At 66.0% G+C, this 49673-nt stretch carries 43 protein-coding genes; 30 read left to right on the top strand and 13 right to left on the bottom strand.

All coding sequences use genetic code 11. The annotated features are described in order from the left end of the window. The 12 genes from KBA48_RS14895 to KBA48_RS14840 form a co-directional block, all read left to right on the top strand. A partial coding sequence (locus KBA48_RS14895) for an MFS transporter (RefSeq protein WP_292907681.1) occupies nucleotides 1–1252 on the top strand: 1252 nt, incomplete at its 5' end. Then, on the top strand, nucleotides 1249–1959 hold the full coding sequence (locus KBA48_RS14890) for a CoA transferase subunit A (protein ID WP_292907679.1): 711 nt from the start codon (nucleotides 1249–1251) through the stop codon (nucleotides 1957–1959). The genes KBA48_RS14895 and KBA48_RS14890, both read left to right, overlap by 4 nt. After that, nucleotides 1959–2606 (top strand): 3-oxoacid CoA-transferase subunit B, encoded by a 648-nt coding sequence (locus KBA48_RS14885; RefSeq protein ID WP_292907677.1) that lies wholly within the window; start codon nucleotides 1959–1961, stop codon nucleotides 2604–2606. The genes KBA48_RS14890 and KBA48_RS14885 overlap by 1 nt, the downstream gene beginning before the upstream one ends. Next, on the top strand, nucleotides 2603–3802 hold the full coding sequence (gene pcaF, locus KBA48_RS14880; RefSeq protein ID WP_292907675.1) for a 3-oxoadipyl-CoA thiolase: 1200 nt from the start codon (nucleotides 2603–2605) through the stop codon (nucleotides 3800–3802). Before KBA48_RS14885 ends, pcaF begins: the two co-directional genes overlap by 4 nt. Before the next feature lie 14 nt (nucleotides 3803–3816). Next, on the top strand, nucleotides 3817–4581 hold the full coding sequence (locus tag KBA48_RS14875) for an SDR family NAD(P)-dependent oxidoreductase (protein WP_292907673.1): 765 nt from the start codon (nucleotides 3817–3819) through the stop codon (nucleotides 4579–4581). Nucleotides 4582–4649: 68 nt separating this feature from the next. Further along, nucleotides 4650–5111 (top strand): OB-fold domain-containing protein, encoded by a 462-nt coding sequence (locus KBA48_RS14870; protein WP_292907671.1) that lies wholly within the window; start codon nucleotides 4650–4652, stop codon nucleotides 5109–5111. A 13-nt stretch (nucleotides 5112–5124) separates the two neighbouring features. Then, nucleotides 5125–6288, top strand: a complete 1164-nt coding sequence (locus KBA48_RS14865; protein WP_292907669.1) for a hypothetical protein — start codon at nucleotides 5125–5127, stop codon at nucleotides 6286–6288. A 25-nt stretch (nucleotides 6289–6313) separates the two neighbouring features. Beyond that, nucleotides 6314–7828, top strand: coding sequence for a class I adenylate-forming enzyme family protein (locus KBA48_RS14860; RefSeq protein WP_292907667.1), 1515 nt, complete (start codon nucleotides 6314–6316; stop codon nucleotides 7826–7828). A gap of 10 nt (nucleotides 7829–7838) precedes the next feature. Next, nucleotides 7839–9401 carry an enoyl-CoA hydratase-related protein gene (locus KBA48_RS14855; RefSeq protein WP_292907665.1) on the top strand — a complete coding sequence of 521 codons (1563 nt, stop codon included), beginning with the start codon at nucleotides 7839–7841 and terminating at the stop codon, nucleotides 9399–9401. A 1-nt stretch (nucleotide 9402) separates the two neighbouring features. Then, on the top strand, nucleotides 9403–10182 hold the full coding sequence (locus tag KBA48_RS14850) for an SDR family NAD(P)-dependent oxidoreductase (RefSeq protein ID WP_292907663.1): 780 nt from the start codon (nucleotides 9403–9405) through the stop codon (nucleotides 10180–10182). A gap of 21 nt (nucleotides 10183–10203) precedes the next feature. Then, entirely contained in the window at nucleotides 10204–10785 is a 582-nt protein-coding gene (locus KBA48_RS14845; RefSeq protein ID WP_292907661.1) for a metallophosphoesterase family protein, read from the top strand. A gap of 72 nt (nucleotides 10786–10857) precedes the next feature. Continuing rightward, nucleotides 10858–11643 carry an IclR family transcriptional regulator C-terminal domain-containing protein gene (locus tag KBA48_RS14840; RefSeq protein ID WP_292907659.1) on the top strand — a complete coding sequence of 262 codons (786 nt, stop codon included), beginning with the start codon at nucleotides 10858–10860 and terminating at the stop codon, nucleotides 11641–11643. Nucleotides 11644–11759: 116 nt separating this feature from the next. Here the strand turns inward: KBA48_RS14840 and KBA48_RS14835 are convergent, their stop codons facing one another. Beyond that, nucleotides 11760–12689: a LysR family transcriptional regulator gene (locus KBA48_RS14835; RefSeq protein WP_292907683.1), complete on the bottom strand. Its 930-nt coding sequence runs from the start codon at nucleotides 12687–12689 to the stop codon at nucleotides 11760–11762. Between the two features lie 110 nt (nucleotides 12690–12799). Between KBA48_RS14835 and metE the strand changes: the two genes are divergently transcribed. From metE to KBA48_RS14820, 3 genes are all read left to right on the top strand, one after another. Then, on the top strand, nucleotides 12800–15094 hold the full coding sequence (metE, locus tag KBA48_RS14830) for a 5-methyltetrahydropteroyltriglutamate--homocysteine S-methyltransferase (protein ID WP_292907657.1): 2295 nt from the start codon (nucleotides 12800–12802) through the stop codon (nucleotides 15092–15094). Nucleotides 15095–15175: 81 nt separating this feature from the next. Beyond that, on the top strand, nucleotides 15176–16423 hold the full coding sequence (gene glyA, locus KBA48_RS14825) for a serine hydroxymethyltransferase (protein WP_292907655.1): 1248 nt from the start codon (nucleotides 15176–15178) through the stop codon (nucleotides 16421–16423). A gap of 138 nt (nucleotides 16424–16561) precedes the next feature. Further along, the gene (locus KBA48_RS14820; protein WP_292907653.1) at nucleotides 16562–16978 is read left to right on the top strand and encodes an acyl-CoA thioesterase; all 417 of its coding nucleotides are present in this window, start codon (nucleotides 16562–16564) and stop codon (nucleotides 16976–16978) included. A gap of 266 nt (nucleotides 16979–17244) precedes the next feature. On the opposite strand, the gene folB is transcribed toward KBA48_RS14820, so the two are convergent. The 12 genes from folB to KBA48_RS14760 all read right to left on the bottom strand — a co-directional run bounded on the left by folB (nucleotide 17245) and on the right by KBA48_RS14760 (nucleotide 31004). Next, the gene (gene folB / locus KBA48_RS14815; protein WP_292907651.1) at nucleotides 17245–17613 is read right to left on the bottom strand and encodes a dihydroneopterin aldolase; all 369 of its coding nucleotides are present in this window, start codon (nucleotides 17611–17613) and stop codon (nucleotides 17245–17247) included. A gap of 117 nt (nucleotides 17614–17730) precedes the next feature. After that, on the bottom strand, nucleotides 17731–18033 hold the full coding sequence (locus tag KBA48_RS14810) for an FMN-binding negative transcriptional regulator (protein ID WP_292907650.1): 303 nt from the start codon (nucleotides 18031–18033) through the stop codon (nucleotides 17731–17733). Beyond that, on the bottom strand, nucleotides 18030–18173 hold the full coding sequence (locus tag KBA48_RS14805; RefSeq protein ID WP_292907648.1) for a hypothetical protein: 144 nt from the start codon (nucleotides 18171–18173) through the stop codon (nucleotides 18030–18032). The genes KBA48_RS14810 and KBA48_RS14805 overlap by 4 nt, the downstream gene beginning before the upstream one ends. Before the next feature lie 276 nt (nucleotides 18174–18449). Then, nucleotides 18450–19232, bottom strand: coding sequence for an SDR family oxidoreductase (locus KBA48_RS14800; RefSeq protein WP_292907646.1), 783 nt, complete (start codon nucleotides 19230–19232; stop codon nucleotides 18450–18452). Nucleotide 19233: 1 nt separating this feature from the next. After that, entirely contained in the window at nucleotides 19234–20244 is a 1011-nt protein-coding gene (locus KBA48_RS14795) for a zinc-binding dehydrogenase (RefSeq protein WP_292907644.1), read from the bottom strand. 54 nt (nucleotides 20245–20298) lie between these two features. Beyond that, nucleotides 20299–21411 (bottom strand): CaiB/BaiF CoA-transferase family protein, encoded by a 1113-nt coding sequence (locus KBA48_RS14790; RefSeq protein WP_292907642.1) that lies wholly within the window; start codon nucleotides 21409–21411, stop codon nucleotides 20299–20301. A gap of 36 nt (nucleotides 21412–21447) precedes the next feature. Beyond that, a complete protein-coding gene (locus tag KBA48_RS14785; protein WP_292907640.1) occupies nucleotides 21448–24114 on the bottom strand; it encodes a LuxR C-terminal-related transcriptional regulator in 2667 nt (888 codons plus the stop codon). A 189-nt stretch (nucleotides 24115–24303) separates the two neighbouring features. Continuing rightward, a complete protein-coding gene (locus tag KBA48_RS14780) occupies nucleotides 24304–25131 on the bottom strand; it encodes an SDR family oxidoreductase (RefSeq protein WP_292907638.1) in 828 nt (275 codons plus the stop codon). An 11-nt stretch (nucleotides 25132–25142) separates the two neighbouring features. Further along, the gene (locus tag KBA48_RS14775) at nucleotides 25143–26306 is read right to left on the bottom strand and encodes an acyl-CoA dehydrogenase family protein (RefSeq protein ID WP_292907636.1); all 1164 of its coding nucleotides are present in this window, start codon (nucleotides 26304–26306) and stop codon (nucleotides 25143–25145) included. Between the two features lie 188 nt (nucleotides 26307–26494). After that, nucleotides 26495–27652: an acyl-CoA dehydrogenase family protein gene (locus KBA48_RS14770; protein WP_292907634.1), complete on the bottom strand. Its 1158-nt coding sequence runs from the start codon at nucleotides 27650–27652 to the stop codon at nucleotides 26495–26497. Then, nucleotides 27640–29799, bottom strand: a complete 2160-nt coding sequence (locus KBA48_RS14765) for a 3-hydroxyacyl-CoA dehydrogenase NAD-binding domain-containing protein (RefSeq protein WP_292907632.1) — start codon at nucleotides 29797–29799, stop codon at nucleotides 27640–27642. The genes KBA48_RS14770 and KBA48_RS14765 overlap by 13 nt, the downstream gene beginning before the upstream one ends. A gap of 2 nt (nucleotides 29800–29801) precedes the next feature. Beyond that, a complete protein-coding gene (locus KBA48_RS14760) occupies nucleotides 29802–31004 on the bottom strand; it encodes an acetyl-CoA C-acetyltransferase (RefSeq protein WP_292907630.1) in 1203 nt (400 codons plus the stop codon). Between the two features lie 138 nt (nucleotides 31005–31142). Between KBA48_RS14760 and KBA48_RS14755 the strand changes: the two genes are divergently transcribed. The 15 genes from KBA48_RS14755 to KBA48_RS14685 form a co-directional block, all read left to right on the top strand. Further along, a complete protein-coding gene (locus KBA48_RS14755; protein WP_292907628.1) occupies nucleotides 31143–31928 on the top strand; it encodes an SDR family NAD(P)-dependent oxidoreductase in 786 nt (261 codons plus the stop codon). Between the two features lie 12 nt (nucleotides 31929–31940). Next, a complete protein-coding gene (locus KBA48_RS14750) occupies nucleotides 31941–32387 on the top strand; it encodes a hotdog fold domain-containing protein (RefSeq protein WP_292907626.1) in 447 nt (148 codons plus the stop codon). Further along, complete coding sequence (locus KBA48_RS14745) at nucleotides 32384–32758, top strand: MaoC family dehydratase (protein ID WP_292907624.1); 375 nt, start codon at nucleotides 32384–32386, stop codon at nucleotides 32756–32758. Before KBA48_RS14750 ends, KBA48_RS14745 begins: the two co-directional genes overlap by 4 nt. A gap of 67 nt (nucleotides 32759–32825) precedes the next feature. Continuing rightward, entirely contained in the window at nucleotides 32826–33317 is a 492-nt protein-coding gene (locus KBA48_RS14740; protein WP_292907622.1) for a VOC family protein, read from the top strand. Next, on the top strand, nucleotides 33314–34150 hold the full coding sequence (locus KBA48_RS14735; protein WP_292907620.1) for an alpha/beta hydrolase: 837 nt from the start codon (nucleotides 33314–33316) through the stop codon (nucleotides 34148–34150). The genes KBA48_RS14740 and KBA48_RS14735 overlap by 4 nt, the downstream gene beginning before the upstream one ends. Before the next feature lie 208 nt (nucleotides 34151–34358). Continuing rightward, nucleotides 34359–36746, top strand: coding sequence for a TonB-dependent receptor (locus KBA48_RS14730; RefSeq protein ID WP_292907618.1), 2388 nt, complete (start codon nucleotides 34359–34361; stop codon nucleotides 36744–36746). Between the two features lie 182 nt (nucleotides 36747–36928). Continuing rightward, the gene (locus tag KBA48_RS14725) at nucleotides 36929–38053 is read left to right on the top strand and encodes a nitronate monooxygenase family protein (protein ID WP_292907616.1); all 1125 of its coding nucleotides are present in this window, start codon (nucleotides 36929–36931) and stop codon (nucleotides 38051–38053) included. A 51-nt stretch (nucleotides 38054–38104) separates the two neighbouring features. Continuing rightward, on the top strand, nucleotides 38105–40207 hold the full coding sequence (locus KBA48_RS14720) for an acetate--CoA ligase family protein (protein WP_292907614.1): 2103 nt from the start codon (nucleotides 38105–38107) through the stop codon (nucleotides 40205–40207). Continuing rightward, nucleotides 40207–40983 (top strand): enoyl-CoA hydratase-related protein, encoded by a 777-nt coding sequence (locus tag KBA48_RS14715; RefSeq protein ID WP_292907612.1) that lies wholly within the window; start codon nucleotides 40207–40209, stop codon nucleotides 40981–40983. The genes KBA48_RS14720 and KBA48_RS14715 overlap by 1 nt, the downstream gene beginning before the upstream one ends. Next, on the top strand, nucleotides 40980–42461 hold the full coding sequence (locus KBA48_RS14710; RefSeq protein WP_292907610.1) for a hypothetical protein: 1482 nt from the start codon (nucleotides 40980–40982) through the stop codon (nucleotides 42459–42461). The genes KBA48_RS14715 and KBA48_RS14710 overlap by 4 nt, the downstream gene beginning before the upstream one ends. Nucleotides 42462–42536: 75 nt before the next feature. Next, entirely contained in the window at nucleotides 42537–44222 is a 1686-nt protein-coding gene (locus KBA48_RS14705) for an NAD(P)/FAD-dependent oxidoreductase (protein WP_292907608.1), read from the top strand. Further along, the gene (locus KBA48_RS14700) at nucleotides 44219–45718 is read left to right on the top strand and encodes an aldehyde dehydrogenase family protein (protein ID WP_292907606.1); all 1500 of its coding nucleotides are present in this window, start codon (nucleotides 44219–44221) and stop codon (nucleotides 45716–45718) included. Before KBA48_RS14705 ends, KBA48_RS14700 begins: the two co-directional genes overlap by 4 nt. Continuing rightward, nucleotides 45711–47801 (top strand): PQQ-dependent dehydrogenase, methanol/ethanol family, encoded by a 2091-nt coding sequence (locus tag KBA48_RS14695; RefSeq protein WP_292907604.1) that lies wholly within the window; start codon nucleotides 45711–45713, stop codon nucleotides 47799–47801. Before KBA48_RS14700 ends, KBA48_RS14695 begins: the two co-directional genes overlap by 8 nt. Before the next feature lie 3 nt (nucleotides 47802–47804). After that, nucleotides 47805–48725 (top strand): alpha/beta hydrolase, encoded by a 921-nt coding sequence (locus tag KBA48_RS14690; RefSeq protein WP_292907602.1) that lies wholly within the window; start codon nucleotides 47805–47807, stop codon nucleotides 48723–48725. Between the two features lie 10 nt (nucleotides 48726–48735). Further along, the coding region (locus KBA48_RS14685; protein WP_292907600.1) for an acyl-CoA dehydrogenase family protein at nucleotides 48736–49673 on the top strand (938 nt) is incomplete at its 3' end.

Raw genomic sequence — 49673 nt, 5'->3', positions numbered from 1 at the left:
CTCCTATATCGACCGGCAGGTGATCAGCCTGCTGGTGGAGCCCATCAAGGCGTCGCTGAGGCTCAGCGATACACAACTGGGTCTGATGCAGGGGGTCAGCTTCTCGCTGTTCTATGTCGCCGCCACCCTGCCCCTGGCTTGGCTGGCCGACCGGGGCAACCGGCCGGCCTTGATGGCGGGCTGCGTGGCGGGGTGGAGCGTGATGACCATGCTGTGCGGGGCCGCCGGCAATTTCTGGCAGCTTCTGCTGGCACGCGTCGGCGTGGCCGTGGGAGAGGCCGGCCTGCCGGGTGCGGCCCTGACGGTGATGGCTGACCGGTTCGAGCCAAAGCGGCTGGCCCGGGCCACGTCGGTCTTCATGCTGGCGCCCTTCATGGGGGGCGGGCTGGCGCTGCTGGGTGGCGGCGCGCTCTATGCCGCCACCGCAGGCTGGGACATGCCCAGCCTGCCCGGCATCGGGACGGTGGAACGCTGGCAACTGGTCTTCATCCTGACCGGTGCGCCGGGCCTGCTGGCGGCGGCGGCCCTGCTGCTGATCGCCGATCCGCGCCGGGGCAATGCGGCCGTCCGGGCACAGGCTGGCCCCAACCTTGCCAGCTTCCTGCGGCAGGAATGGCGGTTCGTCAGCCTCTATATCCTGTCGGTGGCGCTCACTTCCATGCTGCTCAGCACCTATATCTCCTGGCTGCCGGCGGCCATGATGCGGGCGCACGGGCTGAATGAACAATCGGTCGGTCTGCTGTTCGGACCCATCTATTTCCTGGCGGGGGCGGCCGGCACGCTGGTCGCGGGCATGGTTGTCAGCCGGGGCAGCGGGAACGATCCCGTCGGCTTCACCCTGCGCTTCATGCGTATTTCCGTCACCATCCTGTTGCCGGTCGCCATCGCCGGCCCGCAGATGCCGATGCTGGCGTTGGAACTGCCATTGATGGGGCTGGCCATCTTCCTGATCAGTTCCGTCATCGGCCTGTCGTCCCTGCCGCTGCAATATGTGGTGCCCCGGCACCTGCGGGCACAGGCCATCGCTTTCATGGGCATGGTCTCGGCCATGATCGGCACCGGCATCGGTCCGCTGGCAGCCGGCGTGTTGAGCGACCGGCTTGGATTTACGGCACAGCCGCTGTCCATGGCCCTGTCGCTGATCGCCGCCCTGTCGCTGCCGCTGGTATTCGTGATGCTGCGAGCCGCCGGGCGACGTCACGCCCGGATGCTGGCCTCCCTTCCCCTAGCCATTTCCAAGGTTCCCGCATGAACAAGATCCATGCGTCGCCAGCCGCCGCGCTGGACGGGTTGCTGTTTGACGGTATGACCATCATGTCGGGCGGGTTCGGCCTGTCCGGCAATCCGGAAAGCCTGATCCCTGTCATCCGCGAAGCTGGGGTCCGCGACCTGACAATCATTTCCAACAACTGCGGGGCGGATGGTTTCGGCCTCTGGCAATTGCTGAACAATGGCCAGATCGCCAAGATGATCTCCTCCTATGTGGGGGAGAACAAGCTGTTCGAACGGCTCTACATGTCCGGCGAGCTGCAATTGGAACTGAACCCGCAGGGCACCCTGGCCGAACGTATCCGGGCCGGCGGGGCCGGCATTCCCGCCTTCTATACGCCCACGGGCGTGGGCACCGTGGTGGCCGAGGGCAAGCCGGTGGAGGTTTTCGAGGGGCGGCGCTATGTGCGGGAAACCTGGCTGCGCGCCGATCTTGCCATCGTCAAGGCCTGGAAGGCCGATCCGGAAGGCAATCTGGTTTTCCGTAAGACGGCGCGTAATTTCAATCCCGTCATGGCCACGGCGGGCAAGGTGACGGTGGCGGAGGTGGAGGAGATTGTGCCGGCGGGCGCCATCGATCCTGACCATGTCCACACGCCCGGCATCTATGTCGACCGGGTCGTGCTCTCCACCATCAATGAAAAGCGGATCGAAAAGCTGACCACCCGCCCGCGGCCGGAGGAAGCCTGATGCCCTGGACCCGTGACGAGATGGCGGCCCGTGCCGCCCGTGAATTGCAGGATGGGTTTTACGTCAATCTGGGGATCGGCATCCCGACCCTGGTGGTCAACCATATTCCGCCCGGCATCAATGTCGTGCTGCAATCGGAAAACGGCATGTTGGGCATGGGGCCGTTCCCCTATCCCGATCAGGTCGATCCCGACCTGATCAATGCCGGCAAGCAGACCATCACCCAGTTGCCGACATCCAGCTTTTTCAGCAGCGCCGACAGTTTCGCCATGATCCGGGGCGGCCATGTCGATCTGACCGTGCTGGGCGCCATGGAAGTTTCGGCCAATGGCGATATCGCCAACTGGACCATTCCCGGCAAGATGCTGAAAGGCATGGGCGGGGCCATGGATATGGTGTCCGGCGTGCACCGCGTGGTGGCTGTGCTGGAGCATGTCAGCAAGAACAACGAACCCAAGGTGCTGGAACGCTGCACCCTGCCGCTGACCGGCACCGGGGTGGTGGACATGATCATCACCGACCTGTGCGTCTTTGCCTGTGACAAGGAAAAGGGCGGCCTGACCCTGCTGGAACTGGCCCCCGATGTGACACTGGACGAGGTGCGGGCCAGGACGGCCGCTTCCTTCACCGAAAGGCTGGCAGCATGAGTGAGGCCTTCATCTGCGACGCCGTGCGTACCCCCATTGGCCGTTATGCTGGCGCGCTCTCCGGTGTACGGACCGATGATCTGGCGGCCATTCCGTTGCGGGCGCTGCTGGCGCGGACCGGGATCGATCCGGCCGCCATTGATGATGTCATCCTGGGTTGCGCCAATCAGGCCGGCGAGGACAACCGCAATGTCGCCCGCATGGCGGCGCTGCTGGCGGGCTGGCCGGTATCGGTGGGAGGAACCACGGTCAACCGGCTCTGCGCCTCGGGCCTGCAGGCGGTGGGCGATGCCGCCCGCGCCATCCGCTCAGGCGATGCCGACCTGATTGTGGCCGGCGGGGTGGAAAGCATGAGCCGGGCGCCCTTCGTGCTGCCCAAGGCGGAAACCGCCTTCAGCCGCAATACCAGCATTCAGGACACCACCATCGGATGGCGCTTCATCAACCCCGCCATGGCGGCCAGCCATGGCGTCGACACTATGCCGGAGACGGGGGAGAATGTGGCGCAGGACCATGCCATCTCCCGCGCGGATCAGGATGCCTTCGCGCTGCGCAGCCAGCAGCGGGCGGCTGCCGCCCAGGCTACCGGTTTCTTTGCGGCAGAGATCACCCCCGTCACCATTGCCGGCCGCAAGGGGGAACTGGTGATCGACCGCGATGAACATCCACGCCCGGAAACCGACGCTGCCGCCCTGGCGAAGCTGAAACCCGTGGTGCGGCCGGATGGCACGGTGACGGCGGGCAATGCCTCGGGCGTCAATGATGGGGCGGCTGCCCTGCTGATCGCAGGAGAGGCGGCGGTGAAGACCCATTGTCTGCGCCCGCGCGCCCGCATCCTGGGCATGGCCAGTGCCGGCGTGCCACCGCGCGTGATGGGTATCGGCCCGGTGCCGGCGACGCAGAAGCTGCTGGCCCGGCTGGGCCTGTCCATCGACCAGTTTGATGCCATCGAACTGAATGAAGCCTTTGCATCCCAGTCGCTGGCGGTGCTGCGCGGGCTGGGTCTGCCGGATGATGCGCCGCAGGTCAACGCCATGGGCGGCGCCATCGCGCTGGGTCACCCGCTGGGCATGTCCGGCGCCCGGCTGGTGCAGACGCTGGTACACCGGCTGGAAGCGGAGGGCGGCCGTTACGGCCTGGCGACCCTGTGTGTCGGGGTGGGACAGGGCCTGTCCCTGGCCGTGGAGCGGATATGAAAGGGGGACCGGACATGCGGGGATTGACGGGAAAGATCGCCATCGTCACGGGTGCGGCGTCCCCCGTCGGCATCGGCTTTGCCAGCGCCGCCCGGCTGGCCCAGGAGGGGGCGGCGGTCGTCCTGACCGATCTGGACGCAACGCGCGTGCAGGTCCGGTCCGCCGAACTGAACGATCAGGGCCTGAAAGCCACCGGCATCGGGCATGACGTGACCCGCGAGGAAGATTGGCAGACCGTGCTGGCCCACGCGCTGGACAGGTTCGGCCGGCTGGACATCCTGGTCAACAATGCCGGCATCGCCATGCTGGGTCCGCTGGATGCCATGAGCCTGACCGACTGGCGGCGGCAGATCGACGTGAACCTGACCGGCATGTTCCTGGGATGCGCCGCCGCCGTGCGACAGATGCGCGCCCAGGGCAGCGGCGGAGCCATCGTCAACATCTCCTCCGTCGCCGGGCTGGTCGGCATGGCCAATGCCAGCGCCTATGCCGCCAGCAAGGGCGGGGTCCGGCTGCTGTCCAAGTCGCTGGCCGTGGAGGTGGCTGCCGCGGGCATCCGCGTCAATTCCGTCCATCCCGGCGTCATCCTGACCGAAATCCAGGGAACGGCGCAGCGCGACAATCAGGCTGTCTCCGACGCCGTGCGCAGCGCCATTCCCTTGCGGCGCCCGGGTGCTGCGGAGGAGGTGGCCCCCCTGGTCGCCTTCCTGGCTTCACAGGAAGCCGCCTATGTCACCGGGGCGGAATTCACGGTGGATGGCGGCTTGACGGCACAGTGATCCTTATGTGTGCTGATACCGCTCATATGGACGATAATGGAATAAGGTTCCAATCGGGGGAACGGTCAATGGAGTATGAGTTCGAGAAACGGCGCATCACCGGCGGCATCGGTGCCGATGATGAATATTGGCGCGGCCTGGAACGCGGCGAGTTCCGCCTGCCCCGCTGCGCCGGCTGTGGCCGCTGGATGTGGCCGGCCCATTTCCGCTGCGGTGCCTGCGGTTCCTGGGAAATGGAATGGCATAGGACAGTGCCGAAGGGCACCATCTATTCCTGGACACGAAGCTGGTACGCCTTTGAACGGGTCAAGGAACGGGCGGGCGACGTGCCCTATGTGACGGCCCTGGTGGAGATCGAGGGTGCCGGCGGCGCCCGCGTCATGGGCGTGCTGGTCGGTGACGAGACGGACCTGCGCGTCGGGGCCGCCGTGACGGGGGAGATCCTGCCGCCCACGGAAAAGGCCAAGGGCTATCCCTCCATCGTCTGGCGGCTGGCTGACGCGTCCGACGCCGTTCCTTCCCCCGTTTGAACCCGAGGCAATCATGAGCAGGCTTCGCGGCGCCACCGCCATCGTCGGCATCGGCCAGACCCCCTATTACAAGCGCGGCACCTCACCTGACCCGGAACTGAAACTGGCGTTGCGCGCCATCGTGGCGGCGGCGGAAGATGCCGGCATCGACCCGCGCGATATTGACGGTTTCATCTCCTACGCCTCGGAACGCAACGACGCGCAGAAGCTGATGCCGGCACTGGGCACGAAGGAGGTGCGCTTTGCCTCCCTGGCCTGGATCCATGGCGGCGGCATTCCCGGCGCCTTGTCCATCGCGGCCAGCGCCATTGTGGCCGGGCAGGCGGAAACCGTGGTCGTCTATCGCGCCATGGCAGAGGCCAGCCATCAGCGGCTGCGCGTGGCGGTGGCCCAGAACGACACGGCCGCCCAGTATCTGGTCAACGGTCTGGAATCCCCGGCCCAGATCCTGGCCCTGCGCAGCCAGCGCCTGTTGCAGGCGCATGGTGTGCCGCGATCGACCATGAAGGCCATGGCCCAGGCCGCCTATCACCATGCACGCAACAATCCCCGCGCCTATGGCCGCAATACGGTGCTGGACGACGAGACCTACGAGAATGCCCGGCTGATTTCCGAACCCTACAACCTGTTCGATTGTTCACGCGAAAATGACGCGGCGGTGGCCGTCATCGTCACCTCGGCCGAACGGGCAAAGGATCTGGCGCAGAAGCCGGCCTATATCCTGTCAGCCCCCATGGGCACCCTGGCCGGCGGTGGGGCGGTGGAAGAGAATATCCGTCCCTTCAGTTGTGCCGGACAATTGGGCGTGGCCCGGCGCCTGTGGGCGGAATCCGGTTATGGCCCCAAGGATGTCGATGTCGCCCAGGTCTACCAGAACATGACGGGCATGGGCGTCGGCTCCCTTATCGACCACGGTTTCTGCACCGTCGACACTGCCGGGGAGTTCATCACTTTCGACAATCTCATCGCACCATCGGGCCGGCTGCCGGTCAACACCTCGGGCGGTGATCTTGCCGAGGGGTTCGTGCATGGGATGGGTCTGGTGACGGAAGCGGTGCGGCAGTTGCGCGGAACGTCCTGCAATCAGGTGCCGGGGGCCAGGCTGTCTTTGATGACGGGCGGCCCCGGCGACACCATGACCAGCACCGCCCTGTTCGGCACGGCCGAGACCCTGTGACCGGGCAAGAGAAGGATCGACAAGCATGAGCTTCACAGTCAACAGCGCGCTCGGCTGGTGGGCGCGCGAAATGCCCGACCAGACCGCCCTCAGCGTCGATGGCCAGCCCTGCACCTTCAGGGAGTTGCAACAATGGTCCCTGCGCGTGGGCGAGCATCTGACCGACGCCGGTGTCCGGCCGGGTGACCGGGTCTGCGTGATCGGCACCAATTCCATGAATTATGCCGTGCTGGCCTTTGCCCTGGCACAGATCGGCGCCATCGGCGCCCCGCTCAGCTTCCGCTCCACCCCGTCGGAGATCGCCGACGCCCTGGCCGAGTTGACCCCATCCCTGGTCTTCACCGATGCCGACCGGCGCGCCAACGCGGCCACGGCGCTGGGTGGGGAAGTGGCGGACAGGCTGCGCGCCCTGGAGACGCTGTTCGACCTGCGCCGGGGGCCGGACCTGACACCCCGGTTCGACCCCGATCCCGATGCGCCGCTGTTCATCATCGGCACCAGCGGATCGACGGCCCGGCCCAAGGGCGTCATCTACATCCATCGCATGGTGATGACCTATGCCGCTGAATTCGCCATCACCGAGCCGCGCTGCGGCCGGGGGGCCAGGGTGCTGTCGGCGGGGCCGTTCAGTTCATCGTCAGGCTATCTGCTGCTGATGCAATTCACGGCGATGGGCGTTACCTCCTTCATCGAAAGCCAGTTCAAGGCCGACCGGGCGCTGGACCTGCTGGTACGGGAAAAGATCACCACCTTCCAGGCCGCCCCGATCTTCTTCGAGCGCATCGCGGCCCTGCCCGGCTTCGCCGCTGCCGACCTGTCCCATCTCTACTGGACCCAGGTAGGTGGGGCGCGCGTCAGCCCGGCACTGCTGAAAGCCTGGCTGGACAAGGGCGTGGTGCTGCGTCAGGCCTATGGCTCGACGGAAGCTGGCGGCGGCTGGGGGGCGTGCCTGGACACGGCCATCGTGGCACCGGAGAAATGCGGCCGGGGCGGCATGTTCACCCGCTATGCCGTGCGCGGCGCCGATGGCGGCTTCGCCCCGCCCGGAACACCCGGCGAGATCCTGATCAGCAGCCCCTGCGTCACCATCGGCTATTGGAACAACCCGCAGGCCACCGCCGAGGCCATCCGCGACGGCTGGCTGCACACGGGCGATATCGGCGTGATGGACGCGGATGGCAATCTGACCTTCACCGACCGGCTGAAGGACATCATCATTTCCGGCGGGCTGAACATCTCCGCCGCCGAGGTGGAGAAGGCCATCGCCGAGATCGACGGGGTGGAGGAGGTGGCCGTCATCGCCGCCACCGATCCCGATTTCGGGGAAACACCGCTGGCCATCGTGCATGGTGACCCCGACCGCATCTCCGTCGCCGGCATCATCGACCATTGCAACGCCCGGCTGACCAACTACAAGGTCCCCCGCTATGTAGCGGTGGAGGCGTCCCCCCTGCCCCGACTGCCGTCGGGCAAGATCGCCAAGCCGCAGTTGCGCGCGCGCTACAAGGATGCGGCCGCCCATCTGCCCAAGGTCCGATGAGGGGGATGGGATGAGTCTTTCTACCCTCACCGTCACCGACGGGATTGCGCTGCTGAAGATCGACAGCCCGCCCGTCAACGCGCTGAGCCACGCCGTCCGCACGGCGTTGCATGACGGGCTGAAGGCGGCTGTCGCCGACCCGGCGGTGGCGGCCATCATCATCACGTGCGGCGGGCGGATGTTCTTCGCCGGGGCCGACATAACGGAACTGGGCAAGCCGCTGCAACCGCCGCTGCTGCGCGACATCATGGGGGTGATGGAGGCAGCCGCGAAGCCCGTGGTCGCCGCCATCCACGGGTCGGCCCTGGGCGGCGGGCTGGAACTGTCGCTGGCCTGTTCCCACCGCGTCGCCGTGCCGTCGGCGAAGCTGGGCCTGCCGGAAGTGGCCCTGGGCCTGCTGCCGGCCGCCGGCGGCACCCAGCGCCTGCCGCGCCTGGTCGGCCTGGCCGCCGCCGCCGACATGATCGTCTTTGGCCGCACCATCACGGCCGGGAAGGCGCTGGATCTGGGCCTGATCGACCGCATCGTGGAGGAAAACGACATGGAAGCGGGGGCAGTGGCCTTCGCCCGCGCGCTGGTGGACCGGGCCGCGCCGCTGCGTCGCGCCCGCGACGGGCGGGTTGATCTGACCGGTGCGGAGGCTGAAACCCTGCTGGCCCGGTTCCGGCGCGATCATCCGGCCCTTTTCACAGGCTATCGCGCCCCCGATCATATCCTGCGGGCGTTGCAGGCGGCCTGCGACCTGCCCCTGGTGGACGGGCTGGCGCAGGAAGCGGCATTGTCGCGCGCCCTGCTAAACGGGCCGCAATCGGCGGCACAGCGGCATATCTTCTTTGCCGAGCGCGCCACGGCCAAGGTGCCGGATCTGGCGCCGGAAGGACCGGTGCCGACCATCAGGCACGTGCATATCCAGGGGACCACACGGGATGCCGCCCTGCTGGCGGACCTGTTCGGGCGTTCCGGCCTGAGCCTGTCCGCTCCGGAAACGGCGGACCTGCTGGTCGCGGCGGCAGATGCCGGCCCCCTGTCCGCCCGGTTGCGGGACACAGCGGCCGCTGCCCCGTTGCGCCTGCATATGGCAGCCGGAACGCTGGCCGCCATCGAGGTGGCGCGAGGCGCGGACATGACGGACGCGGCCGTGGCTTGTGCCCTGGCCCTGGCCCGCCGATTGGGCACCATCGCCATCGTTGAGCGGCCCGTCGACGGTTTCGCCATCGACCGCCTGCGCCGGTCCTGGCAGCCGTCGCTGACGGACCTGCTGGCGGCCGATGACAGCATTCCGGCGGCAGACATGGACCTGACGGGCGCCTGCCGCCCGCTGCTGGCACTGGTGGATGAGGCGGCGATGCTGCTGGCCGATGGCACGGTGTCGCGCGCCGCCGACCTGGATGTCGCCGCCGTGAAGGTGCTGGGCTGGCCGATCTATCGCGGTGGCCCCCTGTTCTGGGGCCGACAGGTCGGCTATGGCCGCATCGCCGCCGCCCTTGACCATCTGCATGAACACTCGCCGGCCATCGCGCGCCGGCCCTCCCCGGCCCTGCGCCGGCTTGGCCAACAAGAGCAAGGAAACTGACATGGAACTTTCAGGTGTGGCCGCCATCATCACCGGCGGCGCCAGCGGACTGGGCGAGGCCACGGCCCGCGCCCTGGCAGGGCATGGCGTGAAGGTCGCCCTGTTCGACCTGAACCGGGAGAAGGGTGAAGCGCTCGCCACTGAAATCGGCGGCCATTTCTGTGACGTGGACGTCACCGACGAGGCGTCGGTCGATGCCGGTTTCGCCGCCGCCCGCGCCGCCCACGGCCAGGAGCGCATCCTGGTCAACTGCGCCGGTCGCGGCAACGCCATCAAGACCGCCTCACGCTCCCGCGAGACGGGGGAGATCAGCCATTTCCCGCTGGATGCCTTCAACCGCATCATCCAGATCAACCTTGTAGGCACCTTCCGCTGCATCGCCAAATCGGCGGCCGGCATGTTGACGCTGGAGCCCCTGGCGGACGGGGAACGTGGTGTCATCATCAACACCGCCTCCGTCGCGGCCCAGGATGGGCAGGCGGGTCAGGCCGCCTATGCGGCGTCCAAGGCGGGGATCGTGGGCCTGACCCTGCCCATTGCCCGCGACCTGATGGGTAATGGCATCCGCGTCAACACCATCCTGCCCGGCATCTTCGACACGCCGCTGCTGGCCACGGCACCCACCCATGTGCGCGAGGCACTGGCTGCCAGCGTCCCCTTCCCCAAGCGCCTGGGCCAGCCCGCCGAATATTCCAGTCTGGCCTTAGAGATGTGCCGCAACAGCTACCTGAATGGTGAGCATGTGCGGCTGGACGGCGCCATCCGCATGGCCGCGCGGTAGCCGGGACCGGGGGGCATCACGATGCTGGTCGGTCTTGTCTCAGACATTCACGGCAATGCCGCAGCGCTGGCGCACGCATTCGATCTGCTGCGGGACGCCGGGATGCTGATCTGCCTGGGCGACAGTATCAGCCAGCATCGTTTCTGCAACGACACCGTCCGCCTGCTACGTGACCGGGAGGTGCTGACCATCCAGGGCAACCATGAGGCCGCGTTCTTCGCCCCGGCTGCCCGCCAAGGCCGCATGAAGAACGGGATCGACGGCACCCTGATGGACTGGCTGGCGCAGCGGCCCGTCCGTCTGGACCGGATGATCGGCGGCCGGCGCATATTGATGATCCATTCCACGGCGCTGGACCCGCTGGGCGACTATGTCGCCGGTGAAGGTGCGCGGTTCCACCAGCATTTCGAGGGGACGGGCGCGGATATCATCCTGTGCGGCCACACGCATATGCCCGGCATCCGGCGCACGGCAGGCGGGACGCTGGTCGTCAATCCCGGCTCGGCCGGGGAAGGCAGGCCGGTCGGGGACGGGTTCATCGCCAGTTGCGCCCTGCTGGACATAAGCACGGCCGATATCCAGTTTTTTGAATTCACGCATTGAAATGCCGTCGGCGATGGACGCACAGTCGCATTGGAGGCGGGTCGGCCATGGGGAAAAAATTTGAGGGACAATGTGACGGACGAAGCCCAGGAAACACCCGCCAAGACGCGGGAGACGGACCAGATGGGCGGCTTCGCCAAGGGTCTTGCCGTCATCGAGGCCTTTGGACGGGGCCGGTCCTCCCTGACCATCGCCGATGTGGCCCGCATTGCCAATCTTGACCGGGCGACGGCGCGGCGCTGTCTGCTGACCCTGGTCAATACGGGCTATGCCAGCAGCGACGGGCGTCAGTTCGAACTGACGCCGCGCATCCTGCGTCTTGGCCACACATTCCTGACCGCGTCTCTGCCCCGGCTGATCCAGCCCACGCTCGACCAGTTGGCCGACAATGTGCAGGAATCCTGCTCCGCTTCCGTGCTGGATGGGAATGAGGTGGTCTATATCGCGCGGGCGGCACGCCATCGCCTGATGGGGGTTGGCCTGCATTCAGGCAGCCGCCTTCCTGCCTATTGCACCTCCATGGGCCGCGCCCTGCTGGCATCCCTGCCGTCGGACCAGTGCCGGGCGCTGCTGCTGTCTTCCGAACGCCCGGCCCTGACCAACCGCACGGTCACAGATGTGGACGAACTGATGCAGGAACTGGCCAAGGTGCGGGAGACCGGGTACGCCCTGATCGACCAGGAGGTGGAGATCGGCTCCCGTTCCATCGCCGTCCCGGTCAGGAACATCACGGGCCGCACGGTGGCCGCCATCAATATCGGGGCCCACGCGACCCGCGCCACCATGGAGCGGATTATGCAGGATTATCTGCCCAACCTGATAAAGGCCCAGCAGACGCTGGGCGAAATCCTGCCTTAGGGCAGTTTCGGGTGGCCGACTTGTTCCGACCCACTGTAATCAAGGCGGATTTCCCGTTCCCTCATTGACCCGTCGGGCGCATCCGCACCCCTGGCGGGTTGGGATGATACCATCGGTCAAAATTCCTGGCCGCCCGTATCCGTCCGGGCATGCAGATCACGATGGGTCAACGCCAGATCGACGAAGGCGCGCAGATAGTCGATATCGGCATCCGCCTCGCGAAAGCCCAGAAAGATCTGCTTGGCCACCCCGTCAGGCCCCAGACGCACCGGCGTCACCCCGAACCTGGGCCCGAATTCCTCGACCATCCAGCGGGGTAGCGCCGCCACGCCGCGTCCGTGCGAGACCATCAGCAGCATGATGTCCGTCGTCTCGATCTCCTTGTGCTGCTTCGGAATGACGCCGGCCGGCATCAGGAAGCGTGTATAGATGTCCAGCCGGTCGGTGGGCACCGGATAGGTGATCAGGGTTTCCTCGGCCACCTGCCGCGCTTCGACAAATTCCGCGTCGCGCAGCCGGTGGCCCGGCCCCACGACCAGAACCTGCTCGTAATCGAACACAGGCTCGAAGCGCAGGCCCGGCTTGAACAGCGGGTCTGGCGTCACCAGCATGTCGATGTCGTAGCCGAACAGCGCACCGATGCCGCCAAACTGCACCTTCTGCCGGACATCCACATCCACCTTGGGCCAGGCGTCCAGATAAGGCGCCACGATCTTCAGCAGCCATTGATAGCAGGGGTGGCATTCCATCCCGATGCGCAGATTGCCCCGCTCGCCCTTGGCGAACTGTCGCAGCCGCTCCTCGGCGTGGGTCAGTTGCGGCAGCAGGCGGTTGGCCACCGCCAGCAACCATTCCCCGGCCTGGGTCGGCCGCAGGCTGCGCCCCTCGCGGTGCCAGACGGCCACGCCGATCTGGTCCTCCAGCTTACGGATGGAATGGCTCAGCGCCGATTGCGTCAGGTGCAACTGTGCCGCCGCCGCCGTCAGCGAACCCTGACGGTCGACCTCACGGATAATGGCCAAATGGATACGTTCCAGAATCGACATGATCGCCCAATGCATGAATGGATTTCATTGATGGATGAATTCATACCATTTTTCCTCATGGTTTACAGGTCCTATGGTTCCGGTCGTTCCTCTTTCCCAAGGCGAAGACCATGGCAACGACCCACAATCTCGGCTTCCCCCGCATCGGCGCCAAACGCGAACTGAAATTCGCCCTGGAGGCCTATTGGAAGGGCGAGGGCCCCCTTGACGAGTTGAAGCGCACCGGTGCGGCGCTGCGCGCCCGCCACTGGCAGGACCAGGCGGCGCTCGACCTGATCCCCGTCGGCGATTTTGCCTTCTACGACCAAATCCTGGACATGAGCTTCACGCTGGGCAACCTGCCGGAACGGGTGCGGGGCTTCCATGGTGACGCCCTGGACAATTATTTCCGCGTCGCGCGCGGCCGATCCGCCGGAGCCGCCGAAGCGCATGCCGGCTGCTGCGGTGGGGTCGCAGCGGGTGAGATGACCAAGTGGTTCGACACCAACTACCATTACATCGTTCCGGAATTCGACGCGGGCACCCGCTTCACACTCGACGCCTCCCGCCTGCTGGAGCAACTGGCGCAAGCCAAGGCGCAGGGGGTAAAGGCCAAGCCGGTGATCATCGGCCCCGTGACCTATCTGGCGCTGGGCAAGGCCAAGGACGGGTCGGACAAGCTGGCCCTGCTCTCCCGGTTGCTACCGGTCTATGAAGGGCTGCTGGCGGCGCTGGCCGGCCAGGGCGTGGAATGGGTGCAGGTTGATGAGCCCATCCTGGTGACCGAGTTAGAGCCCGCCTGGCGCGACGCCTTCATCCAGGCTTATGACGCGCTGAAGAACAGCGGCGTCAAGCTGCTGCTGACAACCTATTTCGGTCCGTTGCGCGAGAACCTGGACCTGGCCTGTTCCCTGCCGGTGCAGGGCATCCATCTGGACACGATCAACGCCCGCGACGAGGTGAATGCGCTGATCCGCACCTGCCCGTCCGACCGCATCATCTCGCTGGGCGTCGTCAACGGCCGCAATATCTGGAAGACCGACCTGGACGCCGTGCTGAACTGGCTGAAGCCGGTGGCGGAACAGTTGGGCGACCGGCTGTGGATCGCGCCTTCCTGCTCGCTGCTGCATGTGCCCGTCGATCTGGCCGGCGAACGCAAGCTGGACGCGGAGATCAAGTCCTGGCTGGCCTTCGCCATCCAGAAGCTGGCGGAAATCCAGGTGCTGGCCACGGCCCTGAGCGCAAGCCCTTCTGCCGTGGAGGCCGAGCTGGCCGCCAACCGTGCCGCCATCGCCACCCGCCGCACCTCGCCCCGGGTCAACAACCCGGCCGTGAAGGCGGCCATCGCCCGCATTGATGCCCGACTGGGGCGGCGCCAGAGCCCGTTCGCCGAGCGTGCGGCAAAGCAGGCGGCCCACCTGAACCTGCCACTGTTCCCGACCACCACCATCGGCTCCTTCCCGCAGACCAGGGAAATCCGTCTGGCCCGCAGCCAGTTCAAGGCCGGCACCATCGACGCCGACACCTATAAACAGGCCATGCGCGGTGAGATCGAACGCAGTGTGCGCGAACAGGAGGCGCTGGGTCTGGATGTGCTGGTCCATGGTGAGGCCGAGCGCAACGACATGGTGGAGTATTTCGGCGAACAGTTGGACGGCTATGCCTTCAGCCAGGGCGGCTGGGTGCAGTCCTATGGCTCGCGCTGCGTGAAGCCGCCCATCCTGTTCGGCGACATCAGCCGCCCCCGGGCCATGACGGTCGATTGGATCACCTACGCCGCCTCTCTGACATCCAGGCCCATGAAAGGCATGCTGACCGGTCCGGTCACCATCCTGAACTGGTCCTTCGTGCGCGATGACCAGCCGCGATCGGTCTCCTGCTATCAACTGGCGCTGGCCATCCGGGAGGAGGTGCTGGATCTGGAAAGGGCCGGCGTGCGCGTCATCCAGATCGACGAGGCCGCCCTGCGCGAAGGCCTGCCGCTGCGCCGGTCGCACTGGCAGGAATATCTGGACTGGGCGGTGGAGAGCTTCCGCATCACGGCCAATGGCGTGGCGGACGAGACCCAGATCCACACCCACATGTGCTATTCGGAATTCAACGACATCATCGCGTCGATCGCCGACATGGATGCCGACGTCATCACCATCGAGACGTCACGGTCGGACATGGAGTTGCTGGATGTCTTCGACACCTTCAACTATCCCAACCAGATCGGTCCCGGTGTCTATGACATCCATTCGCCGAACATCCCGACCGAGGACCATATCGTCACGCTGATGAAGAAGGCGGCGGAACGTATCCCGGCCGACCGGCTGTGGGTCAACCCGGATTGCGGCCTGAAGACGCGGGCGTGGAACGAGGTGATCCCCGCCCTGACCAGCATGGTCAGCGCCGCGAAGACCCTGCGCGCCGCCGTTTCCTGACCCGCGTTGCCGCCGGGGCGGGAAGCCGCCGCCCCGGCGCGCCCCTTCATCACATCCACCCGTTTTCCGAGGAGCATCAAGATGTTCAACCGCGACATCCACACCATCGACCGGATCGACCCGGAGCTTTTCGCCGTGATCGAGAACGAAAACCGCCGGCAGGAAGATCATATCGAACTGATCGCCTCGGAAAATTACACCTCTCCGGCCGTGATGGCGGCCCAGGGATCGCAACTGACCAACAAATATGCCGAGGGCTATCCTGGCAAGCGCTATTACGGTGGCTGCGAGCATGTCGATATGGTCGAGCAATTGGCCATCGACCGTGTCCAGCGGCTGTTCGGGGCGGAGGCCGCCAATGTCCAGCCCAATTCCGGCAGTCAGGCCAACCAGGCGGTGTTCTTCGCCACCCTGAAGCCCGGTGACACCATCCTGGGCATGAACCTGGCCGAGGGCGGACACCTGACCCATGGCATGGCGCTGAACATGAGCGGCAAATGGTTCAACGCCGTCAGCTACGGCCTCAACGCGCAGGAAGATATCGATTACGAGGCCCTGGAGCGACAGGCCCGCGCCCACCGGCCGAAACTGATCATTGCCGGCGCATCCGCCTTCTCGCTGCACATCGATTTCGAGCGCATCGCCCAGATTGCCAAGGCGGCCGGGGCCTATTTCATGGTGGACATGGCCCACTATGCCGGTCTGATCGCCGCCGGGGTCTATCCCAATCCGGTGCCACATGCCGACTTCGTTACCACCACCACCCATAAGAGCTTACGCGGTCCTCGTGGCGGCGTGATCCTGATGCGCGCCGAATATGAAAAAGCGATCAATTCCGCCGTCTTCCCCGGCCTGCAGGGCGGCCCCCTGATGCATGTCATCGCCGGCAAGGCCGTCGCGTTCAAGGAGGCGATGGGGCCGGATTTCCACGCCTATCAGAGCCAGGTCGTGCGCAACGCGGCCACACTGGCCGACACGCTGATGGAACGCGGTCTGCGCATCGTCTCCGGACGAACCGAAAGCCACCTCATGCTGGTCGATCTGCGGGCCCGGCGGATCACGGGAAAGCAGGCCGAAGCGGTATTGGGCCGTGCCCACATCACCGTCAATAAGAACAGCATCCCCAACGACCCGGAGAAGCCGTTCGTGACCTCCGGCATCCGGCTGGGAACGCCCGCCATGACGACGCGCGGCTTCCAGGAGAAGGAGGCCCGCATCGTGGGCAACCTGATTGCCGACCTGCTGGAAGCGCCTGGGGATGAAACGGTGCGCACCCGCGTTCGCGAGCAGGTGAGCCAGCTTACACGGGCCTTCCCCGTCTACCGTTGACACCGGCGCCGGCCACTACCTTCAGGAATGTTAACAACCCACACAGATTTGCAGAACCTTCTCGGCAAATCTCCACCATTTCAGCCATTCACCAAGCGGGTTCGCATCCTGATGATGGGTGCAGCGGCAATGGCAATCATGAGCGGGGGTGAAGCGATGGATGCGGATGCGACGGCAGACGCCGCTTCAGTGCTGATCGAAATGGTGTTCCCAGAGCTTGCCAACCATTACGGCACGCTGTTCGGCGGCCATGCGCTGAACCTGATGGGCAAGGCCGCCTTCATCGCCGCCAGCCGCCGCGCCGGTTGCGACGTCGTCATGGCGGCGACCGACAAGGTGGTGTTCCACCGGCCCGTCCCCGTCGGCCACCTGCTGGAACTGACCGCGCGGGTCATCCGCACCGGCCGATCCTCCCTGACGGTCGCCGTCAGGGGCCAAAGCCGCCCACCCCAGGGCGGTCCCCCACGGCACGCGCTGGATGGACGTTTCGAAATGGTCGCCGTCGACAGGGATGGACGCCCGCAACCCCTGCTTTTGGGGGACAAGTCCCCGTAGAGCAGCGTCCACTTCTGCACCCCGGATCGGGGCGGAAGGGATGGGACGGCGGCGCGGTGGAGGAGAGGGGGCATCCGCCGATCCAGGGCAGGCCGCCCCCCTCCCGACCACTCAAGCCCTACGAGGCAAGGCCGCGGTCCTTCCGCGGCTTGCCGGCGGTGGTGAAGCGCACGCTGGAGGCGCTTCACCACCGCCGTTCACCCCCCGTTGACGGGTTGTTCGGCCCTGTCCGGTTACGGGGAACATTCGTATAAAGCCCGCTTGCGTCAGCGTTTGCGCGACCGGGTGATACGCACCGACACGCCGTCGATGATCGCGGGCACCGGGGCCGACGGCTTGTCGACCTGCACCATGACCACCTGGATGGTTGGAAATCCGTCCAGCAGATCGGCGGCCACAGCCTCCGCAACGCCCTCGATGGTACGGAAACGGCGGGCCGTCGCGATACGGGTCGTGGCTGCCGTCAGCTTGGCGTAACAGACGCTGAGATCCCAATCATCGGCCTCCCCAGCCGCCGACAGGTCCAGCGTGCAATCCAGCGAGATGAAGAAGCGCTGGCCAAGCTTCGCCTCCTCCGCCGTCAGTCCATGATGGGCATAAACGGCGATGCGGTGGACCAGGATATGGTCGCTCATAGGGATCTCCGGTTAGGTGATGGGGAAGCGGCCAGGCACTCCCCCCGCTCCCGACAGACGCGGGTCCCGATCCCGTCCTGGGGAACCATGACATTGGACAGGCTATGATTTTCAGGGTCACTCGTCAACAACACATAAAGACTTGTTTATATCGTTATGTATGACCGTTTCGATCAGGTCCACGTCGGGTAGCGTGGCCAGCAGGTCAATGGCGGGCCGGGTCAGGCTCTCGTCCACCGTGATGTCGGCCCAGACACGAAGCGGCGCATAGTTCCAGGTCGGCCCCCAATCCCGCCGACCCGCATGCGCGGGCGAGAGATAAGCGTCCGGCCCCTTGAACAGGATCACCGCCTTGGGATCACGTGTGAGGGCGGCATGCAGCGGATTGGTGCAGGCGAAATGACCAATCAGTTCCGTCAACGCCCCGTCACATCAAACACACCCACCAGCGGCAGCAGGCTCGCCTCCTCCCCGTCCGGCGTGACGACCCAGGCCAGCGGATACCGAGCGATGAGATGGCGGATATCATCCGCGCCATAACGTTCAAAAATGGTGGCCATACCCTGAATACCCGTTTTCGATCATCGCATTACCTGTGATCTAGCCTTGATGATCGGGCAGAGTTGGACCATAAGAAATCATCAGTTCCTTAAATTTTAAGGGTCCAATGGCGCACACTTGGCAGGTTGGCCTGAGCAGAAGGATCGATGCGGCGCTGCCGACCCCGCTTTACATGCAGATCATCCAGACGGTGATCCACCACGCGGTGCCGGGCCGGCAGTCGCGCGCAGCTTGGCGGCCAGTCCTTTCATGGGATGTTCGCTTGGGATGTAGGGTCAGCGGCAGCCCAGAATGCCTCCATCAACAGGGATTTCCGCACCGGTGACATAGGCCCCGGCACGTGAGCAGAGGAAAATGACGATGCCGGCAATATCGTCGGGCCGGCCCAGACGACCCAGCGGGATATGGCCCTGCAGGGCCCCACGGGGCGCATCGTCGCCATCACGCAGATGGGCGGTCATTGCCGTGGGGAAAAAGCCGGGCAGCACGGCGTTGACGGTGATATGGCGGTCGGCCAGATCCTTGGCCAGTTGCCGGCTCAACTGATGGATCGCCGCCTTGCTGGCACCATAGGAATAGGCCTGCAAGGGCTCGATCGCCACGCCGGCAACAGAGCCAATATTGATGATGCGGGCCGGGTCGCCCTGTCGGTCGCCGGCGGTTAGATCGGGCAGGAACTGCTGCACCAGCTTGAACGGCGTATGCACATTCACGGTCATGACCGATGACCAGGCCTTGTCGGGAAAATCCTCAATCGGGGCACCCCAGGTCTTGCCGGCATTATTGACCAGGATATCCAGGCCACCGGCCTGCTTCCGATAGCGTTCGGCCAGATCGACCACCGCCTCAGGTGTCGACAGGTCCGCCGGCAGGGCCAGACAGGGTCCCAAGGCCGACATTTCCGCCGCCGCGCGGGCGCAGATGTCCGGCTTGCGGGAGGTGATGGCGACATGGGCACCGGCACGCAGCAACCCTTCCGCGATCATGCGGCCCAGCCCCTGGGCACCGCCGGTGACCAGCGCCCGCTTGCCCGACAGGGAGAACAGATCGCCCGTCATCTCATGTCCCCTCGATATCGATAATGATCTTGCCGAACCCATGTCCCCGTTCCAGATGGGCCAGTGCCTCGACAGCCGCGGACAGGGGAAAGCGGCAATCGATGGCCGGTTTCAGCCCGCGCTGCGCGACAAACGCCACCATGGCGGCGAATTCCGCCGGATTGCCGACATTGGTGCCGATCAGGCGCAGGTTTTTCAGGAACAGTTCCGGCGCATTGACGCTGAAATCCGTGCCGCCTGTCGACCCATACAGAACTACCCGCGCGCCCATGGCCAGTGCCCGCGCATACTGGGGGTAAGAGGCGGCAGGTGCCCCGTCGAACACGACGTCGATGCCCCCCGACTGCTTCGCCAGCGCCTTGCGCCAGTTTTCGTGCCGGTAATTGAACCCTGCGCGCGCACCAAGCGCCGTAGCCTTTTCCAGCGTCGCGTCCGAACCGCTGGTGACAAAGACCTCCGCGCCCATGGCCACACCGAACAGCAGGGCGAAGGTCGCCACGCCACCACCGACCCCGGTGACCAGCAGCTTCTCCCCGGCCCGCAAGCCGGCCTTGGTCACCAACCCGCGCCAGGCCGTCAGGCCGGCCAGCGGCAGGGCCGCCGCCTGTGCGAAATCAAGATGTGGAGGCAAAGGCACCGCAATGTCAGCGGGCACGCAGACGGATTGCGCAATGGTGCCGGGTCCGGGCATACCCAGCAGGCCGAACGTGGCCGCGGGATAAGCGGGGTCAGCCCCCCAGCGCAGACCGGGATACAGCAGCACAGCCTCCCCCACCCGTCCCGGATCGACACCAGGCCCGACGGCAGCAATCACCCCCGCACCGTCGGCGCCAAGGATCGCTGGCAAGGTCATACCCGGATACTGGCCACGTGCGATCCAAAGTTCACGATGGTTCAGAGCGGCGGCCTTCAGCGCCACGCAGACCTCCCCTTCGACAGGGGTGGTGGCTGGCACCTCCTCCAGGCGGGCGCCGTCCAGCCCCTGGGCCGAACGCAGGATCAAGGCACGCATGATGTCTCCTCCGATGATGCATCGGTACCAGCATGGGCCGGCAGCACCAGCACATCACCTGTCGGCGGGCAGGGCCCAGCGGGTCAGGGCCGTGTTCAGATCCAGTGCCCCGGACGCCGGACGGACACTGCCCGGCGTCGCGGAAAAACGCGGCGCCGTCCCCGGCTGCGGCACGCCGCCCAGCGCAGTGAAGGTTTCCCGCGCCCGGTTGTGCGGATGGTCCGGCGCCTCGGCCAGGGACAGGACGGGGGAGACACAGGCATCACCCTGGGCGAAATGCGCCGCCCAGACGTCGCGCGGCCGGGTCCGGAATATCGCCGCGAAGGCCTGGGTCATGGCTGGCCAGCCGGCCTGATCATACTGCACGAACCGCCCGGGCGGCAGACCCAGGCCAGCCAGCAGTTGCGCAAAGAAGGGTGGCTCCAGCGCCCCCACGGCGACATGCCGCCCATCGGCGCATTCATAGCAGCGATAGAAGGGGGCGAACCCGTCCAGCAGATTTGCCTCCCGCCGGTCGTTCCACTGGCCCGTATGCAGGAAGGCGTGGAACAGGCTGGTCATCACCGCCGTTCCGTCGGTCATGGCGGCATCGACCACCTGTCCCTTGCCGGTGCGTCCGGCCGACAGCAACCCCGCCAGCAAACCGGCCAGAAGGAACATGGCGCCCCCGCCATAATCGCCAATCACATTCAACGGCACCGTCGGCGGCTGCCCTGCCGTGCCGATGGCATGCAGGATGCCGGCGACCGCGATATAGTTGATATCATGCCCCGCGCGTGGCGCCAGCGGTCCGGTCTGTCCCCAGCCGGTCATGCGGCCATAGACCAGCCTGGGATTGCGGGCGAGGCATTCGGCCGGGCCCAGCCCCATACGTTCCATGACGCCAGGCCTGTACCCCTCGATCAGCGCATCGGCCCCCGCCACCAGCGACAGCAGGTCGGCACGGCCGGCCTCCGATTTCAGATCCAGCGTCAGACTATGTCGGCCACGGTGCAGGATGGCGCCGCCAACATCCTCCCATGCCGCGCCAGGATAGGGCGGGCGGGTGATGCGCAGCACATCGCATCCCATATCGGCCAGTAGCATGGCCGCCAGCGGCACAGGGCCGATGGCGTCAAGTTCGATCACGCGCAGCCCGACAAGGGGGCCGGTCGGCGGTTGGGTCATGGATGTTCCTTTCAGAAAGCCGGAAGGCCGTGCGGCTCACACCATCAGCCCGAGTTGGCGCGCCTTGATCACAGTTTGCGGCCGGCGACGGACGCCCAGCTTGTCGTAGACCTGCTGCATGTACCATTTGACCGTGCCCTCGGTGAGACCGAGGCGGTTGCCTATCTCCTTGTTGCGCAGGCCCGCCCCCACCATGCCCAGCACTTCCAGTTCGCGCGGCGACAGGCGGCTGCTGGGCTGGCTGTCGCCCATCTCCTCCTCATCCACATCCAGGAAGGGAATGATCCCGGTGAAGGAGGAGGCGAGCTTGGCGGCGAACCGGTCGACGGGCGTATCCATGACGGGACCGTGCCCATAGGCGTCGACCAGCAACGTGCCCACCGCCTCCCCCTCGTCCAGGAAGATGCGGGTCCAGCCGGCGGGTGCCGCGAGGGTTACGGCTTCACGCACGGCACGACGCGCCTCCTGCCGGTCGCCATCCAGCAGGGCGATCTGGGCCAGCAGCAGTTCGAACGCGACAGCGGACCGCAACGCCCCCGCCCGGCGGACAAAAGCGCTCCAGCGTTTAGCCACCTTGCGTGCCCGGACCAGCCGATGCCCCTGGATTTCCAGTCGCAGCCAGGCAATGGCGATACTTTCCTGGCGGCGGGTGGGGTTCATCGTGGGCAGCGGCTCGTCTTCCAGCGACAGATCACCTGCCTCGAATGCAGCAACAGCCTTCTGCGGCTGGCCATCCCGCAAAAGAAGCCGCACCTGCTCTGCCACGACATAGGCACGCAGCCGCTCCAACCCGCACTCGATGGCCACCAGATGCGCCCCTTCCAGGGCGGTCAGTGCCGCGTCAATCTGTCCGCGCGCAGCCAGCAGCCGGGCCCGGACAAGGTAGCCGGCCGCCAACTGATCCAGGAAACCCAGTTGCCGTGCAACACCCACATACCGTTTCACCAGATCGTCGGCGCCGGCCAGATCGCCGCAATCATACAGCAGCTCGGCCAGCGGCAGGGCCGGCAGCGCTGCCAGCGGCGATCCCTTGCCCGCGAAACCCTCGGCGATCTCCAGGGCTTCACGCAGCAGGGCACGGGCGGCCTCCACCTTACCCTGCACCATGAAGGTGGGCGCGACGGAGGATTTCAGCGCGATCGAGGCGAAGCGTACGCCGGGCAGTTCCAGGGCCCGGCGGGTTTCCGCCTCCAGCTTCAGGATGTCGCGGAAATGGTAAAGCTCCCGCCGCGCCGCCATGAGCTGGGCCAGCATGGTGCAGGAGAGATAGGGATAATCATCCCCCAGTTCCGCCAGCAGCGCCTGGGCCCGCGTCTCCACGGTGGTCATATCATCACGGGCGGCGGCCAGAATGATGGAACGGTGTTCGACCAGGCGGCGCAGGTGCATCGCCTGATGGGGGGGCAGGATGCCCGCTACTGCCTGCGCCTCGATGCAGGTGGCGGCAGCGTCGATCATCTTCTGGGCGGGCGTAAAGGCCAGCCCCCGGATGCGGCGCCACGCAAGAAGCAGCAACAGGCTGGGCCGGCCTTCAAGCTGTGGCCAGGAGAGAACGCTGGCTATACTGTCCAGTTGCAACAGGTGCCCGGCATAGGTCGCCGTCTCCGCCATGGCATCCAGGCAATCAGCCAGAAAATCCAGATCACCGCTGGCCTGCGCATGGGCGATGGCCGGTAGCGATTCATGGATGGACATGAAATAGCGCCCCGCCCGTCGGTGCATTTCCGCGGCATGGGCCGGCATGTCTTCCGTCAACCGGCGCAACATCAATTGCCGCAGCAGCGGATTGAGGACATAGCGCGCGGCCTCGATATCGACCAGGGTCAGGAACAGGCCCGCCGCCTCGATCTCGACCAGAAGCCGGCGACTGTCCTCCCGCCCGGTCAGCGCCTGGCAGGCGGCCGGGGTCAGGCTTTCCAGAACGGCGGTGCTGGTGAGAAAGGCGGCAATGGACGGGTCAATGCCGGGAAGCACCTCCTCCTCGAAATAATCGCCGACATCGCGGGCAAAGCGGGTCCAGCGGCTGGCATCTTCCAGTCCCGCCAAGCGCTGCGCCATGACCAGCCCCGCCACCCAACCATCGGTACGCGTCGCCAGCGACGCCCCCTCCCCTGTGCCCCCGCCATGGGCGGCCACCCAGGATTGCGTCTCTTCCGCTGTGAACCGCAGTTCCTGTTCACCCACCTCCACCAGCATGCCCAGCGACCGCAGGCGTGCCACGGGGATCTTGTTTCGGCCGCGCGCGACGATGATGGTCGTCATGGCATCACGCATGGTGACGACCAGCCGTTCGATCAGGGCATGGGTGTCAGCGGTCAACAGGTGCGCGTCGTCCACGATCAGTACTGGCCGGCAACCTCCATCGCCGATCAGCAGGGCCAGCAGGTCTTCCGCAGAACCGTCGGGCGCAGGCAAGGGGCGATCAAGGCCGCAGCGCGCGGCGGCCGCCCAAAGGCAGGACCGGAAATCCTCCGCCCCCCGAATGCCGCCTCGCGCCGCCAGCCAAAGCACGGGACGGTTGCGATTGCGCAGCCCGTCCGCCCAGCCGCGCAGAACGGTGGTCTTGCCGTAACCCGCCGGCGCATGCACCAGCGTGACGCGGGACCGGTCGACCGCATCCAACAGGTCGTCCAGACGTGAACGTTGTACCAGCGGGCCGCTGCGCAGGGGCGCGGACCCGACCATGGCAGAGATGATACCCATTGTTTCCTCCCAATGCCTGACGCTGATTTTTGTTTTCGCGGGGCTGTCAGTCGGTCTTTTGCCGGATGGTGCCTCCCAGGATCGAGACGGGTGCTCTCACGCTGAACCCGTCGACAGGACCAAGCATATAGAAGAGAACAGTGTTCACACCCTATCCATGGATAGGGTACGTGTTTAGTTGATCATCGGCTACAGCGTGTATCCCCCGCCGCAGGTCAGCACCTGCCCGCTGATATACCCCGCTTCGGGCAGGCACAGCAGATAGACGGCGCCCGCCGCATCTTCCGGCGTGCCGGCGCGGCCCAGCGGGATGGCGTTTTCGGCCGCACTGCGCAGTTCGGCACTGATCCCCACCTTGATGGCGCGGCCGGCCATGTCGATGCTGCCCCCGCTCTGCTCCGCATCGGTCAGCCTTGTCAGAATCACGCCGAAGGCCACGGCGTTGACGGTGACATTGTAGCGCCCCCATTCCTTGGCCAGCGTCTTGGTCAGACCAATCACCCCGGCCTTGCCGGCGGCATACCCAACCTGCCCCGGATTGCCGCCCAGCCCGGCGATGGAAGAGATGTTGACGACGCTGCGCCGGCGCGGCGGTCTGCCCGCCGCGCGTTCCGCCTTGACCGCCGCGCCGATGACCGGCCGGGCAGCGCGCAGCACGCGGAAGGGCGCCGTCAGATGGATGCCGATCATCGCCTCCCACTGTTCGTCCGCCGTCTTTTGGATGACATTGTCCCAGGTATAGCCGGCATTGTTGACGATGATGGTCAGGTCGCCGAACCTCTCCACCGCCAGCGCCACGAACCGTTCCGCAAAGCCCGGTGCCAGCACGTCACCGGCGCAGGCTTCCGCCTGCCCGCCGGCCGCCCGGATCGCGGCAACCACCTCCACCGCGGGACCTTCGTCCAGATCATTGACGATAACCGACGCACCGGCGCCGGCCAGTTTCAGGGCGATGGCGCGGCCGATGCCGCGCCCCGCGCCCGTGATGATCGCCACCTCTCCCTGCAAGGGCCGCATGTCCATGCCCCTCAGAATGACCGCGGCAGGCCGAGGCTTTCGGCAATGCCGTTGCGCACCATCTCGTTGGTGATGGGGCCGATGCGCCACAGCCGGCTGTCACGCCAATAGCGCTGCATGTCGGTTTCCGCCGAATAGCCCATGCCGCCGAGGATCTGGATGCCCAGGTCGGCCGCCTTGTTGGCATTCTCCGAGGCGATCAGCTTCAGCATGTTGGCCTCCGTGCCCACCGGCTGACCCGACGCCTGTTTCCAGGCGCAGTAATGCAGCATCAGTTCGGTGCTGGTCTGCATGGTGGCGATGTCGGCGATATAATGCTGGATGGCCTGGAACTGTCCGATGGTGCGACCGAAGGCCTGACGCTGCTTGGCATAGTCCAGCGCATCCTCCAGCACCCCGTCGATGACGCCCAGGCAGAAGGCGCCGACCATGATGCGTTCATTGTTCAAGGTCGGCAGCAGCATGTACCAGGCCTTGTCCGGTTCCCCCAGCACATCCTCATCCGGCACGAAGACATCGTCGAAATGCACCGTGCAGGACCCCATGGACCGCATGCCCAGCTTGGCCAGCGACGTCACCTTGATGCCCGGCGATTTGGTGGAAACCCAGAACAGCGACAGGCCCTGGTGGTTCTTGGTAATATTGCGGTTGGACCGGGCGATGACCAGCAGATAGTCGGCGACATGGGCCGATGAACTCCAGATCTTCTCGCCATTCAGCCGCCAGCCGCCGTCGACCCGCGTCGCCGTGGTGCGCATGGAGCCAAGCAGGTCGGTCCCGCCCGACGGTTCGGTGAAGGAGATGGCAGCCCGCAGCTTGCCGGTGGCGATCAGCGGCAGATACTTTTTCTTCTGCGCCTCGCTGCCATAGATGCCGATGGATTTAGACCCCGCGAATGACGTGATGCCCCAGATCCAGGCCAGCCCGCCCAGCGTGCGCGCCAGTTCGCGGGCCAGGATCATCTGCATCAGCACATCGCCGCCCTGCCCGTCATATTCTTCAGAAATGCCGACACCATGGAAACCGGCCTCGGAGAACTTGTCCCATAGGGCGAACGGGTAGTTGTGCTCGTCCTTCTCCAGGTCGCGCGCCCAGGCCTTCGGCGCCTCGGCTTCCACCCAGCGGCGGACACCATCGCGAAAGGCGCGGTATTCCTCGGGGAGATTGAAATCCATGATGTTTGCTCCTTGGGATTTGTTGGCTCTTGGGCACCTGGGTCGCCACCCACTCACCCGTCGTCCCGGCGAAAGCCGGGACCCAGCGTGAGGCGCGGTCAGCGCCGATATGAATCATGTCGCGGCAGACGCCGCTCTACGCTGGGCCCCGGCCTTCGCCGGGGTGACGGTGTGGAGAAGGGCCCCCCCTACCCCATTTTCCGCTCATCCAGGCCCAGACCCCGGCCGATGATTTCCTTCATGATCTCGCTGGAACCCGCGAAAATCCGGCTGACGCGGGCGTCGGTGTAAAGCCGGCTGATGCGGTATTCCTCCATGTAGCCGGCACCGCCATGCATCTGCACACCGGCATCGACCATGCGACCTTCCAACTCCGTCGCCAGCAGCTTGCATTCGGCCGCGTCCTCTCCGGACAGTTCCCCGTCATTCAGCAGCAGTACGCATTGGTCGATCAGCGTCTGCACAGCGTCGAGTTCCGCCCGCAAACCCGCCAGCACGAAGCGGTTATGCTGAAAGGCACCGATGGGCCGGCCGAAGGCGCGGCGTTCGCGCACATAATCCAGGGTGATATCGAATGCCACCTGCGCCGCCGCCAGCGATCCGATGGCCGCCACCAGCCGTTCCTTGGCCAGGAACCGCGTCAGATAGCGGAAGCCGGAAGTGGGGTCGCCCAGCACGTTTTCCTTGGGCAGCTTGACGTCATTGAAAAACAGTTCGGATGTGTCCTGCGCATGCAGACCCATCTTTTTCAACCGCTGCCCCCGGTCGAAACCGGGCATGCCGGCCTCCACCAGGAACAGGCCCAGCCCGTGCTTCTGATCGGGCTGAGTCCGTGCGGCCACGATGATCAGATCGGCCAGGAAGCCGTTGGAGATATAGGTCTTGGCCCCGTTCAGCAGCCAATGGTCGCCCTTGTCCTCCGCCCTGGTGCGCATGCCGGCCAGATCAGAGCCGGCACCCGGCTCCGTCATGGCAATGGCCAGGATGGTGTCGCCCGATACGCAGCCCGGCAGGATACGCTCCCGCTGTGCCGGCGTTCCCAGCGCATCGATATAGGGGGCGACCAGGTTGGAATGCAGGTTGATATAGAAGCCGATCTCACCATGGATGATGTTTTCCTCGATGATGATCTGTTCGAACCGGAAATCACTGATGCCGGCCCCGCCGAACCGTTCCTCGGCCCAGGTCAGCAGCAACCCCGCCTCACCCGCCTTCTTGTAGATCTCACGATCGACATGGCCCTGGGCGCGCCAGCGTTCGCCGTGCGGCGCCACTTCCTTCTGGAAAAAGCGGCGGGCACTTTCCCGGAACTGGTCATGTTCGGGCTGGAAGATCAGGCGGCGCATGGCGTGCCCCCCGCCTTCTCATAAAAGGGCCGGCCGGCGACGGCCCGCGCCCGCAGCCAGGCCGACGGGGCATAGCGCGGGCCGTGGGCCTGGGCCAGCCGATCGGCCTCCGCCACGAATTCCTCGATCCCGACCGTATCGATGTAGGACAGCGTGCCCCCAGTCCAGAGCGGGAAACCCCAGCCATAGACCGCACCCAGATCGGCATCCTGCGGCGTGGTCAGCACCCCCTCCTCCAGGCAGCGGGCGGTTTCAATGGCCTGGATATAGAGGAAGCGCCGCGTCAACCGTTCGGCATCGATATCCGGACGGGACGGGAAATGCTGCGACAGGCCGGGCCAGAGATGCTTGCGGCCACCGGCCGGATATTCGTAGAAGCCGCCGCCGGCCTTGCGGCTGCTGCGCCCAAGCTCATCCCGCATGCGCCGCAGAACAGGCACGCCCGGCGGCGGGGTGTAGCGGTCCCCTTCCTCCGCGATGGTCTGGTCCACGATCTTCAGCGGCAGGTCCAGCGTCACCTCGTCCAGCAGCGCCAGCGCTCCCACCGGCATCCCGGCGGCCCGCGCGGCATTCTCGATCACCGCCGGCGGCACCCCCTCGGCCAGCATCGACGCCCCTTCATGGATGAAGGTCTGGAACACCCGGCTGGTATAAAAACCGCGGCTGTCATTGACGACGATGGGCGTCTTGCGCAGTTGCGCCACGTAATCCAGGGCCTGGGCCAGCGTCTGCGCGCTGGTCTTGGACCCCATGATCACCTCCACCAGCCCCATCCGTTCAACGGGGGAGAAGAAATGCAGGCCGATGAAGCGGTCGGGCCGCGCCGATGCCTCGGCCAGTTGTGTGATGGGCAGGGTGGAGGTGTTGGAGGCGAACAGGGTGCCGGGCGGGATCACCACCTCGGCCCGTGCGGTGGTGTCGGCCTTCACGGACGTATCCTCGAACACCGCTTCCACCACCAGATCGACGCCGGCCAGATCGGCAAAGTCGGCTGTGGGCTGGATGCGGGACAGGATGGTCTCGGCATCGGCGGCACTACGCCGGCCCTTCTCCACCTCCTTGCCCAGCACCCTGGCGGAATAGGCCTTGCCCTTTTCCGCCAGTTCCGGCGTGCGGTCCAGCAGCACCACCGCGATCCCCGCCTGTGCCGAAACCAGGGCAATGCCGGCCCCCATCATGCCGGCCCCCAGAATACCAACCTTGGTCACCCTGGACGGGGCGATGCCGGCGGGGCGGCGGAAACCGCGTTCGGCCGCCTGCTTTGACAGGAAGCTGGTGCGGATGATGTTGCGGGCCACGGGGTCGGTCAGAAGGCGGGCGAAATATTTGCTCTCCACCGACAAAGCCCGGTCGAACGGCAATTGCCCGCCCTCAAACAGGCAGGACAGGATGGCGATGGCGGCCGGGCTGTTGCGCCCGCCCTTGGCGACGCCCGCCGCCGCCGTGGTGAACAGCACCGCCGTTTCAGGGATCAGCAACCCCCGCGCCTCGACGCTGGTATAGGCCTTGCGGTCCCAGACCCGCACCGGGTCCGGCCCGGATTGCAACCAGGACCGGGCGGCGTCCGTCAGTTCGGCTGCGGGCACCACCTCGTCCACGATGCGCAGCTTCAATGCTTCTTCCGGCCGCACGGTGCGGCCGGACAAGAGCAGGTCGATGGCCGTCCGGGCACCGGCCAGCCGCAGCAGGCGTTGTGTGCCGCCCGATCCCGGCAGCAGGCCGACATTGACCTCCGGCAGGCCGACAACGGCCTTGGGATCGTCGACCAGGATGCGGTAATGGCAGGCGAGCGCCAGTTCGAAGCCGCCGCCCAGCGCCAACCCGTTCAGGGCCGCGACCCAGGGCTTGCCACTCTTTTCGATGGCGCGATGCATGGCGGTGGCGCGCTGGCTGAAATCATAGGCCTGCCGTCTTGTCATGCTGTCGAACCCGTCGACCAGCAGCTTCAGGTCGGCCCCGGCCATGAATCCCTTCTTGGCGGAGGTCAGGACCACGCCCGTCACACCGGCATCGGCGGACAGGTCGGCGATGGCGGCATCCATCTCCGCCAGCCAGGGCTGGGTGACCAGATTGACGCTTTCATCCGCATTGTCGAGCGTCAGGGTGGCGATGCCATCGGCACCTTTTGTGATGGAAACATGGCGCATGTTTACACCCGTTCGATGATGGTGGCGGTGCCCAGGCCATTGCCGGCACACAGGGTGACCAGGGCCGTCTCACGGTCGCTGCGTTCCAGCTCGTCCAGCACGGTGCCCAGGATCATGGCACCCGTGGCCCCCAGCGGATGGCCCAGCGCGATGGCGCCGCCGCAGACATTGATGCGGTCATGCGGGATATCCAGGGCGCGTATATAGCGCAGCACGACGCTGGCGAACGCCTCGTTCAGTTCGAACAGGTCGATATCGCCCTTTTCCATACCGCAATTGCGCAGGGCCTTTGCACTGACCGCCGCCGGGGCCGTCAGCATGATCGACGGTTCCGACCCGATGGACGCGAACCCCCGGATGCGGGCGCGGGGTTTCAATCCCGCCCGTTCCCCAAAGCTTTTCGATCCCACCAGTACCGCACCCGACCCATCGACGATGCCCGACGAATTGCCACCGGTATGGACATGGGACAAAGCCTCGATCTGCGGATAGCGCAGCATCGCCACCTGATCGAAGCCCAGCGCCGCCATGCCCGGAAAGGCAGGCTTCAGGCTGCCCAGCCCTTCCAGCGTCGTCTCGGGGCGCGGATGTTCGTCGCGGTCCAGCAGCACCTCTCCCAGCAGGTCGGTCACCGGCACGACGGACCGGGCAAAACGCCCCTCCGCCCAGGACCGGGCCGCACGACGCTGGCTTTCCAGGGCGTAGGCGTCGACATCCGTCCGGCTGAACCCGTCCAGGGTGGCGATCATGTCGGCGCCGATCCCCTGCGGGATATAGTAATTGTGCCAGACGACACGCGGATCGGCGCTCCAGGCGCCGCTGTCGGCCCCCATGAAGGTGCGGCTCATGCTCTCCACGCCGCCGCCGATGCCGGCCTGGCTCATGCCCGACATGACCTGGGCCGCGACATTGTTCACGGCCTCCAGGCCGGACGCGCAAAAACGGTGGATCTGCTGACCGGCGACGGTTTCGGCATAATCCGCGTTCAGCACGGCGGCACGGGCGATGACGCCGCCCTGTTCGCCCACGGGCTGGGCGCAGCCGATAACGACATCGTCCAAGAGGCTTGTATCCAGCCCGTTGCGGTCACGAAGCGCCCGAAGCACCTGGGTCAGCAGTTCGACAGCGGTAACCTCGTGCAATGCGCCGTCGGGCCGTCCCCGGCCGCGCGGCGTGCGCACATGGTCATAGATGAAGGCATCCATCCTGGTCGGTCCATGGCTCATCAATTGGGAAGATGTGCCGTCTTCCCATCCCCATCGCCCAGCCGCACCTATCCGTGGGCAGGTGGAAAACGGCCTTTCCCGTTTCATCGTCCCTTCAACGACGAAGGGGATGGAAACATGCGGGTCATCATCACAGGTGCCGCCAGCGGCATCGGGCAGGCCGTCGCCCAGCGGCTTCAGGAGGGGGATGTCATCCGGGGCGACCACCGGATGCTTCTGGTGGATCGTGACACGGACGGGCTGGCACGGGTGGCCGACATGATCGGACCGGCGGCGGCAATCCTGAAAGCCGATGTGACGGACGAAGCCGACAGCGCCATCATCGCGGCGGCGGCCCTGGACCATATGGGCGGTATCGACGGGGTGGTCAGCAATGCCGGTGCCATCGCCGCCGGTACGCTGATGCAGATGACGCCAGCGGACTATGACCGGCTGTTCGCCGTGAACACGCGGGCCACCTGGCTGCTGGCGCGGGCGACTTATCCCTATCTGCGGGAAAGCCGGGGAGCGCTGGTGGCCACCGCCTCCATGGCCGCGACACAGCCGACGCCGCCGCTGGGTGCCTATGCCCCCGCCAAGGCTGCGCTGCGCATGCTGATCCGGCAATTGTCGGTGGATTGGGGACCGGACGGCATCCGCTGCAACTGCGTCTCCCCCGGCCCGACCCTGACCGGGATGACGGCCGCCGGCTATGCCGACCCGGCACGAAGGGCGGAACGGGAGGCAGCGATGCCGCTGCGCAAGCTGGGCACGCCCGCCGACGTGGCCAACGCCATCCTGTTCCTGCTCAGCCCCCTGGCCGGCCATATCACCGGCATCGACCTGCTGGTCGATGGGGGATTGAGCAATTGCCTGATGATCGCCAATGGCGGCGGCGCGGGGCACGCGCCGGCCGCATCATAGAGGAGGATTGAGATGGATTATCCCCCCCCGCCCGATGTGACCGGCCGGTCGCTGGACGGCAGCGATCCCTACATTATCGACCCGGCGGAGAATGCGGCCCTGTGCCGGTCCACGGGCGTTGAACCGGCCACCGACGGCACCGCGCATCCCGCCTATTATTACATCGCCACCCAGGTCGCGATGGGCCAGACGGTAGCCGGACTGTGCGCGCTGTGCGATTTCGACGTTGAACAGGGGCCGATGATGGCCAGTTCCAGCGTCCGCTTCCAGGCGCCGCTGCGCACGGGTCATCCCTACCGCGTGACCGGCGAGATAGCGGGCCTGACCCGCAAATCCAGCCGCAAGCTGGGCCTGATGGACCTGCTGGAATACCGGCTGCGCCTGCACGAGGCCGACGGCACCACGGTACTGGAAACCACCAATGTCTGGGTGCTGCCGCGCCGGGAGCTGATGCAATGACGGCTCTGACACCCTTCACCATTCCCTGCGTCAGCGCCGATGCCATGCGGGACTGGGCCAGGTTCCTGCGCGACCCCAACCCCATCCATCTGGACCCGGACGTTGTGCGGGCCAAGGGGCTGGGCGACCGGGTGATCAATCAGGGGCCCGCCAATCTGGCCTATATCATCAACATGCTGCTGGCGGCCTTTCCCGGCGGGCACATCACCGCCCTGGAAAGCCGCTTCATCGACAATGCCTATGCGGGTGACCGGCTGACGGCGGGCGGGCGGGTGGTGGAGGCCGGTAAGGCACACGCGACCTGCGAGGTCTGGCTGATCGCCGACGGCAATCGCCCCATCATCCAGGGCACCGCCACGATCACGCTCTAATGCCAGCGGCCCGGGGCCGCCGGATGGCGGCGTCCGGCGCCTGAAGGTGCAACGAAAAGGAAACACCATGCCAAGCGGCCCCTTCGCCCATGTCTGCATGCTGGTCCATGATCTGGACAAGGCCATCGCCGACTGGACCAGGATATTGTCCGTCCTGGACCCGCAAGCCCTGACGGAGCCCGTCGTCCGGTATGACGGCTTTTCCAGCGGTGCCGACCAGGATATGCGCTGGGCGACCTTTGTCGCCAACCATTCCGCCGAAATCCAGTTGATCCAGCCGGCCCCCGGTACGCCCTTGGGTGACCGGCTGGCGGCCAAGGGGGAGCATGTGCATCATCTCTGCTTCACCACCAACGACGTGGCGGGCAGCCTGGCCAAACTGGCGGCACAAGGGGTGCAAGTTCTAGGTGATGGCGCCACCAACCGTGACCCCACCATGACCTGGCAGGAATGGGGCTGGATCGGCCCGAAAAGCGCGCATGGCGTTCTGGTGGAGGTGGCGGCCCCCTATGAAAGCCATGGCGACGGTCGGTGGCACGCGGCGGGATCGCGCCCTTGAGTTCGTTTCGTACCATCACCCTGCCCGGCGATGGCCTGCGACTGGTGGCCGATGCCATCGGCGATCAGGATGCGCCGCCGATCCTGTTCCTGCATGGCGGCGGACAGAGCCGGCATTCCTGGCGCAATGCCGCGCGGCGGGTGGCCGGGGCCGGATATCTGGGCATCACCATCGACATGCGTGGCCATGGCGACAGCGATTGGGCACCGGATGGCGCCTATGGTCTGGAGATCATGGCAAGCGATCTGTGTCATGTCCTGCGGGCACTCGACCGACCCGCCGGCCTGGTCGGCGCCTCACGCGGAGGGCAGGTGGCGTTGGTCGCAGCAGCGGCGGAATCGGCACGGACAAGGCTGGTGCTGCTGGCCGATGTCGGCCCGCACATCGACCGGCAGGGCGTCGCCCCCATCCGCGATTTCATGGAACGCAGCATGCGCGGCTTCGACAGCGTGGAAGCGGCGGCACAGGCGCTGGATGGCCTGCCCGGACGTCGCCGCGCCGTCGATGCCGATACCCTTATCCGCGCACTGCGCCACGGGATGGATGGAAAACTGTACTGGCGCTGGGATCCCCGCACGGCCTTGCCGGGCTTTCTGGATGCCGATGGGGAGACAGCTTTGATGGAACGGGCGGCATCGGCTGTCCATTGTCCGGTTCTTCTGGTTCGCGCCGAACACAGCGATGTGTTGACCGATGAGGGTGTGAAGGCTTTCAGGCGCCTGACGCCGCAATTGCGGGTGGCCATGGCGCCAGGCGTCGGGCACATGTTCACCAACGACCAGAACGACGCCTTCGCGCTTCCACTGCTGGACCTTCTCGGTGGCGAAGACTGAATACGATAAGATGCAAAAACCCGGATAGCCCCCCCCCTCCACGGATAGGTTCGCGCCCCAGCAGTTTCAGTCACAGATGAACATGCAGGCGGGGCGGAACCCGCCGAAACCGACGGTGAGCAGCAAAACCCCAACAAGGGCTGCCAGAGCGGATAACAGGGAGGAAACAATGAAAATCGGGTCCAAGAACAGGCGGAGATATGGTCATTTGGCGGGCAGCACCGCCATGTTGGCGCTGCTGGCGCTGGCCCCCATGCCAGGCGCCGCGCAATCAGCGTCCGCCGATACGAATATGCAGGCCGCCCCGGCTCAGGATTACCTGGGCGAGATCATTGTGACGGCCCGGCGCCGTAACGAAACCCTGATCTCCGTCCCCGTGGCCGTTTCTGCCGTCAGCGCGGATACACTGGCTAATTTCGGTGTAACGGATGTGCGTTCTATCGCCAATTATTCACCCGGTCTGGCCATAGACAAGGTCAGCAGCGGGGCCGGCGCGACCATCACCCTGCGCGGCATCGGCACCTCGCCCGGTCAGGCTGGGTTCGAACAGACGGTTTCGCTAAACCTGGACGGCGTGCAGACCTCACGCGGGCGCGCCATCACCCAGGGCCTGTTCGACGTGGGTCATGTGGAAGTGCTGAAAGGCCCGCAGGCCCTGTTCTTCGGCAAAAACAGTCCTGCCGGCGTCATATCCATCACTTCCGCCGGTCCCACGGACGAGGTGTCGGGTTATGCCCGCCTGGGATATGAGACGGTTGCCGACGAGGCCATCGCCGAAGCCGCCGTGGGTGGCCCGGTGAGCGACAGCGTGGGTGCGCGGCTGGCCGTGCGGTATCGTAAGATGGATGGGTGGCTGCGCAATATCGGCGGCCCGGTCAACACCTCTGTCCCCGGCGTGACGCGTCCCGGCGAGGAAGAGGCGATGGGCCGCCTGACCCTGACCTGGAAACCGTCAGAGAGCAATTTCGACGCCACGCTGAAACTGTCGGCCAGCGACTATAGCGACGACGGCGCGGCCGCCGGTCAGCAGCTTTTCTATTGCGGCGCCCTGCCAGCCGGTGGCGTGGCGGGCCGCGTCGACCCGTATGGTGAGTGCAAGTTCGACAAATATTACTCGTCGGCCGGTCTGGCCAACGGCGTGGCCGACAACTGGCCCTATGCCAAACAACAGCCCTATAGCGACGTGAAGGTCTATCTGGCCTCGCTCTCAGCCAACTATAACTGGGAAAATCTGGCGCTCACTTCTGTGACCGGCTATTTCAGCACACGGTCGCGCACCAGCGACAGCTATGACGCCACCTCCTATTACATCATCGGCGCGGCCGAGCGGGAGGATTTCGACGCTTTCAGCCAGGAGGTCCGTCTGCTCTCCTCCTTCGACGGGCCGGTCAATTTTATGCTGGGCGCCTATTATCAGGATTCCGACCTGTATTTTGAGAATAACAGCCGCATCGCCCTGCTGCCGGCTGATCCGGCCACCGGCAAATACCATACCTGGGAAAAACCCAGCGGTACCAAGGGCAAGGCCTATTCCGGCTTCGGCCAGTTGATCTGGGCCGTGACACCAGAAGTGGAAATGGCGGGCGGCGTACGCTACACACGCGAAACTAAGGATTCCTACCTCTATAATTCCTGGGTCCATCCGCTGCTGACGGCCACGTTCCTGCCGCCCACAACGATCCTGAAGGATAATTTCCGAGACGGAAACTATTCGCCCGAGGCGACCCTGACCTGGCGCCCCACCTCGGAGATCACCACCTACATCGCCTACAAGACCGGCTATAAGTCGGGGGGCCTGGGCCTCAGCGCCGTGCTGACCCCGCGCGCCGTCACCGCCGATGACTTCAATTTCGAGGCGGAGAAGGTGCGCGGCGAAGAGATCGGCCTGAAGGCGCAGTTGTTTGACAAAAGCCTGACCCTGACCACCGCCGCCTATTCCTACCTCTACAGCAATTTGCAGGTGAACGCCTTCAACGCGGCCCTGGCCTCCTTCACCGTCACCAATGCCGCCAGCGCGCGCAGCAAGGGATTTGAGATCGACGCCAACCTGCGCGTAACCCCGGACCTGACCGTTTATGGCTCGGTCTCCTATAATCACAGCCGCTACAAGGAATTCGTCAGTAGTTGTTATGGCGGTCAGACCCTCGCCATGGGCTGCGACTACCGGCTCAGCGTCGGAGCCGACGGCATCGCTGGAACGGCCGACGACCGGTATGGCCAGGACATGTCGGGCCGCCCCCTGACGCGGGCTGCGGACTGGTCGCTGAATAGCGGCTTCGATTACACGATCCCGCTTTCCGGCGCCTGGGACCTGGGCCTGTCGGGCAATGCCCGCTACACCAGCAAGATCAACGGCACCGACAATGCCAATCCCGGCGGCCTGCTGAAAGGCTATTGGGTGCTGGATGCCGCGGCACGGCTGGAGATGGACCGGCAGTGGGAAATCTCCCTGGTCGGCCGCAATCTCAACAATGCGATGTACGGCTACCTGCAGGAAAAGCCGGGTTCGCCCACGACACCGGGCACGCCGTCCCAGGTCTTCGCCATCCCGACGCGCGGGCGGCAGGTCCTGGTACAGGTCGGCTACACGTTCTGAGCTGGCGGGCGAAGTCCGGGCTGCCGGGCTTCCAATAATCTCCACCGTCACCCCGGTGACAAGCCGGGGCCCAGCGTAAGGCGCGGTCAGCGCCGGTATGACTCATATCGCGGCAGACGCCGCTCCGCGCCTGGGCCCCGGCTTGTTACCGGGGTGACGGTGGAGAAGACGGAGTATATTTGATGAAAACCATCAAGGAACTGGTGGGGGTGGATTTCCCCCTGTTCGCCTTCAGCCATTGCCGTGACGTGGTGGCGGCGGTCAGCCGGGCCGGCGGCTTCGGCGTGCTGGGCGGCAGCAGCTTCACGCCGGAGACGCTGGAAACGGAGTTGCGCTGGATCGACGACCATGTCGACGGCAAGCCCTATGGCATCGACATCCTGATCCCCGAGCATCAGCAGTTGGGCGGTGGCATGGATATGGAGGCGCTGGCCAGCCGTATCCCACAGGGCCACGTCGATTTCACCATCGACCTTCTGCACCGTCACGGCATCAATGCCGGGCCGGGCGACGTGGTGACAAAGCAACTTCCCGCCACCCTGCCAGAGGTGGGAGAGGCGCTGATGGATGTGGCTTTCCGCCATCCCATCCGGCTGATCGTCAACGCGCTGGGCATCGCCCCGCCATCGATGCTGTCCCGTGCCCGCGCCCATGGCGTGCCGGTGGGCGCCCTGGTCGGGGCCAAGGAACATGCCATCCGGCAGGTGCAGGCCGGCGTGGACATCATCATCGCGCAGGGCGGAGAGGCCGGCGGCCATTGCGGGGAGGTTTCCACCCTGGTGCTGGTGCCGGAGGTGATCCGCGCCATCGCCCCGTTACGCCCCGTGCCCGTGCTGGCAGCGGGCGGCATCATGACGGGGGCGCAGATGGCGGGCTGCATGGCCATGGGGGCGGCCGGCGCCTGGACCGGTTCGGTCTGGCTGGCCACCACCGAGGCCGAAACCAGCCAGGCGTTCCGGGAAAAGATGGTGGCCGCGAGTTCGCGCGACACGGTGCGATCCGCCACCCGCACCGGCAAACCGTCACGGCAGTTGCGCTCCGGCTGGCATGCCGCCTGGGACAAGGAGGGCAGCCCCGGCGCCCTGCCCATGCCGCTGATGGCCATGATCTCCATCCCCGCCTTCGAGATGATCGACAAGGCGGCCGAGCGGCCCGACGCTTCGGCACGGGAACTGGTCAGCTATTTCGTCGGCCAGGGCGTGGGGCTGGTGGAGGATGTTCGTTCCGCCACCTCCGTCGTGCAGGATTTCAAGCAGGACTTCGCCGAAGCGCTGGGCCGCATGCTGGCCTTCGCCGAAGAAGCGTAGAGCCGCGCGCGCCTTCCCAATGCCATGCCATTTTCCGCGAAAGGCATCGCCATGACATCGCCATCCCATCCGCTTGCCCGCCTGTTCGCGCCGCGCTCCGTGGCGCTGGTGGGGGCGACGGAGAAATCGGTATGGACGACACTGATCGTCCGCAATTTCCGTGACTTCGGCTATGAGGGCGCGCTTTACGCCGTCAACCGCAATGGCGTCGACACGTTCGGCATCAAGGGCTACCGCTCCTGCCGTGATATCCCCGAACCTGTCGATGTGGCCTTCATCTTCGTGCCCGTCGATGCCGTGCCGGACGCGCTGGCGGACGCGGCTGCCGCTGGTATCCGCAACGTCACCATTCTGACCTCCGGTTATGCTGAAACCGGCGAGGAGGGACGGCGGCGTCAGGAGGCGCTGGTAACCCAGGCCAACGATCTGGGCGTCACCCTGTGGGGACCGAACTCGCTGGGTTACAACAATGTCGAAGCGGGCATCCCCGTTTCCGTCATCCCGGCCGTGAAACCCTTCCTGCCGCCCGCCATCGCCATCCTGTCGCAGAGCGGGGCGACGGCAGCGGAACTGGCGGAATATGCCCAGGGGCAGAATATCGGCACCAGCTTCGTCGCCGCGACGGGCAACGAGGCACAGATCAGTCTGGCCGATATCATCGACTATCTGGTCGATCATGACGCCACAAAGGCCATCGCGGTCTTCGCGGAAAGCATCCGTAACCCCGCCGCCTTCGTCCGTGCCGCCGGACGGGCGCGGGACAAGGCGAAGCCGATCATCATCCTGAAGATCGGGCGCAGCGATCTGGCCACCCAGGTGGCGCAAGCCCATACGGGATCGCTGGTCGGCGATGATGCCGTGTTCGACGCCGTCTGCCGCCGGCTTGGCGTCATCCGCGTCACCTCCACCGAGGATCTGATCAATACGGCCGGCCTGCTGGCGGCCACCGGGCCGCTGCCGGCGGCGGGGATGAGTTTCCTGTCCATTTCCGGCGGGGCCTGTACGCTGGTCGCCGATGCGGCGGAAGGGTTCGGCGTGCCGCTGCCCGCCAACGACCCGGCAACGGTAACAGCCCTGCGCGGCGTGCTGTCGGACCTGGGATCAACCTTGAACCCGCTGGACATTACCGGGGCGGCCATGCGCGACCCGGACCTGTTCGCCCGTGTCATCCCGTTGCTGGCCGCCAACAGCCAAGTCGGCCTGCTGGGCATCGGCATCGCCGTGCCGACCATGCCGGGCCAGAGCCTGCCCCCGGCGCTGACCGCCATCGGCCGGGCCACGGCCGCGATCAAGACGCCGTCCGTCCTGGTCGGCACCTGCGGTAAATCGTTGAACGATTATGCGCGCGGCGCCATTGCCGAGCATGGGCTGCCGCATGTCATGACCGGCATCGACGCCATGCTGCGCGCCGCCGGTCACGCGCTGTGGTGGTCGGGCCAGTTGAAGCAAGCCGCCCCGCCGCCGGCCCTGGCACTGTCGATGCGCGCGGATACGCCCCGGCTGGACACTGAACGCGCGGTACTGGACTTCCTGGCCGCAAAGGGCGTGCCGGGCGTGCCCCAGCATCTGGTGCGCAACGCCGAGGAAGCAGCAAATATCGCCGTCGGCTTCACGGCACCGCTGGCCCTGAAGATCCTGTCCCCGGACATCGCCCATAAGACGGAGGTGGGCGGCGTCCGTCTGAACGTGCCACCGGGCGAGGCCGCCACGGTCTTCACGGCACTGATGGCGGATGTGGCCCGCGCCCGGCCCGATGCGCGACTGGACGGCGTGATCATAGCGCCGATGCGCAATGGCGGGCTGGAAATGCTGGTCGGCGTGCGCCGCGACCCCACCTGGGGACCGGTCATCGCGGTCGGCTTCGGCGGCGTGCTGGTGGAGGTTCTGGCCGATGTCGCCACCACCCCCCTGCCCGTCGATCAAACCCAGGCCAAGGCGTTGCTGAAATCCCTGCGCGGAGCCCGGCTGCTGGACGGATTCCGGGGAGGCCCGCCGGCCGATATCGACCGGCTGGCCGAAATCATCGTCGCCATCGGCGATGCCGCCCTGTCGCTGGGCGCCGGGTTGGCCGAACTGGAAGTGAACCCGCTGCGCGTGGCCGGCGCAGAGATCGAAGCCCTGGACGGGCTTGTCGTCTGGCAGGAGAATGCGTGATGAGTGACCAGAACCCCGTAACACTGGAACGCAATGGCCCCATCGCCATCGTCACTCTGCACCGCCCGGCCGTACGCAACGCCATCAGCGCCGCCATGGCCGAGGCCATCGAGAATTTCGTCCACGAGATCGAGACAGATCCCAGCCTACGCGTCGCCATCCTGGCCGCAAAGGGTCCGATCTTCTGCGCCGGCGCCGATCTGGCGGAAGTGGCTGCCGGCCGGGGCATGTCGCTGGCCCGGCCCGACACCGGCTTTGCCGGCTTTGTCGATGCCAAGCGCACAAAACCCTGGATCGCCGCCGTACAGGGCCCTGCCCATGGCGGCGGGGTAGAGATCACGCTGTCCTGCGACATGGTGGTGGCGGCCGAAACCGCCAGCTTCACCCTGCCGGAAGTGCGGCGTGGCCTGATCGCCGGGGCCAATGGCAGCTTCCGCATCGCCCGCTACCTGCCCCGGCCTCTGGCCATCGAAATGCTCATCGTCGGCCATCCCCTGCCGGCCTCCCGCGCCCATGCGCTGGGCATGGTCAACAGTCTGGTCCCCACGGCCGATGACGTGCTGCCGGAGGCGCTGCGGCTGGCGCAACTGGTCGCCGCCAACTCCCCCCTGGCCGTGCGCGAAAGCCTGCGCGTTGTCCGCGCCGCGGCCGATCAGGGGGAACAGGACCTGCGGGCTCTGCAGGCGGACGCAGTGGGCATTGTCCTGGCAGGTCCCGACGTGAAGGAAGGCGCCAGCGCCTTCATCGAGAAGCGCCAGCCGGAGTGGCGGACATGAACCGGCAGGAGTTGCTGCCCGTCATCATCGGCATCGGCCAGATCAATGACCGGCCGTCTGCCGACGAACCGGGATTGGATTCCGCCAGCCTGATGCTGGCGGCCCTGGCCATCGCAGAACGCGATGCCGGTGTACCGCTGCTGGGCCGTTTGGACTGGCTGGGCATCGAAAACCAGATTTCCTGTCCCGATCCCGCCATCGATGAAACCGTGACGCGGAACCTGCCGTCGCGTCCCGCCCATGTCCGGCTGACCGAGGACGCCAGCGGTCATGGGCCGGTGGAACTGCTGAACCGGGCCGCCAACGCCATCGGACGAGGCGAGGTGCGATTGGCCGCCATCACCGGCGGTGAAGCTCTGCGCACCGCCGCCAAGCGCGCTGCCGGTGGGGGCATGGCCAATGCCCTGGCCGCAGCGGCCGAAGCCGGGGCCACGAAACTGGCCTGGCGCTATGGTCTTGTGACGCCCGCCGATGTCTATCCCCTGTATGAGAACGCCACCCGCGCCGCCTGGGGCCAGACACTGGCCGAAGCACAGGATGAGACGGCCCTGATCTGGTCCGGCCTGTCGCGGACGGCGGCGGACAACCCATATGCCTGGCTGTGTACACCCCTGACCCCGCACGATATCCTGGCCGAGGGGCTGGCCAACCGCATGATCAGCTTTCCCTACACCAAGCTGATGGTGGCCAACAGTGCCGTCAACCAGGGGGCCGCCCTGATCCTGGCCAGCCAGGAAACGGCCCTGGCCCTGGGTATCCCGACAGAGCGTCTGGTCTTTGTCGGACCGGGGGCGGCCGCGCATGAGCCGGCGGATTTCCTGCGCCGCGACGGGTTCACGGGATCGGCCAGCCTGAACGCCAGCATCGACCGTGCCCTGGCCCTGAACGGGCTGGTCACCGGCCTGCTGGATCATGTTGAACTCTATAGCTGCTTTCCCTGTGTGCCCAAGATGGCGCGGCGGCGTCTGGGCTGGCCCGCAGACCGTCCCGCCAGCGTCTATGGCGGCCTGACCTTCGGGGGCGGTCCCATCGGCAATTGCATGACCCATGCGGCGGCGGCAATGGCGGAAAAGCTGCGCGCGGCACCGGGCAACGGCCTGATCGTGGCCAATGGCGGCTATGCCACGCACAACCATACCATCGCACTGACCAGCACGGCCCCGGCCATCAATCCCTTCCCCCAGGATTTCAACGTACAGGCCACGGCAGATACGCTGCGCGGCCCTATCCCGACACTGCTCGACGATTATACGGGGCCCGGGACAGTGGAGAGTTTCACCATGCCCTTTGGGCGCGAGGGGAAGCCGCTTGGCGCCACCATCGTCGCCCGCACGCCCGAGGGCGCCCGTTTCCTGGCCGCCGTGCCGGGCGACGACCTTGGGGTGCTGGACTGGTTGACCAGGGCCGACCCGGTGGGCAGCGCGGGCCAAGCACAGCCTATGGCAGACGGGCGTCAACGCTGGGTGCGGGGCGGCTGACCCTATCGCCGGACAGGCGCCCTGTACCGCCTCCGGCCCCATGATCAATAAAAACCAAGCAACAGGGAGGAAGACATGACGGTCGGCAATGCCCGGACTCCGTCCGCCCCGGATGGCACCATCCTGGATGCGATCATCATCGGCGCCGGCTTCGCGGGCCTCTACATGCTGCACCGGCTGCGCCAGTCGGGCCTGCGGGCGCATGTGTTAGAGGCAGCACCCGATGTCGGCGGTACCTGGTACTGGAACCGCTATCCGGGCGCGCGCTGCGACGTGGAAAGCGTCGCCTATTGTTATTCCTTCTCTCCTGAGATCACAGCGGAATGGAACTGGTCGGAACGGTTCGCCACTCAGCCAGAAATCCTGGATTATATCCGCTTCGCCGCCGACCGGCTGGATCTGCGCCGCGACATCCGTCTCAACACCCGCGTCACGGCCGCCCATTATGATGAGGGCGCCAATCTGTGGCGGGTGACCACCGATCAGGGACGGACGGTGACGGCCCGTTTCTGCATCGCCGCCACAGGATGCCTGTCGGCCAGCCGCCTGCCCGACATTCCGGGCATCGACCGGTTCAAGGGACAGGTGATCCAGTCGGCCAACTGGCCCGGACAGCCCGTCGATTTCAAAGACAAACGGGTAGGCATCATCGGCACTGGCTCCACAGGCATTCAGATCATTCCCGTGGTCGCGGCCCAGGCCGGCCATACTTTCGTCTTCCAGCGCACCCCGGCCTACAGCGTGCCGGCCCGCAATGCCCTGCTATCCGATCATTACCGCGCGGCGGTGAAGGACCATTTTCCCGAACTGACCCGTCAGCTTCGCGCTGGTCTGATCCATGGCAACAGCGATCTGCGCATTCCGGGGGAAGAACCCCTGCCGCCACCCCTGACCGCTGCCCAGATGACGACAGAAGAACAGCAGGCGGAACTGGAGCGGCGCTGGCAGCGTGGCGGCGCCTGGTTCATGTTCACCTTTGCCGATCAGGTGTTCGACAAGCACGCCAATGAAATTGCAGCGGAATTCATCCGCACCAAGATCCGCCAGATCGTCCGCGACCGCACGGTGGCGGAGAAATTGTGCCCTACCTCCTATGCCATCGGGGCCAAGCGTATCTGCGTCGATACCGACTATTACGCCACCTACAACCGCCCCACCGTCACCCTGCTGGACCACGGCACCGACCCGATCATCGAGGTGACGGAAACAGGCATCCGGACCGGCAAGGGCGATGTCGATCTCGATATCATCATTTTCGCCACCGGCTTCGATGCCATGACCGGCGCCTTGCTCTCCATGGATATCCGGGGGCGGGATGGTCTCAGCCTGAAGCAGAAATGGGAGAGCGGACCCCGCACCTATCTGGGCCTGGGCATGGCGGGTTTCCCCAACCTGTTCACCATCACCGGACCCGGCAGCCCATCGGTTTTCAGCAATGTCGTCATCTCCATCGAACAACATGTCGAATGGATCGGCGATTGCCTGGACCATCTACGTCAGCGGTGCCTTGCCGGCATCGAACCCACGGAGGCCGCCGAAGAGGAATGGGTCCGCCATGTGGGCGAGGTGGCCAACGCCACCCTGATCCCCACGGCGAAATCCTGGTATGTCGGGGCCAATATCCCCGGCAAGCCCAATGTCTTCATGATCTATGTGGGCGGCGTCGGCGCCTATCGCGACATCTGCGACAAGGTGGCGGCCGATGGTTACAGGGGTTTCGCCCTGCTACCTGCCGACACCAACCGGGAGGCCGTTGCATGAACATGCCCACCAGCATCGCGCCCGAGGCGGGGCATCGTTTCCTTGAGAAACAGCATCGGCATCTGATCTGCGGGGAATGGGTGGAGCCGGCATCCGGCCGCCGCTTCGACGTGCAGGACCCCGCGACGGGGGAAATCATCGCGCAGGCGCCCGATGGCGATGCCACCGATATCGACCGGGCCGTCGCCGCCGCGCGCAAGGCGCATGAGATGGCCGCATGGCGCGGCCTGACCAGCGATGCCCGCGCCCGTATCCTCTGGCGTTACGCGGAACTGCTGGAAGCGCACGCCGACGAACTGGCCTGGCTGGAGGTGCGCAATAACGGCATGCCGCTGGCCTTCGCGCAATGGGCCATCGGGGCCAGTGCCGCCTGGCTGCGCCATTATGCCGGGCTGACCGGCAATATCATCGGCCAGAACGCGTCGGGCGCAGTCTCGGGGGGCGGCAACAGCATGCATGCCTACACGGTGCGACAGCCGGTGGGCGTGGCCGGCCTGATCCTGCCATGGAACGGCCCTATCGGCAGTTTCGTCATCAAGGTTGCACCGGCGCTGGCCGCCGGCTGCTGTCTTGTGGTGAAGCCGGCGGAAAACACACCCCTGACGGCCCTGCGCCTCGGCGAACTGGCGCTGGAAGCGGGGGTGCCGGCAGGCGTCCTGAACATCGTCAATGGTCCGGGCACGGTTGTCGGTGCCGCCCTGGCCGACCATCCGGGCGTCGACAAGATTTCCTTCACGGGATCGACCGAGGTGGGCCGGCGGATCGTGGCGGCGTCGGCCGGCAACCTGAAGCGCGTGACCCTGGAACTGGGTGGCAAGTCGCCCTGCATCATCCTGGATGATGCCGACATGGACCGCGCCATTCCCGGCGCCGCCATGGCCATTTTCGCCAATAGCGGCCAGGTCTGCTTCGCGGGTTCACGCCTGTTCGTGCAGCGCCGGTGCTTCGACAAGGTGGTATCCGGCATCGCCGACATCATCAAGGCCCTGAAGGTCGGCTCCGGCCTGGACCCCGATACGGCCATCGGCCCCCTGATCTCCGCCAGGCAGCGGGAGCGGGTTCAGTCCTATATCGACAATGGCCGCGCCCAGGGGGCGGAAATCCTGGCCGGCGGCGGTGTGCCGGACAGGGGCGGCTATTTCCTGGAACCGACCCTGTTCGCCAATGTGCGGGCCGACATGCGCATCGTGCGGGAGGAGATTTTCGGTCCCGTCCTGGTCGCCACCCCCTTCGACACGCTGGACGAGGTGGCTCGTGCCGCCAACGACACCCGCTACGGCCTGGGCGCCGGCATCTTCACCAGTAACGTCAACAATGCCCACCGGCTGGCCGACCGGATCGAGGCCGGCAATGTCTGGGTCAATTGTTATGGCGTGATGCATCCGACCATGCCGTTCGGTGGCTTCAAGGAATCCGGCTGGGGCCGGGAGATGGGGATGGAGGGGATGAATGCGTTCCTGGAAACCAAATCCGTCTATGTGCAACTCCATGCTTAAACGCCTCTCCGCCCTGCTGCTGGCAGGCACCCTGCTGGCCGCCGCCCCCGCCATCGCCAATGACCGCATCCGGAATGCCGAGGCGGAACCGCAGAACTGGCTGAGCCACGGCCGCACCTATGGCGAACAGCGCTTTTCCCCGCTGGACCAGATCAATCCGGCCAGCATCGGCCGCCTGAGACTGGCCTGGTATCACGATCTGGATACCAACCGGGGACAGGAAGGCACGCCGCTGATCGTGGACGGGGTGCTGTACACGACCACGGCCTGGAGCAAGGTCGTGGCCGTGGACGCCGCCACGGGCAAGCCGCTCTGGTCGCATGACCCGCAGGTGCCGGGCCGCGCCGCCTTCAATGGCTGCTGCGACGTGGTCAACCGTGGCCCGGCCTTTGCCGATGGCAAACTGTTCCTGGGCACCCTGGATGGGCGGCTGCAGGCGCTGGACGCGCGCACCGGCACGCTGCTCTGGTCGGTGCAGACCACCGATCCGAACCAGCCCTATACCATCACCGGCGCCCCGCGTGTGGCCAAGGGCAAGGTGTTCATCGGCAATGGCGGGGCTGAATACGGCGTGCGCGGCTATGTCAGCGCCTATGATAGCGCGACCGGCAAGCTGGTCTGGCGCTTCTACACCGTTCCTGGCGACCCGGCCCGCAAGGATGGGGCCGCATCCGATGCCATCCTGGAAACGCTGGGCCGCCCGACCTGGAGCGGGGAGGATTACTGGAAGAAATATGGCGGGGGCGGCGGCACCGTCTGGGACGCCATCGTCTATGACCCCGATCTGGACCAGCTTTATATTGGCGTGGGCAACGGCTCTCCGCTGAACCATGTCATCCGGTCCGAGGGCAAGGGCGACAACCTGTTCCTGTCCTCCATCGTGGCGCTGGACCCCGACACCGGTGCGTACAGGTGGCATTATCAGGAGGTGCCGGGCGAAAGCTGGGATTACACCGCTTCCCAACAGATCATGTTGGCCGATCTGCCCGTCGGGGGCAGGCAGCGCAAGGTGATCCTGCACGCACCCAAGAACGGCTTTTTCTATGTCATCGACCGGCAGACGGGAAAGACCCTGTCGGCGGAGAAATACGCGCCCACCAACTGGGCCACGCATATCGACCTGACGACGGGACGGCCCGCCATCGTGGCGGAGGCGCGCTATCTGGAAAAACCGTTCGTGGCCACGGTGGGATCGGCCGGTGCCCATAGCTGGCACCCCATGGCCTTCAGTCCGCAAACGGGTCTTGTCTATATCCCCGTGCAACTGATCCCCGGCTATTACCACCGCGACAAGGCCTTCACCTATCGCAAGGGTCGCTGGAACCTGGGTTACGACCTGATGCGCGTGCCCATCCCGCGCGATGCCGATGGGCGCAAGGCCATGCAGGACAGTTTGCAGGGCTGGCTGTCCGCCTGGGACCCCGTGACACAGAAGGAGGTCTGGCGGGCCGACCATGGCATGGCCTGGAACGGCGGAGCGCTGGCCACGGGCGGCGGGCTGGTGTTCCAGGGGACGTTCGACGGCAGATTCAGGGCCTATGATGCAGGCAACGGCACGGAACTGTGGAGCTTTGCGGCGCAGACGAGCGTAATGGCCGGGCCCGTCAGCTACAGCGTCAATGGCAGGCAGTTCATCGCCGTACTGGCCGGCACGGGTGGCGCCGTGCCCCTGGCCCTTCCCAGTTTCCAGGGACCGCAGGCCCGACCCAATGGCCGCATCCTGGCCTTTGCCCTGGATGGCGCCGCCGCGTTACCGCCGCTGGACACAATTGTGGCACCGCCCAGCAATGCCAGCGTGCCGGCCCCCGCCGAGCGTATCGAGCAGGGTCGCATCCTCTATGCCGATAATTGCGGCGGATGCCACGGGATGGGCACCCTGTCGGGCGGCATTCTGCCCGACCTGCGCCGGTCACTGGTGCTGGAGAGTGCCGAGGCGTGGCAACAGGTGGTCATCGAAGGCGCCTTCCAGGACCGGGGCATGATCAGTTTCCGTCCGTTCCTGACCGCTCAGGACGCCGAAACCATCCGCGCCTATGTCGCGGACGAGGCCGCGCACCTGCGCCGCGAAGCCAAGGAGCCCTAAGCCATGGCATTGGACCCTGACGCCCGCCGCCTGCTGGACATGGCGGCATCCATGGGCGCACCCCCGCTGGACACCATGCCGGTCGCCGAGGCTCGCGCCGCCGTGCAGGCCATGGCGGCGATGCTGCAGCCCCCGCCGGTACCCCACCGGATGCGGGCCATCGACCTGGGCGGCGTGCCCGCGCGGCTGTACCGCCCGGTGGAGGCGGAAGATGCGGCGATCCTGCCGGCTTACATCCACCTGCATGGCGGCGGCTGGGTGTTGGGTGACCTGGACGGATGCCATTCCTTCTGTGCGGAAATCGCCGCCACGGCCGGTATCGCCGTCGTCGCCGTCGATTACCGGCTGGCCCCGGAACACCCCTTCCCCGCCGGGTTGGAAGACAGCCTGATGGCGGTGCGGCAGGTGGTCGAACAGGCGGCAAGGCTGGGGATCGATCCGACCCGGCTGTCCATCGGCGGCGACAGTGCCGGCGGCAATCTGGCGGCATCCACATGCCTGATCCTGCGGGACGGGGACGGGGAACCGGTCCTGCGGGCGCAGATGCTGCTCTACCCCGTCACCGACCTGCGCATGCAGACGGCATCCTACGCCATCCCCGACGCGGATGGGCTGCTGACGGCCGGTATGATGCGCTGGTTCCGCGATCTTTACGCCGGCGATGTCATGGATTGGCGCGTCTCCCCGCTGCTGGCCGCCAGCCATGCCGGCCTGCCCCCGGCCTATATCATCACCTGCGGCTTCGACCCGCTGCGCGACGAAGGCCGGGCCTATGCCGCCGCTCTGGCGCAGGCAGGCGGCTCTGTCACCCATGTGCCCTATCCGAACCAGTTCCACGGCTTCCTGTTCATGGGCGCCGCCATCGCCGCCGCGGGCACCGCCATCGCGGATGTGGCGGGTTACTTGCGCAACGCCCTACGCTGAGGACCTCCCCATGCTCTCCTTTGATGATTGGAGGGCGCGTTCGCCCTTCTATGATGAAACCCATGACGCGGTGGCCCGATCCGTGGCCCGGTTCGTGGAGCGCGAGGTCACGCCGCATATCGACCGGTGGGAGGCCGAGGGCGAGTTGCCCCGCGACCTGCACCGCAAGGCGGCGGCCGCCGGCATCCTGGGCCTGGGTTTTCCGGAGGAATATGGCGGATTGTCGGAGGGGTTCGACATCTTCCACACCTTCACCCAGGCCGAAGAACTGGCCAAGACCGGCGCCGGCGGCCTGCACGCGTCCCTGATGACCCATTCCATGGCGCTGCTGCCGGTCCTGCAACTGGGATCGGAAGAGATGAAACGCCGGGTCGCCCCGGCCGTGCTGGCGGGAGACAAGCTGATCGCGCTGGCCATCAGCGAGCCGTCGGGCGGATCGGACGTCGCCAACCTTAAGACGACGGCCAAACGGGTGGGCGACCGCTATGTCGTGAACGGGTCGAAGACCTTCATCACATCCGGCATGCGGGCCGATTATTTCATGACGGCGGTACGCACCGGTGGTCCCGGCATGGGCGGCATCTCGCTTCTGCTGCTGGAAGCCGACATGCCGGGCTTTGCCCGGACCAGGCTGGACAAGATGGGCTGGCGCTGTTCCGACACGGCCACGCTTTATTTCGACAATGTCGAGGTGCCGGTTGAAAACCTGATCGGGCCGGAGAACCAGGGCTTCCAGCGTATCGTGCGCAATTTCAACGATGAACGCCTGCTGATGGCCATGCAATGCTGTGCCCATTCCCGCGTCTGCCTGAAGGAGGCGGCCGAATGGGCATTGGTGCGGGAGACGTTTGGCAAAAGGCTGGTCGACCACCAGACCATCCGCGTGAAGCTGGCCAATATCGCCCTGATGATCGAGGGCACCCAGGCCTGGGTCGATCAATGCGCCTG

Source organism: Niveispirillum sp., from assembly GCF_017996735.1.
Classification (GTDB): Bacteria; Pseudomonadota; Alphaproteobacteria; order Azospirillales; family Azospirillaceae; genus Niveispirillum.
Note: the sequence above shows the minus strand (reverse complement) of the source record. Positions and strands in the feature narration are given on the sequence as shown.

Coding starts and splice junctions, on each gene's coding strand:
- KBA48_RS14890 (WP_292907679.1), top strand. CDS start 1,249: ATGAACAAGATCCATGCGTCGCCAGCCGCCGCGCTGGACGGGTTGCTG.
- KBA48_RS14745 (WP_292907624.1), top strand. CDS start 32,384: ATGACGGCTCTGACACCCTTCACCATTCCCTGCGTCAGCGCCGATGCC.
- pcaF (WP_292907675.1), top strand. CDS start 2,603: ATGAGTGAGGCCTTCATCTGCGACGCCGTGCGTACCCCCATTGGCCGT.
- metE (WP_292907657.1), top strand. CDS start 12,800: ATGGCAACGACCCACAATCTCGGCTTCCCCCGCATCGGCGCCAAACGC.
- KBA48_RS14870 (WP_292907671.1), top strand. CDS start 4,650: ATGGAGTATGAGTTCGAGAAACGGCGCATCACCGGCGGCATCGGTGCC.
- KBA48_RS14885 (WP_292907677.1), top strand. CDS start 1,959: ATGCCCTGGACCCGTGACGAGATGGCGGCCCGTGCCGCCCGTGAATTG.
- KBA48_RS14760 (WP_292907630.1), bottom strand. CDS start 31,004: ATGGATGCCTTCATCTATGACCATGTGCGCACGCCGCGCGGCCGGGGA.
- KBA48_RS14720 (WP_292907614.1), top strand. CDS start 38,105: ATGACATCGCCATCCCATCCGCTTGCCCGCCTGTTCGCGCCGCGCTCC.
- KBA48_RS14795 (WP_292907644.1), bottom strand. CDS start 20,244: ATGCGTGCCTTGATCCTGCGTTCGGCCCAGGGGCTGGACGGCGCCCGC.
- KBA48_RS14850 (WP_292907663.1), top strand. CDS start 9,403: ATGGAACTTTCAGGTGTGGCCGCCATCATCACCGGCGGCGCCAGCGGA.
- KBA48_RS14710 (WP_292907610.1), top strand. CDS start 40,980: ATGAACCGGCAGGAGTTGCTGCCCGTCATCATCGGCATCGGCCAGATC.
- KBA48_RS14695 (WP_292907604.1), top strand. CDS start 45,711: ATGCTTAAACGCCTCTCCGCCCTGCTGCTGGCAGGCACCCTGCTGGCC.
- KBA48_RS14845 (WP_292907661.1), top strand. CDS start 10,204: ATGCTGGTCGGTCTTGTCTCAGACATTCACGGCAATGCCGCAGCGCTG.
- KBA48_RS14700 (WP_292907606.1), top strand. CDS start 44,219: ATGAACATGCCCACCAGCATCGCGCCCGAGGCGGGGCATCGTTTCCTT.
- KBA48_RS14785 (WP_292907640.1), bottom strand. CDS start 24,114: ATGGGTATCATCTCTGCCATGGTCGGGTCCGCGCCCCTGCGCAGCGGC.
- KBA48_RS14875 (WP_292907673.1), top strand. CDS start 3,817: ATGCGGGGATTGACGGGAAAGATCGCCATCGTCACGGGTGCGGCGTCC.
- KBA48_RS14690 (WP_292907602.1), top strand. CDS start 47,805: ATGGCATTGGACCCTGACGCCCGCCGCCTGCTGGACATGGCGGCATCC.
- KBA48_RS14725 (WP_292907616.1), top strand. CDS start 36,929: ATGAAAACCATCAAGGAACTGGTGGGGGTGGATTTCCCCCTGTTCGCC.
- KBA48_RS14820 (WP_292907653.1), top strand. CDS start 16,562: ATGAGCGGGGGTGAAGCGATGGATGCGGATGCGACGGCAGACGCCGCT.
- KBA48_RS14800 (WP_292907646.1), bottom strand. CDS start 19,232: ATGACGGGCGATCTGTTCTCCCTGTCGGGCAAGCGGGCGCTGGTCACC.
- KBA48_RS14855 (WP_292907665.1), top strand. CDS start 7,839: ATGAGTCTTTCTACCCTCACCGTCACCGACGGGATTGCGCTGCTGAAG.
- KBA48_RS14775 (WP_292907636.1), bottom strand. CDS start 26,306: ATGGATTTCAATCTCCCCGAGGAATACCGCGCCTTTCGCGATGGTGTC.
- KBA48_RS14860 (WP_292907667.1), top strand. CDS start 6,314: ATGAGCTTCACAGTCAACAGCGCGCTCGGCTGGTGGGCGCGCGAAATG.
- KBA48_RS14755 (WP_292907628.1), top strand. CDS start 31,143: ATGCGGGTCATCATCACAGGTGCCGCCAGCGGCATCGGGCAGGCCGTC.
- KBA48_RS14740 (WP_292907622.1), top strand. CDS start 32,826: ATGCCAAGCGGCCCCTTCGCCCATGTCTGCATGCTGGTCCATGATCTG.
- KBA48_RS14705 (WP_292907608.1), top strand. CDS start 42,537: ATGACGGTCGGCAATGCCCGGACTCCGTCCGCCCCGGATGGCACCATC.
- KBA48_RS14750 (WP_292907626.1), top strand. CDS start 31,941: ATGGATTATCCCCCCCCGCCCGATGTGACCGGCCGGTCGCTGGACGGC.
- KBA48_RS14805 (WP_292907648.1), bottom strand. CDS start 18,173: ATGGCCACCATTTTTGAACGTTATGGCGCGGATGATATCCGCCATCTC.
- KBA48_RS14835 (WP_292907683.1), bottom strand. CDS start 12,689: ATGTCGATTCTGGAACGTATCCATTTGGCCATTATCCGTGAGGTCGAC.
- KBA48_RS14790 (WP_292907642.1), bottom strand. CDS start 21,411: ATGACCCAACCGCCGACCGGCCCCCTTGTCGGGCTGCGCGTGATCGAA.
- glyA (WP_292907655.1), top strand. CDS start 15,176: ATGTTCAACCGCGACATCCACACCATCGACCGGATCGACCCGGAGCTT.
- KBA48_RS14715 (WP_292907612.1), top strand. CDS start 40,207: ATGAGTGACCAGAACCCCGTAACACTGGAACGCAATGGCCCCATCGCC.
- KBA48_RS14780 (WP_292907638.1), bottom strand. CDS start 25,131: ATGCGGCCCTTGCAGGGAGAGGTGGCGATCATCACGGGCGCGGGGCGC.
- KBA48_RS14765 (WP_292907632.1), bottom strand. CDS start 29,799: ATGCGCCATGTTTCCATCACAAAAGGTGCCGATGGCATCGCCACCCTG.
- KBA48_RS14865 (WP_292907669.1), top strand. CDS start 5,125: ATGAGCAGGCTTCGCGGCGCCACCGCCATCGTCGGCATCGGCCAGACC.
- folB (WP_292907651.1), bottom strand. CDS start 17,613: ATGAGCGACCATATCCTGGTCCACCGCATCGCCGTTTATGCCCATCAT.
- KBA48_RS14770 (WP_292907634.1), bottom strand. CDS start 27,652: ATGCGCCGCCTGATCTTCCAGCCCGAACATGACCAGTTCCGGGAAAGT.